The sequence below is a fragment of the Corynebacterium sp. HMSC070H05 genome, from assembly GCF_001837615.1.
Lineage (GTDB): Bacteria > Actinomycetota > Actinomycetes > Mycobacteriales > Mycobacteriaceae > Corynebacterium > Corynebacterium coyleae.
The window spans coordinates 1-56538 of record NZ_KV833338.1 but is presented as its reverse complement, the minus strand read 5'-3'; the positions used below and the strand labels follow the sequence as shown (position 1 = coordinate 56538).

52 protein-coding genes and 1 tRNA gene (1 of these 53 only partly in view) are annotated in these 56538 nt (G+C 62.8%); 28 read left to right on the top strand and 25 right to left on the bottom strand.

Translation table 11 applies throughout. The features are described 5' to 3' along the window. The 3 genes in view from purH to HMPREF2617_RS06710 are tightly spaced (at most 10 nt apart) and all read right to left on the bottom strand, a layout consistent with a single transcriptional unit that may run on beyond the window. Nucleotides 1-913: the 5' portion of a bifunctional phosphoribosylaminoimidazolecarboxamide formyltransferase/IMP cyclohydrolase gene (gene purH / locus HMPREF2617_RS06720; protein WP_070840373.1), read on the bottom strand. Its footprint begins 644 nt before the window's first position; 913 of the gene's 1557 nt are visible here — the first part of the coding sequence; its start codon is at nt 911-913; its stop codon lies beyond the left edge, outside the window. Continuing rightward, nucleotides 910-1491, bottom strand: a complete 582-nt coding sequence (gene purN, locus HMPREF2617_RS06715) for a phosphoribosylglycinamide formyltransferase (RefSeq protein ID WP_371325687.1) — start codon at nt 1489-1491, stop codon at nt 910-912. The genes purH and purN overlap by 4 nt, the downstream gene beginning before the upstream one ends. 10 nt (nt 1492-1501) lie before the next feature. Further along, nucleotides 1502-2740 carry a cell division protein PerM gene (locus HMPREF2617_RS06710; protein ID WP_070840372.1) on the bottom strand — a complete coding sequence of 413 codons (1239 nt, stop codon included), beginning with the start codon at nt 2738-2740 and terminating at the stop codon, nt 1502-1504. Between the two features lie 300 nt (nt 2741-3040). On the opposite strand from HMPREF2617_RS06710, the gene HMPREF2617_RS06705 reads away from it, so the two are divergent. Both HMPREF2617_RS06705 and HMPREF2617_RS06700 read left to right on the top strand, forming a co-directional pair. Beyond that, nucleotides 3041-3766 (top strand): M23 family metallopeptidase, encoded by a 726-nt coding sequence (locus tag HMPREF2617_RS06705; RefSeq protein WP_070840371.1) that lies wholly within the window; start codon nt 3041-3043, stop codon nt 3764-3766. A gap of 287 nt (nt 3767-4053) precedes the next feature. Further along, complete coding sequence (locus HMPREF2617_RS06700; RefSeq protein WP_224212937.1) at nt 4054-4752, top strand: M23 family metallopeptidase; 699 nt, start codon at nt 4054-4056, stop codon at nt 4750-4752. Here HMPREF2617_RS06700 and pcrA read toward each other — a convergent pair. Beyond that, nucleotides 4749-7061: a DNA helicase PcrA gene (pcrA, locus tag HMPREF2617_RS06695; protein ID WP_070840370.1), complete on the bottom strand. Its 2313-nt coding sequence runs from the start codon at nt 7059-7061 to the stop codon at nt 4749-4751. The genes HMPREF2617_RS06700 and pcrA overlap by 4 nt on opposite strands. Before the next feature lie 68 nt (nt 7062-7129). On the opposite strand from pcrA, the gene HMPREF2617_RS06690 reads away from it, so the two are divergent. Further along, nucleotides 7130-7423, top strand: a complete 294-nt coding sequence (locus tag HMPREF2617_RS06690) for a chorismate mutase (protein ID WP_070483699.1) — start codon at nt 7130-7132, stop codon at nt 7421-7423. 27 nt (nt 7424-7450) lie between these two features. On the opposite strand, the gene HMPREF2617_RS06685 is transcribed toward HMPREF2617_RS06690, so the two are convergent. Next, on the bottom strand, nt 7451-7786 hold the full coding sequence (locus tag HMPREF2617_RS06685) for an antibiotic biosynthesis monooxygenase family protein (protein WP_070483701.1): 336 nt from the start codon (nt 7784-7786) through the stop codon (nt 7451-7453). A 118-nt stretch (nt 7787-7904) separates the two neighbouring features. On the opposite strand from HMPREF2617_RS06685, the gene pgi reads away from it, so the two are divergent. The 3 genes from pgi to HMPREF2617_RS06670 are packed head-to-tail and all read left to right on the top strand — an operon-like array spanning nt 7905 to nt 11692. Further along, nucleotides 7905-9542 (top strand): glucose-6-phosphate isomerase, encoded by a 1638-nt coding sequence (gene pgi, locus HMPREF2617_RS06680; RefSeq protein ID WP_070840393.1) that lies wholly within the window; start codon nt 7905-7907, stop codon nt 9540-9542. Then, nucleotides 9542-11029: a glutamate-cysteine ligase family protein gene (locus HMPREF2617_RS06675; RefSeq protein ID WP_070840369.1), complete on the top strand. Its 1488-nt coding sequence runs from the start codon at nt 9542-9544 to the stop codon at nt 11027-11029. The genes pgi and HMPREF2617_RS06675 overlap by 1 nt, the downstream gene beginning before the upstream one ends. 15 nt (nt 11030-11044) lie before the next feature. Continuing rightward, the gene (locus tag HMPREF2617_RS06670; RefSeq protein WP_070840368.1) at nt 11045-11692 is read left to right on the top strand and encodes a DedA family protein; all 648 of its coding nucleotides are present in this window, start codon (nt 11045-11047) and stop codon (nt 11690-11692) included. 48 nt (nt 11693-11740) lie between these two features. Here HMPREF2617_RS06670 and HMPREF2617_RS06665 read toward each other — a convergent pair whose 3' ends face one another. From HMPREF2617_RS06665 to HMPREF2617_RS06655, 3 genes are read right to left on the bottom strand one after another with little or no spacing between them, the layout of a single operon-like run. Then, nucleotides 11741-11989, bottom strand: coding sequence for a hypothetical protein (locus tag HMPREF2617_RS06665; RefSeq protein WP_070840367.1), 249 nt, complete (start codon nt 11987-11989; stop codon nt 11741-11743). Between the two features lie 10 nt (nt 11990-11999). Continuing rightward, the gene (locus tag HMPREF2617_RS06660) at nt 12000-12896 is read right to left on the bottom strand and encodes a RelA/SpoT domain-containing protein (RefSeq protein WP_070840366.1); all 897 of its coding nucleotides are present in this window, start codon (nt 12894-12896) and stop codon (nt 12000-12002) included. Nucleotides 12897-12928: 32 nt separating this feature from the next. Continuing rightward, entirely contained in the window at nt 12929-13738 is an 810-nt protein-coding gene (locus tag HMPREF2617_RS06655) for a DNA-formamidopyrimidine glycosylase family protein (protein ID WP_070840392.1), read from the bottom strand. 10 nt (nt 13739-13748) lie between these two features. On the opposite strand from HMPREF2617_RS06655, the gene HMPREF2617_RS06650 reads away from it, so the two are divergent. Together HMPREF2617_RS06650 and HMPREF2617_RS06645 are read left to right on the top strand one after the other, a co-directional pair. Beyond that, nucleotides 13749-13988 (top strand): hypothetical protein, encoded by a 240-nt coding sequence (locus HMPREF2617_RS06650; RefSeq protein WP_070815950.1) that lies wholly within the window; start codon nt 13749-13751, stop codon nt 13986-13988. Nucleotides 13989-14063: 75 nt separating this feature from the next. Continuing rightward, nucleotides 14064-15578, top strand: a complete 1515-nt coding sequence (locus tag HMPREF2617_RS06645) for an HNH endonuclease signature motif containing protein (RefSeq protein ID WP_070840365.1) — start codon at nt 14064-14066, stop codon at nt 15576-15578. A 10-nt stretch (nt 15579-15588) separates the two neighbouring features. On the opposite strand, the gene HMPREF2617_RS06640 is transcribed toward HMPREF2617_RS06645, so the two are convergent. Continuing rightward, nucleotides 15589-20259, bottom strand: a complete 4671-nt coding sequence (locus HMPREF2617_RS06640) for an ATP-dependent helicase (protein WP_070840391.1) — start codon at nt 20257-20259, stop codon at nt 15589-15591. A 30-nt stretch (nt 20260-20289) separates the two neighbouring features. On the opposite strand from HMPREF2617_RS06640, the gene HMPREF2617_RS06635 reads away from it, so the two are divergent. The 4 genes from HMPREF2617_RS06635 to HMPREF2617_RS06620 are packed head-to-tail and all read left to right on the top strand — an operon-like array spanning nt 20290 to nt 22638. Next, nucleotides 20290-21063 carry a 3'(2'),5'-bisphosphate nucleotidase CysQ gene (locus tag HMPREF2617_RS06635; protein ID WP_070840364.1) on the top strand — a complete coding sequence of 258 codons (774 nt, stop codon included), beginning with the start codon at nt 20290-20292 and terminating at the stop codon, nt 21061-21063. Nucleotides 21064-21066: 3 nt separating this feature from the next. Further along, nucleotides 21067-21864 (top strand): thymidylate synthase, encoded by a 798-nt coding sequence (locus HMPREF2617_RS06630; RefSeq protein WP_070840363.1) that lies wholly within the window; start codon nt 21067-21069, stop codon nt 21862-21864. Nucleotides 21865-21875: 11 nt separating this feature from the next. Continuing rightward, entirely contained in the window at nt 21876-22352 is a 477-nt protein-coding gene (locus HMPREF2617_RS06625; protein ID WP_070840390.1) for a dihydrofolate reductase, read from the top strand. A 1-nt stretch (nt 22353) separates the two neighbouring features. Then, complete coding sequence (locus HMPREF2617_RS06620; protein WP_070421450.1) at nt 22354-22638, top strand: mycoredoxin; 285 nt, start codon at nt 22354-22356, stop codon at nt 22636-22638. On the opposite strand, the gene HMPREF2617_RS06615 is transcribed toward HMPREF2617_RS06620, so the two are convergent. Then, the gene (locus HMPREF2617_RS06615; RefSeq protein WP_070840389.1) at nt 22622-23140 is read right to left on the bottom strand and encodes a GNAT family N-acetyltransferase; all 519 of its coding nucleotides are present in this window, start codon (nt 23138-23140) and stop codon (nt 22622-22624) included. The genes HMPREF2617_RS06620 and HMPREF2617_RS06615 overlap by 17 nt on opposite strands. 161 nt (nt 23141-23301) lie before the next feature. Further along, nucleotides 23302-23898, bottom strand: a complete 597-nt coding sequence (locus HMPREF2617_RS06610) for a TetR/AcrR family transcriptional regulator (RefSeq protein ID WP_246821711.1) — start codon at nt 23896-23898, stop codon at nt 23302-23304. 60 nt (nt 23899-23958) lie between these two features. Between HMPREF2617_RS06610 and HMPREF2617_RS12315 the strand changes: the two genes are divergently transcribed. After that, nucleotides 23959-24540 (top strand): GNAT family N-acetyltransferase, encoded by a 582-nt coding sequence (locus HMPREF2617_RS12315; RefSeq protein WP_070840362.1) that lies wholly within the window; start codon nt 23959-23961, stop codon nt 24538-24540. Nucleotides 24541-24619: 79 nt separating this feature from the next. Next, nucleotides 24620-25036, top strand: a complete 417-nt coding sequence (locus HMPREF2617_RS12310) for a GNAT family N-acetyltransferase (protein ID WP_246821710.1) — start codon at nt 24620-24622, stop codon at nt 25034-25036. 193 nt (nt 25037-25229) lie between these two features. On the opposite strand, the gene HMPREF2617_RS06595 is transcribed toward HMPREF2617_RS12310, so the two are convergent. Beyond that, nucleotides 25230-25302 (bottom strand) — tRNA-Arg (locus HMPREF2617_RS06595). A 114-nt stretch (nt 25303-25416) separates the two neighbouring features. Between HMPREF2617_RS06595 and HMPREF2617_RS06590 the strand changes: the two genes are divergently transcribed. Together HMPREF2617_RS06590 and HMPREF2617_RS06585 are read left to right on the top strand one after the other, a co-directional pair. After that, a complete protein-coding gene (locus tag HMPREF2617_RS06590; protein WP_070614200.1) occupies nt 25417-26118 on the top strand; it encodes a PAQR family membrane homeostasis protein TrhA in 702 nt (233 codons plus the stop codon). Nucleotides 26119-26155: 37 nt separating this feature from the next. Continuing rightward, complete coding sequence (locus HMPREF2617_RS06585) at nt 26156-26959, top strand: DUF1906 domain-containing protein (protein ID WP_070840361.1); 804 nt, start codon at nt 26156-26158, stop codon at nt 26957-26959. A gap of 174 nt (nt 26960-27133) precedes the next feature. On the opposite strand, the gene HMPREF2617_RS12375 is transcribed toward HMPREF2617_RS06585, so the two are convergent. Next, on the bottom strand, nt 27134-27256 hold the full coding sequence (locus HMPREF2617_RS12375; RefSeq protein WP_256365569.1) for a hypothetical protein: 123 nt from the start codon (nt 27254-27256) through the stop codon (nt 27134-27136). A 73-nt stretch (nt 27257-27329) separates the two neighbouring features. Here HMPREF2617_RS12375 and HMPREF2617_RS06580 point away from each other — a divergent pair, with 73 nt between their 5' ends. Together HMPREF2617_RS06580 and HMPREF2617_RS06570 are read left to right on the top strand one after the other, a co-directional pair. Next, nucleotides 27330-28544, top strand: coding sequence for a hypothetical protein (locus HMPREF2617_RS06580; protein ID WP_141763024.1), 1215 nt, complete (start codon nt 27330-27332; stop codon nt 28542-28544). A 344-nt stretch (nt 28545-28888) separates the two neighbouring features. After that, entirely contained in the window at nt 28889-32611 is a 3723-nt protein-coding gene (locus tag HMPREF2617_RS06570; RefSeq protein WP_083323232.1) for a DUF4062 domain-containing protein, read from the top strand. A 126-nt stretch (nt 32612-32737) separates the two neighbouring features. Here the strand turns inward: HMPREF2617_RS06570 and HMPREF2617_RS06565 are convergent, their stop codons facing one another. The 5 genes from HMPREF2617_RS06565 to HMPREF2617_RS06545 all read right to left on the bottom strand — a co-directional run bounded on the left by HMPREF2617_RS06565 (nt 32738) and on the right by HMPREF2617_RS06545 (nt 37562). Beyond that, entirely contained in the window at nt 32738-34390 is a 1653-nt protein-coding gene (locus HMPREF2617_RS06565; RefSeq protein WP_070421456.1) for a solute symporter family protein, read from the bottom strand. A 3-nt stretch (nt 34391-34393) separates the two neighbouring features. After that, nucleotides 34394-34732 (bottom strand): DUF485 domain-containing protein, encoded by a 339-nt coding sequence (locus HMPREF2617_RS06560; protein ID WP_070421457.1) that lies wholly within the window; start codon nt 34730-34732, stop codon nt 34394-34396. A gap of 227 nt (nt 34733-34959) precedes the next feature. Then, nucleotides 34960-35787, bottom strand: a complete 828-nt coding sequence (locus tag HMPREF2617_RS06555; protein ID WP_070840357.1) for an aldo/keto reductase — start codon at nt 35785-35787, stop codon at nt 34960-34962. Between the two features lie 9 nt (nt 35788-35796). Beyond that, a complete protein-coding gene (locus HMPREF2617_RS06550; RefSeq protein ID WP_070451706.1) occupies nt 35797-36156 on the bottom strand; it encodes an FKBP-type peptidyl-prolyl cis-trans isomerase in 360 nt (119 codons plus the stop codon). 110 nt (nt 36157-36266) lie between these two features. Continuing rightward, entirely contained in the window at nt 36267-37562 is a 1296-nt protein-coding gene (locus HMPREF2617_RS06545; RefSeq protein WP_083291997.1) for a citrate synthase, read from the bottom strand. A 253-nt stretch (nt 37563-37815) separates the two neighbouring features. On the opposite strand from HMPREF2617_RS06545, the gene sepH reads away from it, so the two are divergent. Continuing rightward, nucleotides 37816-38730 carry a septation protein SepH gene (gene sepH, locus HMPREF2617_RS06540; RefSeq protein WP_070421459.1) on the top strand — a complete coding sequence of 305 codons (915 nt, stop codon included), beginning with the start codon at nt 37816-37818 and terminating at the stop codon, nt 38728-38730. Between the two features lie 3 nt (nt 38731-38733). Then, nucleotides 38734-39573, top strand: a complete 840-nt coding sequence (locus HMPREF2617_RS06535) for a DUF6928 family protein (protein ID WP_070840356.1) — start codon at nt 38734-38736, stop codon at nt 39571-39573. Between the two features lie 14 nt (nt 39574-39587). Here the strand turns inward: HMPREF2617_RS06535 and HMPREF2617_RS06530 are convergent, their stop codons facing one another. The 3 genes from HMPREF2617_RS06530 to HMPREF2617_RS06520 all read right to left on the bottom strand — a co-directional run bounded on the left by HMPREF2617_RS06530 (nt 39588) and on the right by HMPREF2617_RS06520 (nt 42600). Further along, entirely contained in the window at nt 39588-40388 is an 801-nt protein-coding gene (locus HMPREF2617_RS06530) for a TrmH family RNA methyltransferase (protein WP_070840355.1), read from the bottom strand. Beyond that, the gene (locus HMPREF2617_RS06525) at nt 40389-41834 is read right to left on the bottom strand and encodes an NCS2 family permease (protein WP_070483728.1); all 1446 of its coding nucleotides are present in this window, start codon (nt 41832-41834) and stop codon (nt 40389-40391) included. It lies immediately after the preceding gene. Nucleotides 41835-41925: 91 nt separating this feature from the next. Next, a complete protein-coding gene (locus HMPREF2617_RS06520) occupies nt 41926-42600 on the bottom strand; it encodes a DUF3027 domain-containing protein (protein ID WP_083284824.1) in 675 nt (224 codons plus the stop codon). A 39-nt stretch (nt 42601-42639) separates the two neighbouring features. Here HMPREF2617_RS06520 and HMPREF2617_RS06515 point away from each other — a divergent pair, with 39 nt between their 5' ends. Both HMPREF2617_RS06515 and HMPREF2617_RS06510 read left to right on the top strand, forming a co-directional pair. Further along, nucleotides 42640-43437 carry a glutaminyl-peptide cyclotransferase gene (locus HMPREF2617_RS06515; protein WP_070570971.1) on the top strand — a complete coding sequence of 266 codons (798 nt, stop codon included), beginning with the start codon at nt 42640-42642 and terminating at the stop codon, nt 43435-43437. A gap of 15 nt (nt 43438-43452) precedes the next feature. Further along, nucleotides 43453-43950 carry a DUF2771 family protein gene (locus HMPREF2617_RS06510; protein ID WP_070840354.1) on the top strand — a complete coding sequence of 166 codons (498 nt, stop codon included), beginning with the start codon at nt 43453-43455 and terminating at the stop codon, nt 43948-43950. Here HMPREF2617_RS06510 and HMPREF2617_RS06505 read toward each other — a convergent pair whose 3' ends face one another. Then, nucleotides 43951-44334 (bottom strand): cold-shock protein, encoded by a 384-nt coding sequence (locus HMPREF2617_RS06505; protein ID WP_070421466.1) that lies wholly within the window; start codon nt 44332-44334, stop codon nt 43951-43953. A gap of 284 nt (nt 44335-44618) precedes the next feature. On the opposite strand from HMPREF2617_RS06505, the gene HMPREF2617_RS06500 reads away from it, so the two are divergent. Next, nucleotides 44619-45350, top strand: coding sequence for a resuscitation-promoting factor Rpf1 domain-containing protein (locus tag HMPREF2617_RS06500; protein WP_070421467.1), 732 nt, complete (start codon nt 44619-44621; stop codon nt 45348-45350). 117 nt (nt 45351-45467) lie between these two features. Here the strand turns inward: HMPREF2617_RS06500 and HMPREF2617_RS06495 are convergent, their stop codons facing one another. Next, nucleotides 45468-45662, bottom strand: a complete 195-nt coding sequence (locus HMPREF2617_RS06495) for a hypothetical protein (RefSeq protein WP_092101852.1) — start codon at nt 45660-45662, stop codon at nt 45468-45470. Nucleotides 45663-45715: 53 nt separating this feature from the next. Here HMPREF2617_RS06495 and HMPREF2617_RS06490 point away from each other — a divergent pair, with 53 nt between their 5' ends. Continuing rightward, a complete protein-coding gene (locus HMPREF2617_RS06490) occupies nt 45716-47749 on the top strand; it encodes a helicase-associated domain-containing protein (protein ID WP_070840353.1) in 2034 nt (677 codons plus the stop codon). Here HMPREF2617_RS06490 and HMPREF2617_RS06485 read toward each other — a convergent pair. Next, nucleotides 47746-50562 carry an FAD-binding and (Fe-S)-binding domain-containing protein gene (locus tag HMPREF2617_RS06485; protein ID WP_070840352.1) on the bottom strand — a complete coding sequence of 939 codons (2817 nt, stop codon included), beginning with the start codon at nt 50560-50562 and terminating at the stop codon, nt 47746-47748. The two genes, HMPREF2617_RS06490 and HMPREF2617_RS06485, sit on opposite strands and share 4 nt — an antisense overlap. Nucleotides 50563-50618: 56 nt before the next feature. Here HMPREF2617_RS06485 and HMPREF2617_RS06480 point away from each other — a divergent pair, with 56 nt between their 5' ends. Together HMPREF2617_RS06480 and HMPREF2617_RS06475 are read left to right on the top strand one after the other, a co-directional pair. Then, nucleotides 50619-51497, top strand: a complete 879-nt coding sequence (locus tag HMPREF2617_RS06480) for an ABC transporter ATP-binding protein (RefSeq protein ID WP_070840351.1) — start codon at nt 50619-50621, stop codon at nt 51495-51497. Next, nucleotides 51497-52690: an ABC transporter permease gene (locus HMPREF2617_RS06475; protein ID WP_070840350.1), complete on the top strand. Its 1194-nt coding sequence runs from the start codon at nt 51497-51499 to the stop codon at nt 52688-52690. Before HMPREF2617_RS06480 ends, HMPREF2617_RS06475 begins: the two co-directional genes overlap by 1 nt. Here the strand turns inward: HMPREF2617_RS06475 and HMPREF2617_RS06470 are convergent. Next, nucleotides 52687-52899, bottom strand: coding sequence for a type II toxin-antitoxin system ParD family antitoxin (locus HMPREF2617_RS06470; protein ID WP_070614190.1), 213 nt, complete (start codon nt 52897-52899; stop codon nt 52687-52689). The two genes, HMPREF2617_RS06475 and HMPREF2617_RS06470, sit on opposite strands and share 4 nt — an antisense overlap. A 43-nt stretch (nt 52900-52942) precedes the next feature. Between HMPREF2617_RS06470 and HMPREF2617_RS06465 the strand changes: the two genes are divergently transcribed. Next, nucleotides 52943-54583 carry a DNA repair helicase XPB gene (locus HMPREF2617_RS06465; RefSeq protein WP_070840349.1) on the top strand — a complete coding sequence of 547 codons (1641 nt, stop codon included), beginning with the start codon at nt 52943-52945 and terminating at the stop codon, nt 54581-54583. 10 nt (nt 54584-54593) lie between these two features. Beyond that, nucleotides 54594-55238 carry a DUF3239 domain-containing protein gene (locus HMPREF2617_RS06460; RefSeq protein ID WP_070840348.1) on the top strand — a complete coding sequence of 215 codons (645 nt, stop codon included), beginning with the start codon at nt 54594-54596 and terminating at the stop codon, nt 55236-55238. Nucleotides 55239-56538 lie beyond the last annotated feature (1300 nt).

Here is a 56538-nt window from a genome sequence, read left to right as displayed (position 1 = left end):
CGCCGTAAGCAGAGACAGGGTCGCAGGCGTGCGCCTTCTTGTGTGCATCCGCGATGGACTCGTCGGATACTGCGAGACCACACGGATTGGCGTGCTTGATAATCGCGACGCACGGACGGTTGTGATCCCAAGCCGCACGCCATGCGGCGTCAGCGTCCTGGTAGTTGTTGTAGCTCATTGCCTTGCCGCCGTGCTGCTTCGCAGCGGCAATGCCCCAGCCGTCGCTTTCCAGGCGGGCTGCCTGGTGCGGGTTCTCGCCGTAGCGCAGTTCCGTGGTCTGCGCACCAGACGCAGCCTGGGATGCAGCCTGGCTCTCGAGCTGGGAGGCGAGCCAGGAGGACACGGCGGCGTCGTAACGCGCAGTGTGCGTGAACGCCTCGAGGGCGAGCTCGCGGCGCTCGTCGAGCGTAAAGCCACCGTTCTTCACGGCCTCCACAACGTCGGCGTAGCGCTTCGGGGAGGTCACAACCGCGACAGACGGGTGGTTCTTGGCTGCCGCGCGCACCATCGACGGACCACCGATATCGATCTGCTCGACGCACTCGTCAAAGTTGGCACCTGAGGCGACGGTTTCCTCGAACGGGTACAGGTTGACCACGACGAGCGAGAACGGCTCGATGCCCAGCTCCTCAAGCTGCGCCTTGTGGTCGTCCTTACGCAGGTCTGCCAGGATGCCCGAGTGCACGCGCGGGTGCAGCGTCTTCACACGGCCGTCGAGCACCTCCGGGAAACCGGTGACCTCTGCGACCTCGGTCACCGGCACGCCTGCGTCTGCAATGCGCTTCGCGGTGGAACCGGTGGAGACGATTTCTACGCCGGCTTCGCCCAACGCGCGAGCCAGATCCTCCAGCCCCGTCTTGTCGTAGACGCTGATTAGCGCGCGCTTGATTTCCCGCTTCGCGGCATTCGTCATGAGAAAAGGACCTTTCCGTTTACTACTTGAGCGTTATGGAGCAGTTCCACGATCTGCTCGCGCTCGACCTTCTTGATGCGCTCGTGCAGCGTGGAGGTGGTGTCGTCCGGCAGCACCTCAACGGCACGCTGGGCGATGATCTCGCCGCTATCCAGTCCGGAATCGACGTAGTGGACGGTGCAGCCGGTGACCTTCACACCGTATTCCAGAGCATCCCGGACAGCGTGTGCGCCCGGGAATGATGGCAGCAACGACGGGTGCGCGTTGATGGTTCGACCTTCATACTTCTCAAGGAAGGGCTTGCCCAGGATGCGCATGAAGCCCGCCGAAACGACAAGGTCTGGCTTCACGGACGCAAGCGTGGCGGCAAGTTTTTCGTTCCACGCGTTGCGGTTGGTTTCCATTGGCACCACTGCGGTGCGGATACCCGCGTTCTTCGCACGTTGGATCGCTGGGCAAATTTGATCCGCCACCACAATGTCGATGCGGTAGCGACCTTGCGCATTGTCGATCATGGACCGCAGCAACGTACCCGTTCCAGAGACGAGCACAGCAATTGATTTCACTGAATCACTCACGCGAAGCAGTCTAGCTGTCAGTGTTCGCAGGTGTGCGTTGCCTTAGCGCAGCTACCCCCAACACGGTTGCACCGGTGACGGCAACCCATACAAATAGCAGTAGCGCCAGCACCCAAGGGTCCACGCCGATGACCCCATAAGCGCCTGCTTGCCCTGAGGAGAAGACGCCTGCGGCCGCGCCGAATAGGGCGCACCACGTGGCAGTTGCTGCAATAGCAATCAGAGACACTTGCTTTGCGACGAAATACTGCACCAGCACCGCCGCCGGCACCACCAACAGCACCGGCGCCCACGCGGGCACCTCCGCCGGGATCGCACCAAACAGGGGCAGGGGTGGGTACGGGATCTGGACTGCGTCGAAGAGGTTTATCGAACCGGCACCGTAGGTAAAGGACCCGCCGAGCATGACCGACAGCGCCCCGATAGCCGCATTTGGCAGGTACGCCACACAGAGCACGAACAGGCCGATACCGCCGCCCCACCCGAGGGATGGGTACTGGCCGAGCAGTTCGCGAACCTCACCAAAACCTGCAACGAGGAACGCAAGGTAGATCACTGCGGCTGCACTCAGCAGGCGTACAACGATCTTGCCTGCAGCCTCACCTGCATCAACGGTTTCCGCGGGAACCCCCACACGCTTCGCGAGCGCATGCCACACCACGTTGCGGATTCCGATGCAGTAACCAATGAGGTGCAAGATGACCGGGCAAAGCAGCGCGGCCACGGGGTGTGGTGCGGCCACCGGATAGACGGCCGACGCGTCAGCGACCATGAACAACGCGATGCCGCTGAACACCAGCGCAAAGCCGATGACAAGACCAAGCAGCACGAGGAGGTCCAGGATGCTCACTCGTCCCGCCGTAGCCGCACGGATGCGGCGCGCCACGAGTGCGACAACACCGATGGCTGGCAAAAGGGGTACGGCGGCGAGCTCGATGTCGTCGATACGCACTGGCACTCCATGGAAGACGAACCAGCTCTCCCCCACCGCGGCAGGCAGGTAGGTCAGGCGCCAACCTGCGATGAGGATGACGGCAAAGCACACCACAAGCAGCCCGAGCCCGACGACAGCATTCGGCACAGCGACATACGGCAGGTAGTGCTTGATCCGCTCTTCGGTCGTCTCCGGGACCTTTGCGGGGGCAGACCGCTTCTTAATACCGGTGATCTTGCGCTTGGACATGCTGGCGTTGCGCGCGCGGCGCCCGCTTGTCGACGACGCCGGGCGTGGTTTCGGTGTGGTGCTCATCCCCGCCAACTCTGCCACTCCTCACCCCCACTTCTGGGGAAGGACACCCGATCTTCCAATTTGCCCCACCCGTCCGGAGAGTCACACCATTCACATACGACTACACATGACGTGGATGCAACCGGGATGTAACACTGCGAAGACAGCGAACGATTAAGACAATTTTCAGATTCATCTTGCCCCGATGAAACCAATTCGTTACAGTAACCACTCGTAGATAACAGGAAGGTTACGATTCCCCTGCCGGAAACAGCACTAGCAGGGGGAATTCGGGCCAACGGGAAATCTCAAAGAGGGCACATGTTCATTTCGAAGAAGCAGGGCGGCAAGCACCGTAAGCAGACGCCGAACACGGGTCGCGCAGCTGTCGTCGCCGCCGCCACTGGCGCGGTTTCCACCGCCGGCTTCTCCGGCCTCGCCGCAGGCGCTCTCACATCAGACAAGAGCCAAGACGCGGATTACTCCATCCAGCTCGCAGCCGATACCGACGAAATTGCCGGCACCCCAGACAGCGACGCCGCAACCCCGCAGATCCTGGCGATCGCGGAGTACAAGCCGGTTGAGAACCTTACCGACCAGCTCAACAAGGCAGTCCAGCACTCCGACGAGGTCGCTCGCCAAGACGAAGCAGCACGTGCCCCGCTGGTCGTCCGCCCGGCCGACGGCGCTTACACCTCCGGCTTCGGCATGCGCTGGGGTTCGATGCACTCCGGCATCGATATCGCCAACGTGGAAGGCACCCCGATCCGCGCAGTTGCCGATGGCACTGTGATCGACTCCGGCCCGGCCCAGGGCTACGGCCAGTGGATCCGCATCCGCCACGAGGACGGCTCCATTTCCGTCTACGGCCACATGCAGTCTCTGCACGTAGGCGTCGGCGAGCAGGTCCATGCCGGCCAGGACATCGCCGGCATGGGTTCGCTGGGCTTCTCCACCGGCTCGCACCTGCACTTTGAAATCTGGCCGGACGGCGCAACCGCTGTCGACCCGGAGCCTTGGTTGGCCGCACGCGGCATCCAGCTCTAAGCCACACAGACTTCTGCCCCGCTTCGGCGGGGCTTTTTCATTGTTGGGTGTCCAACTTTTCGGAGCATGCGGGGGTACACCATCCACCCCCACAGGCAATTAACATCCGTAACAAATTTCACTTCAGTAACATCGCGCCTGCCTGCAGCGATACCACATAGCTACGCCCAATTAGAACAAACGTGCAGGTCACGCCATTGCTTCGCGGGTGGACACACGTTAAATTGACCTGCTGTGCGCGTAGCCAAAGCTGCGCCGAACCAGACCTGCGTAGAGAAGGTAAAACTGTGAAAACCAGTCGTATGTTCCCCGGTGCCTCCGTGGCAGCCGCTGCAGCATTGGCGCTGACGCTTGTAGCGTCGCCAGCGCACGCACTGACCCTCACTGTCGGTGGCGCACCTATCGGCAACCAGGGCGACGCCTTGGGCGCCCTTGCAAAGGCTGCAGACGCCATCCTGGACAACGGTGCAACCGTGACCGCCGGCGGCTACAAGATCGTGTACGACCCGCGCGCCCTCGATGCGCCGCTGTCGGCCGCGTTCGCTCCTGCCGATGGCACGGACTGGGTCGCACCGCAGCGCGGCCGCACCGCAGATGGCCGCACCGTGGTCATGCCGGCGTCTGGCCGCTACACCTCCGGTTACGGTCCACGCTGGGGCACGTTCCACCGTGGCATCGACATTGCCAACACGGAAGGCACCCCGATCTACGCGGCAATGGACGGCACCGTCACCGCAGCAGGTCCGGCGCAGGGCTTTGGCAACTGGGTCGTGATCAAGCACGACGGTGGCGAAGAGACCGTCTACGGCCACATGCGTTACTACGACGTGCAGGTCGGCCAGCGCGTCAAGGCGGGCCAGAAGATCGCCTCCATCGGCAACGAGGGCTACTCCACGGGCCCGCACCTCCACTTCGAGGTCAAGCCGGACGGTGTGAACCACGCCGACCCCGAGGTCTGGCTGGCCCAGCAGGGTATCCGGATCTAAAGCTTTTCCATCGGCACCCCGCCGATGGTCATCAGCCTGACGGTGCCAGACGACCCGAAATCGATTGTCACCGTCTCCCTCACACCGGAACCTTCCACGGTGAGGACCGTGCCCAACCCGTACTTCGCGTGGTTGACGCGGTCTCCGGCCACTAAGTTCAAATTCTTGTGCACCGTCTGTTTCGGTGCACGGCGCGCAGAGCGCATCTGCGTGCGTGGACGCGAGGGCGAGCCCCACGCATCCGCGTTGAAGGAGCGCTCCGGTTCCAACCTGCGCCAGTCGATGAGGTCCTCCGGGACCTCTGCGAGGAAGCGACTGGCCGGGTTGGTTACCGGAGAGCCCCACGATGAGCGCAGCATCGCACGCGTCAGATATAGCCGCTCGCGGGCGCGCGTAATCCCCACATACGCCAGGCGACGTTCCTCGGCGAGCTCCGCTGGATCCCCCAACGCACGCAGGTGTGGGAACTGTCCGTCCTCCCAGCCGGTAACAAACACCACCGGGAACTCCAGGCCCTTTGCAGTGTGCAACGTCATCAACGTGACCACGCCCTGCTCGTTGTCCGGCAACTGATCCGCATCAGCGACGAGCGAAACCTTCTCCAAAAACGCCTGCAGTGATCCCGGCGCGGGTTCGCCTTCCTGCATAACCTCGTCGATTTCTTCATCGGTCATGTACGCCATCTGGTTCGCAGCGTCCGAGGAGAACTCACGGGCGACAGAGACCAACTCGTTGAGGTTGTCCAGGCGCGCCCCGTCCTGCGGGTCGTTGGAGGCTTCAAGCTCTGCCTTGTAGCCGGTGGCATCAAGCACCTGGGCGACCAGTTGCCCGAGGTCTGGCATGCCGGTGACCTCATTGACCATGTTCGGCATGTCCTGGCGGAGCCCCCTCATCATGTCCACGAAGCGGGTAATGGAGTTCGTGGCGGCCTTGGCCAGCATGTCCACGTTGCCCTCAGTGGCGTCGATAAGCGAACGCCCAAAGCTTTGATTGTTTTGCTCCGAGTGCAGCGCCACCATGGCTTGCGCCTTGTCGCCAATGCCGCGTTTTGGCACGTTGACAATGCGCCGCATGCTCACCGTGTCGTCCGGGTTTTCTAGCACCTTCAGGTAAGCAACGATGTCGCGGATCTCGCGGCGCTCGTAGAAGCGGGTCCCGCCGACTACCTTGTACGGAATACCCGAGCGGATGAAAATGTCTTCCAACGCGCGCGAGGCGTTGTTGGTGCGATACATCACTGCGATATCCGAGTACGGCACGCCGCGATCCGACAGGGCATCGATTTCCGTGGCGATGAAGCGGGCCTCGTCGTGCTCGTTGTCCGCGACATAGCCGACGATCTTCTCCCCCGTGCCGTGGTCAGTCCACAGCTTCTTCGGGCGGCGGCCCTCGTTCTGCGCGATGACAGCGTTCGCGGCACTCAAGATGTTCTGCGTGGAGCGGTAGTTCTGCTCCAGCATGATCGTCTCCGCATCGGTGTAGTCGCGCTCGAACTCCTCGATGTTGCGGATCGTCGCGCCACGGAAGGCGTAAATGGACTGGTCAGAATCGCCCACCACCGCCAGCTCGGGCGCGTCGGGGCCGTCGCCCACCAGGGTGTGGATGAGTTCGTATTGAGCGTGGTTGGTGTCCTGATATTCGTCGACAAGCACATGCCTGAAGCGACGCCGGTAGTACTCCGTGACCTGCGGATGCGTCTTGAAGATGCGGACTACCTCGCCGATCAGATCGTCGAAATCGAGCGCGTTGGATTGACGCAGGCGGCGCTGATATTCCGCGAACACGTTCGCCACCGTGGTCTCGAACGGGTTGTGGGTGCGTTGCGCCTGTGCTTGCGCCTGGTCCGGATCCACCAACTCGTTTTTCAGATTCGAAATCGCGTTGGCCAGCACGCGCGGCGAGAACTTCTTCAGATCCAAGTTCATGTCTTTGCCGATCATGCCGAGCAGTCGACGTGAATCGTCCGAATCATAAATAGTGAAGTTGGTATTCAACCCCGGCACCAACTGCGCCTGCTGGCGCAAAATACGCACGCACACCGAGTGGAACGTGGCCACCCACATGCGTTCCGCCTCAGGTCCGACGAGTTGGCCGACGCGCTCCTTCATCTCCGCTGCGGCCTTATTAGTAAAGGTGATGGCAAGGATCTGCCACGGCGCTACCCCACGGTTTTGCAGCAAATAGGCAATACGGCGGGTCAGCACCGCAGTTTTGCCGGAACCAGCGCCGGCGACGATAAGCAGCGGGCTACCTTCGTGCACGACGGCCGCCTGTTGCTGCGGGTTCAGGCCAAGGGTCACATCAGTCATGGCAGTCACTGTACTAACGCCGCCGACACGACCCTGACCGTGTGTTCGAACTGGCATAATCTACTGCCATGAGTGAGCTAGAAATCCGCATGCCATCCGGCACCGACGATCCCCTTTCGGACGCGGAGATCCAGGAATACCGCAAGGAAATCGACCGACTTGACCGCGTCATCCTCGACGCAGTGAAGCGCCGCAGCCAGATTTCCGCCGCGATTGGTAAGACACGCATGGGCTCGGGCGGCACGCGTCTTGTCCACACTCGCGAGGTGGCCATCATTAACCAGTTCCAGGACGAGTTGGGCGAGGAAGGCCCCGGCCTGGCACAGATCCTGCTGCGGCTCGGCCGGGGCAAGTTGGGTTAACGCACTTGGGGCTAGCGCTCCGGACGGCTAGTCCTGCTCGGTGGAATCGAGCACGACCTCAAATTCCAGCAGTTCAGCAGACTGTGACACCGGCTTGCGCGGGGCCTCACCGTTATCGCCGCCCTTGTCGCTTTCAGCGTGCCCGGCGCGGCCTGCGCCTTCCCACCAGGCGTTGTAGGACTCCTCGTCGGCCCAGCGGGTGACCACGAAGTAGCGCTCCTCCCCCTTGACCGGGCGCAGAAGCTGGAAGCCTTCGAAGCCGGGCTGGGAGTCGATGGCGTGCTTGCGGGCAGCGAAGCGGCGCTCGAGTTCCTCGCCGGCGCCTTCGGGGACAGTAATCGCGTTGATCTTGACGATGCTCATGGGCGCCATTATCCAGATTTGCCGGGTGGTGGGGTGTTACCCGGAAGGCACGACAGGTTTTGACTACCGTAGTTTGCATTGAACGCTGGAGATGATCACCGCCGCCTGGGAGGCTGCAATGCACGACATTACGTCCGCACCGAGCTGGAAAAAGCTCGAAAAACTCCATGCTGAAACGTCTCGCACGACGCTGCGTGATCTGTTTCGGGCCGACGCGCAGCGCGCCGAGCGCTTCACTTTCGACGCCGCCGGTTTGCACGTGGATCTGTCGAAGAACCTGTTCAACGGGCGTGTCATGGAGGCGCTGATTGCACTTGCCGACGACGCCGACCTGACCGAACGCATCACTGCAATGTTTTCGGGCGAGCACCTCAACACCACCGAGGACCGGGCTGTGCTGCACACCGCGCTGCGCGCCCCGGCGGATCGGGCGCTGATCGTCGACGGCCAGGATGTCACCGCTGACGTGCACGATGTGCTGGAGCGCATGAGTGCGTTTGCGGAGTCGGTGCGCTCTGGCGATTGGCTCGGCCACACGGGCAAGCCGATTACCAAGGTGGTCAACATCGGCATCGGCGGCTCCGACCTGGGGCCAGCCATGGCTGCTCAGGCGTTGCGTACCTACGCGGATGCTGGGGTGAGCGCGGAGTTCGTCTCCAACGTGGATCCGGCCGATATGACCCGGGTGCTCGCTGACGCTGACCCGGAGCAGACGCTGTTTATCGTCGCCTCCAAAACGTTTACTACGCAGGAAACCCTGTCTAACGCGCATGCGGCGAAGCGCTGGCTGCTCGAGACTTTCGATGGCGACGACACCGCGATTGCAAAGCACTTCGTAGCCGTCTCTACCAATGTGGAGAAGGTCGCCGAGTTCGGCATTGACACGGACAACATGTTCGGCTTCTGGGACTGGGTTGGCGGGCGCTACTCGGTGGATTCCGCGATCGGCCTGTCGCTGATGGTGGTCATCGGCCCGGAGCGTTTCCGCGAGTTCCTCGCCGGGTTCCACGCGATGGATGAGCACTTCCGCACCACCGATTTCGAGCGCAACGTGCCTGTACTCATGGGGCTGCTCAACGTGTGGTACCGCAACTTCTACCAGGCCCAGACCCATGCGGTGTTGCCGTACGCGCAGGACCTCGCCCGCTTCCCGGCGTATCTGCAGCAGTTGACCATGGAGTCCAACGGCAAGCGCACGCGTATCGACGGCACCCCGGTCACCTATGACACCGGCGAAATCTTCTTCGGCGAGCCCGGCACCAACGGCCAACACGCCTTTTTCCAATTGATCCACCAGGGCACCACACTGATTCCGGCGGACTTCATCGGCTTTGCCAAACCACGCGCTGATCTGCCCACCGCCACCGGCGAAGGCTCCATGCACGACCTGCTCATGGGTAATTTCTTCGCGCAGACGAAGGTGCTGGCGTTTGGCAAAACCCAGCAGGAAATCGAAGCAGAAGGTGTCCCGCATGCACTTGCGCCGCACAAGGTTATGCCTGGCAACCGCCCCACCACCACGATCCTGGCGGAGGAACTCTCCCCGCACTCCCTCGGCGCGTTGATTGCGTTGTACGAGCACATCGTGTTCGTGGAGGCCGCCATCTGGGGCATCAACGCCTTCGACCAGTGGGGCGTGGAGTTGGGCAAGGCTCAGGCCAATGACCTCGCCGCTGCCGTTGCGGGCGAGGAAGAGCCCGCCTCCGGCGACCAATCCACCGACAACCTCATCACCTGGTACAGGGAGCACCGCTAATGGGCGACGCCATCTCATCCGAGTCCTACACGCCACGCCAGCGCACCACGTACCGCCGTCGGCTCGAGGATGAGCTGGAGCGCTTCGACCGGCACCTCCAGGGCGCCGAGTTCGTCGATCACGGCACGATCGGGCTGGAGTTGGAGCTCAATCTTGTCGACGACACCATGCTCCCCCACCCCAACAACCAAGCCGTGCTCGCGCTGCTTGATAGCGAGTACCAGGCCGAAATCGGCGCTTACAACGTGGAGATGAACCACCCACCCTTGGATATTCAAGGCCAGGGGCTAGCGGAGTTGGCTGGTGGCGTCGAGAAGCGACTTGCCCGCGTGCGCGAGGCAGCAAAGCGGGCCGGGTCGCACCTGGCAATGATCGGCACCCTGCCCACGATGACCTCGCAGCTTCTCGATAGCGACGAGTGGATGACGCCAGAGAATCGCTACGCCGGACTGAACAACTCGATCCTGGAATCGCGCGGTGAACTGGTCAAAATCGACCTGCGGGGCGAGGAGAAATACACCCACTACTTTGAGACCATCGCCCCCGAATCCACCTGCACATCCATGCAGCTACACCTCCAGGTGGCACCAGACCGGTTCGCGGAAGCGTGGAACGCTTCCCAAGCCATCGCGGGTGTGCAGGTCGCGCTCTCAGCAAACTCACCGCTGTTCCTCGGCCACAAGGTGTGGCACGAGTCGCGCATCCCGGTGTTCAAACAGTCCATCGATACACGCACCAAAGAACTGATCAACCAAGGCGTGCGCCCGCGTGTGTGGTTCGGCGAACGCTGGATCACCAGCGTCTTCGACCTGTTTGAAGAAAACGTGCGCTACTTCTCCCCGCTGCTGCCCGAAGGCCGCGCCGACGCAGGCACCCCGTTCATGAACGGCGACAACCCTGGCCTGCACTACCTCAACCTGCACAACGGCACGATCTGGCGCTGGAACCGGCCCATCTACGATCCGGCGGGCGAACTCAGCCACATCCGCGTGGAAAACCGCCTGCTTCCCGCTGGCCCGACCGTCAAGGACATCGTTGCCGACGCTGCGCTCTACTACGGCCTGGTCAAAGCCCTAAGCAACCAGACCCGACCTGTGTGGTCGCGCCTCACCTTCGACGCCGCAAACCGTAACTTCCTCGCCGGCGCCAAGCACGGCATCAACGCCGAGATGGAATGGCCGACGTTGGGTTCGGTTCCGGTACGTGAGCTCGTCGAGAAGCATCTGCTCGACCTCGCCTACGAAGGCCTGCGAGCCCTTGACGTGGACCAATCCTGCGCAGACGAATACCTCGGCATCATCGAGGGCCGCGTGCGCACCGGCCAAAACGGGGCGACCTGGCAACTCGACGCCCTGAGCCGCGTCGCCGCCGGATCCAAACCCGCCACAAGCGAACGCGCCGAAGGCCTCGCCCGGGTTTTACGGCAGTACATCAAAAACTCCCAGGCAGACGCGCCGGTGCACACTTGGAAGCTTGAGGTCGAATAAGGCAAGATAGGCCCAATGCAGAGCATCATCGACTGGATCGTCGGCCTTATGGAAACCCTTGGCGCCCCCGGTGTCGGCATTGCGATCCTCTTGGAGAACCTCTTCCCACCCATTCCGTCCGAGGTCGTACTGCCGCTGGCAGGCTTCACCGTCGCGCAGGGCTCTTTGAACATGGTCAGCGTGTTCATCTGGTCCGTGCTTGGCTCCGTCGTCGGCGCATACGTGCTGTACGGCATCGGCGCCTGGCTCGGCTTGGAGCGCCTGCGCAAGATCGCCGATTGGATGTGGCTCGTGCGCGCCTCCGACGTGGACGCATCGATGGATTTCTTCAACAAATACGGCAAGCCCAGCGTGTTCATCGGTCGCCTCATCCCGGGTGCGCGGTCGCTGATCTCCATCCCGGCGGGCCTGGGCAACATGAACCTTCTCACCTTCGGCCTGTGGACCACGCTTGGCTCCGGCATCTGGAACGCCATCCTGATCTACCTGGGCTACATCCTCGGCGACAACTGGGAAAAAGCCACCGAGTACGCCGACACCTACTCCAACGTTATCTACGTCGTGCTCATCCTGATCATCCTCGGATTCCTGGTGTTCTTCATCCGCCGCGCGCTCAGCGACTGGGAGGCGAAAAAGGCTGACACTGCGGACACCACCAAATAACCCGCTCGAGGGCGACCGATCACGAAAGTGACGGTCGCCCTCTCCCCTTTAAGAAACCTTCTCGCCTTGCGCCCAATACGAAGCAACATCGGGAAGTTCATCGACCGCGAAGTATCGGGAGTGCGTAACCTTCAAGTCTTCTAAGGACGGCGCCCCGATCACAACAATCTCGACATCTGGATTGTCGTTGGCCTGTTCCTCTTCAAGCCGCTGCAGGATCGCATCACGCACATCCACATACTCTTTCATCCGAAGCTGACCGGTCTTGCGGTTGAACACCATAAGGAAGTGCTTCATCGTCTCCCCCTCACTCTTCTACCTCGTACGAACTGAGACGTTGCGATAGGGCTCGCAAAGATTCAATGAGGCTCAGAATACTCGAGGCATGCTGACTCGTAGCAGTCTCCGAGTACGACAATGCTCGAAAAGCTTCCGCCCGCAATTCATGCAGCCTCGAGTTCAATGGCAGACCCATCGGGATATTCGCTAACTGCTTCATCGAGTTCGAACTACTCCGACGCGTCGCTGCACGTTGCCGTTCCATATGGTGAATATCACGCGCAATCGCAACTAGCGCATCAAAAACCCTGGCTAGCTCTTTATTCCCTGGCCGCGCATCGCTTTCGTATCGGATCTTTCGCCCAGTTTTGTCCGCTAACTTTTCAAAGGTGTTCGCCCACTCCGACTGGAGCAAGGTCCGCATTTGGAGTTCGACATTACCCGCAGCCGACTGAAACACCAGATGAATAGCCCGGTAACCCCCGGGCTGCGCACGGGCGATATAGTCACGCTCAATCACACGATGCCCCTCTGCCCGCAGCACCTGCTGCAGCTCCCATGAGAGGTGGCGCAAATCGTCGTGCAACACGTTGGCCGTAATTCGAGCCCCGGCGAAATCCCACATCCGGCCGAGTTGAACCTTCTTCGTTTTGTCCTCATACGACCGTCTGATTTTGTCACCAATAGTCGCCTGCGATTTCACTCGATACGCACTGACAACGTCCGGACTTTGGTTTTCCTGGCCAAAAAGATCCTGCGCAAAACCTGCACAGGCAGCAGCAGTCCGTCGAGCTAACTCGTCGTGCCAGATAATCATCTCCGCGGCTTCCGCAGGAACACTGGCACTACCAGCGAAATACTCCCCGAGCCGGTCGATTTCTCGCTTACCCCACGGACGTTTTTCTCTCAAAAATTCAAAGTCCATATCTCGCCCCCCCTTTCCAGAAATGGAATATATCAGGGCTCCGGCTGACACCGCGGACACCACCAAATAACCCGCTCGAGGTCGCCGTCGCCGCCGAGAAATCCCTTCTCAATGAGCGTGCCGCAGCGCCTACACGGCTTGTTGTTGCGGCCGAACACATAACTCGTCTCCCCCGCCCGCTTGATCCCAGTGGTCACGCGGACGGGGGCGTCTTTATTCGCCCACATCAGCCGTCGCGCAAGACGCACATGCTTTTCGACGTCCACCTCCCCCACCCGTTCCCTCGGGTGGGTACCCGCGAGGAAGTTGATCTCCGCGCGGTACTCATTGCCAATGCCGGCAAGATTGCGCTGATCCAGCAGCGCACGTCCGATTTCGAGGTCCGGCTGTGCCTCGATGCGCCTGACCGCCTCCGCCATGTCGAAATCCGGATCGAGCAGGTCCGGACCGAGATACCCCATCTCCTGCTCGTATTGGCGGGCTGGGAACACCCGAACGAGGCCGAGCCAAAAGCCGACGAGTTCGATGTCGGGCTGGGGGTCGTCGCTAAGCGAAAGCACCACGCGAGCCGCATGAGCGGGCTTCTTCCAGCGTGTTCCGGCGCGATGCATCGACCACGTGCCCTCCATTTTGAGGTGCGTGTGCAGGATCTGCGCCTGGTGGCCATCTTTTTTGAATTCCATGAACAGGTGCTTGCCGCGGGGCCAAACGCGCTCGCAGATCATACCCGTGAAATCGACGGTGGCATAGCTGGGAACGCGGATGGAGGTGGCTGTGACCTCGCGACATTGCATCCATTGCAGGCGCTTGGACAGCTGATAGACGGAGTCACCTTCGGGCATAGTGGGGCCCATGTTCCGCTTTTTACGCAACATTTTCAACAGTGTGGTCAATGCCGGGCCGACCCCGGAGGAGTCGCTCGTCGGCTTCTTCCCCGACATGGACGCCGCAATCGAGTGGGCGCGCGGGGTGCTCGCGGAGACCGGCACCGACCCAGAGGCCGAGTATGTGCGCGCGGTGAAGGACGTGCGCGAGGCGAATCCGCGACTCGGACTTGCGGCGGCAGCGCACCTGGTTAAGCAGTTGCAATAGAACGGGTGTTCGAACGTTTGATTGCCACATCGAGCGCGTTGATAGATTGACCCTCAACTACTTGAAGGAGGGGACATGAACAACGTATCTCGGCTCGTTGACCAAGTCGTAGACAGCCTGACGCAATTGCGTCTGCTTTTCGACGACCCCACGTCCCTCCCCTTCACCACCATCGCCCGCGACATCGCACGCCTCGAACAAGCTATGGATAAGAAGGCCTACGTCGACGCCTCCTTCGCCCACGCCTGTGTCCTCGCCGATGCCGGCAAACTCGTCGGCGCGAACTACCCGGACGCCTACCTCATGGAAAAGTTGGGCATCTCCAAGGGCGAGGCCTACAACCGGCTCGCCCGAGCCAAAGCCATGTTCGCGCCACCCCCGCCACCCGAGCCCGACCTGGACGATTTCCTCGGGGACCTGTTTGGCGCCGGCGATGAACCGACCGACGAGGAGCGCGCCGCCGCCGAAGAAGCCGCCCGCAAGGCCGCCGACGAGGAAGCCGAGCGTCGCCGCAAAGACCAGGAGGACGCCCGCCGTCGCGCCGGCGAGGTCCCCGCCGCCAAGCAGGACATCATCCGGCGAGAACTCGACAAACTGCTCAAGGCCGCCGAGGGCGAACGCATGAGCATCTACGCCCGCGCCATGGAGGAAGCGAAGACACGCAGCGAAAAGGACCTGCGGCTGTTTGTGAAGCGCCTCGTGGACAAGGCGAACAAGCCACACGCAAAGAAGAACCCCAACGCTGGCTTTGAAAAGCGCGAGGCCACCCTGGGCAAGGAAAACTCCGACGGCACCTACGACGTGCGCCTTCACATGACCGCAGGCGACTACGCCCTCTACAAAGCACTCACCGACAAGGGGCTCGCACCAAACTCCAACATCCCGGCTGAACACCAGCAGGACCGCGACCCCCGCACCCGAGGCCAGCGCCGCTACGACCAGTTCATGGCCATCATGCGCCAATACGAGCACGGCGAGCAGGCCGCCAACGGCGGCGCGGCCTCCGTGGTGGTGTCGGTGACGCTGGACGATCTTGCCGACGCCGACGCCACCACCCTGTTCCAAACCAACGTCGGCGTGGAGCTCAACGCCTTCGACCTCGTGCGCCTCGGCATGGACGGCACCTCCGACTTCTTACTCACCGTCGACGGCCTCACCGGAGTGCCGCTGCACCTGGGCAGGTCGAAACGGCTCGCGTCTGTTGCGCAACGCATCGCCATGTTCGCCATCCAAGGCGTGTGCTCATGGGCCGGCTGCACCACCGCCATGAGCGAGTGCGAAGCCCACCACATCATCTCCTGGCTGCGGTACGGCGGCACCGACATCACCAACCTCACCGGCCTGTGCCCCACCCATCACCGGTGCAACAATGACCACCGGGACGGCTCCTTTAACAAGGGCTACATGGATTACGACCCCACAACCGGCACCGCCGTGCTGGTCAAGGCCGACGGCACCCGTCACGTAAACACCACAGACCCCGCCATGCACTCGGCGGTCAACCGAATCCGGGCGAAACGGACCGGGGCGGCGGGGCAACCGCCGGGGACCACCCACCGGCCGGTACCCCGCGTGCCGCTACGGCCCTAAAGCCTGGACCCTAGTCGTCAAAGGTGAGCCCATCCGCTGGGCCACCCAAATCAGGCCTGCCGTCGGCCTCCCCTGCACCGTCTAGCTCTCCCAGCGCCTCCGTTATGCTGCGCCCGCGCCGCTTCGGGGGTGCCGAGGCACGCCCTCCGATCTTCGCCCCCTTGTGGGTCGCCGTCGCCCCGTACTCCTTCAGCGAAAAGGCAGTCCCGCCATCGAGCTTCTCCACGGCCAGCGGCCGCATCCGGCCCGCCCGCACCGCGGCCGCCAGGGCATCGACAACCAACGGCATCGGGTCCCCTACCCCGTCAGGGAAGTATTCGAAGAACGTCGTCATGGTTTTCCCGCCGCGGGTGATGTGGGCGGCTAAGAGGCCGTCGACAAGCACCACCATGGCACCGGCCGCACGGGTCGGCCCCTGCGCCGGCCACGGCAGAGCCGCCCCGTACGAGTTCGCCGGGTCGGTGGCAGCCAGCACGTGCACCTGCGGATCGCGCGCACCGGAGGGCCAGCCCACCACGTCGTCGGTGTCCTGGTGCCCGCGCAGCCGATCGATGGTGGCCGGGGTAGAAAACTGCGAGGCCCCAAGCCCCTCCACCAGGTAGCCGCGCATCGCCTTGCCACTTTCTTCAAACCCAGACAAGGTCTTGTAGGCCAGCGCGAACCCGCCCAGGATTTCCTCGGCCACCACGGAGCCGCGGGTGACCACCCCGTAGCGGTCCAGCAGCGACTCCCCTAAAGCCACCGAGCGACGCGTGGGGTCGCTATCAGGCGTGGGCGTGAGCGACCAACGGCCCACCATGTCGGGCGGGACCGTCGACGCGAACGAGGTCCGCCCCGAGCGCACCCTGCTTCGCTGCGGTCGCCGGCGCGCCCGGTGCGCCGTCTTCCCACCCGCCAACCGGGCCCGGATCGGAGCAAACGAATCCGGCGCGAGGAAGCCGGCCTCCACCAGGTCCCACATGGCTTCGCGCAGCTCCTCGGTGGTGGTCGAGGGTTCAAGCAGATCGCCGAACAGGAACCCGCCGCCGCGGCGCACCTTTTCCATCACCTGGGATTGGGTCAGCGACAGCAGTGGCTCCTCGACCTGCGGCATGAGTTGGGCCGCGTAGTCGGCGGGCAGCAGCATGATCCACGGGTCACGCGCCCCTGCCTTGCCGGCGCCGACGATAGCAACCTCGCCGTTGGCAGTGAGCTCGTCGAGCATCACCGGCGAGTAGTCGCCCACGCGCGACGGGAAAATATGTGATTCCCAGGCGCTTGCGGGCAGGCGCACCCCGGCGAGCTGCTCGATCACCGAGTAAACCCCGTCGGCGCCCCGCAGCGCGGGCGTGACCCCCACCGGAGCGACGTTTGACCACGAAGGCAGAAAACGCCCATACGCAGACTGCGACACGGGCCGGGTCTGGGCGCGCGCCGCCGCCAGCGAGCGCGACCGGATGATGCGCAGCACCTCGGCGGCGACGTACTCCTGCTCCTCTACCCCCTGCCGGTAGCGGCCCTCGATGACCTTTTCTTTGTCCACCAGCGGCATCAGCGCTGCATGCGCCGCACCGACGGCCAGCCCGAACGCGTCCGCAAGGTCGCGCAACACAAAGGGCCCGCGGGTGCGCACCCAACGCCCCACCAGTTGCGCCAACGCATCCGGGATGGTCTGCACCTGGGCGGGGACGCCGGGCGGGACGGGCACGCCGAGGCCGTCGCGAAGCAAGGGCGCGTCCAGCACCTGGGCGACGTGCTCGCGCCCGCCGATGCGCACCAGCATCATGCGTGCCCCCAGGGACTGCTCCAGGGAGGTCAGGGGAACCGAGGTGTAGGTGGGCAGGTCGTCGATAGGCACGGGCCCCACGATGCGCAGGGTGTCGGCGAACTGCTCGGAAGTCTCCGCGCGGCCCACCCGGCGCAGCGAGGCGTCGACCTCCGCGATGATGTCGGCATCCAGCAGCTCGCGCAACTCCACGGTGCCCAGCAGTTTGGCCAGCAGGGACGGGTCCAAGGACAGCGCCGCGGCCCGCTTCTCGGCCAGCGGGGTGTCGCCCTCGTACATGAACGCGCCGGTGTAGTTGAACAGCAGCGAGGAAGCGAACGGGCTCGGCTGGTCGGTGGTCACCTCGGCGATGCGCACCCGGCGGGTATTGATGTCGCGCATCACCTCCTGCAGCGCCGGCAGGTCGTAGACGTCCTGGAGGCACTCGCGCACCGTCTCCAGGATGATCGGAAACGACGGGTAATTCCGGGCCACATCCAACAGCTGCTCGGCGCGCTGGCGCTGCTGCCACAGGGGTGCCCGCTTGCCGGGATTGCGGCGCGGCAACAGCAGAGCACGGGCGGCGCACTCGCGGAACCGGGAGGCGAACAGGGCGGAATTGCCCACCTGTTCGGTGACGATGTCCGCGATCTCGTCGGCGTCGAACTGGAAGATCGCCCCGTCGGGCTCCCTCTCCCCTTGCGGCAGGCGAAGCACGATGCCGTCGTCGCCCGCCACCGCCTGGGCATCCATCCCGGTTTCCTGGGCGACCCGCCACCCGGTGGCCAGGGCCCACGCCGCGTTGACACCCTTGCCAAACGGGGTGTGCAGCACGACGCGCCAGTCGCCTAACTCGTCGGTGAAGCGCTCCAGCACGAGGGTTTTCTCGTCGGGGAGGATGCCGGTGGCCTCCTCCTGCTCGTCGAGGTATTGCAGCAGGTTGGCCCGGGCGCGCTCGTCCAAGCTTTCGTCCAAAGCATTTCTTGCTTCTCGACGAAACGCCCCCACCGCCTTACCCAACTCATACGGCCTACCCAGCCCGTCGCCTGTCCAGAACGGCAGGCGCCCGGTGTGGCCCGGCGCGGGTGAGACCTGCACCTGGTCGCGGGTGATGTTTTCGATGCGCCACGAGGAGGCGCCGAGGGTGAACACGTCGCCGACGCGGGACTCGTAGACCATCTCCTCGTCGAGCTCGCCGACGCGGCGGGGTGCTTTGTCCCCTTCTTGCGAGCCTGCGAGCAAGAACACGCCGAACATGCCGCGGTCCGGGATGGTGCCCGCGTTGGTCACCGCGACCCGCTGGGCGCCGGGGCGGGCCTTCAAGACATTGCCTTCGAGGATGGCGCGGGGCCGCAGCTCGGCGAAGTCGGTGGACGGATAGACACCGATGACCAGGTCGATGACGGAGTCGAACACCTCGCGGGCAAGGTCACGGTACGGCCAGGCGCGGCGCACGGTGTCGTACCACTCGTCCACATCCAGGTCCTCCACCGCGACCGCCGCCACAGTCTGCTGCGCGAGCACGTCCAAGGGGCTTCGCGGGGTGTGCAGCTCCTCGATCAGCCCTTGGCGCATCCGGGGCACCGTCACCGCAGTTTGCACCAGGTCGGAGCGGTGCTTCGGGTAGAACGTGCCCTCCGAAACCGCCCCCACGGTGTGCCCGGCGCGGCCCACGCGCTGCAGTCCGGAGGCCACCGACGGCGGGGATTCCACCTGGATGACCAGGTCCACCGCACCCATGTCGATGCCCAGCTCCAGCGAGGAGGTGGACACCACCGCACGCAGGGTGCCCTCTTTCAGCATGGTTTCGGTCAAGGCGCGCTCGTCCTTGGACACGCTGCCGTGGTGGGCGCGCGCAATCACGGTCGCGGCGTGGCCGGCAGTATCCACCGACTTCATCAGCTGCGCCGGCGGGCGGCGGGTCTGCGGGGAGAGCGCCTCCGGGTCGTGCTCCTTCGCCCAGAGTTCGTTTAACTGGCTGGTCAGGCGCTCCGCGGTGCGGCGGGAGTTGACGAAAACGATGGTGGACCGATGCGCCATGACTTCGTCGTAAATCGCGCGCTCGATGTGGGGCCAGATGGAGTTGGTAGCACCGGGCGGCGGGGCGTCCAGGGCGTCGTCCACGGCGTCGTCGAGAATCGCATCGCCGATGGTGGAGGCGTCCTCGGGAACGGGCAGGTCGCTCATGTCGTCGACAGGCACGCGCACGTCTAGCTGCCAGCGCTTCTCCCCCGGCGGGTTGATAATCGTCGTCTTGGGGCCCAAAAAGTTGGCCACCGCCTCGATCGGGCGCACCGTGGCGGACAAACCGATGCGCTGGAAGTCCCCGGCGAGGCGGCGCAGGCGCTCCAGCGAAAGCGCGAGGTGCACGCCGCGCTTGGTGCCGGCCAGGGCGTGGATTTCGTCGACAATGACCGTGTCCACCGTCCTCAACATGCCCGCCGCCTTGGACGTGAGCATGAGATAGAGCGACTCCGGCGTGGTAATCAAAATGTCCGGTGGCTTTCGCACCTGCCGGTTGCGTTCCGCCTGCGGAGTATCGCCCGAGCGCACCCCCACCGAAATGTCCGGCATGTCGCGGCCCAAACGCTGCGCCACCCGCGCAATGCCAGCCAGGGGTGCGCGGAGGTTGTTCTCCACATCCACGCCGAGGGCCTTCAGCGGCGAAATATAAAGGACGCGCACGCCGCCGTGGGTGGAGGTGTTCGCCCCATCGATGGGCAGCGCCTGCTGGCCGGCCCGCTCCACCAGGGAGTTCAGCGCCCACAGAAACGCCGCCAGCGTCTTGCCGGAGCCGGTGGGTGCGACGACGAGGGCGTTTTCGTCGTCAGAAATCGCGCGCCACGCCTGCTCCTGCACCGCCGTGGGCGCTGCGAAGACATCCTGGAACCACCCCGCCACCTGCGGGTGAAAGCGGTCCAAGATCAAGCCAGTCATTTCGCCAACCTTAGCGGTAGAGTCGGGCACATGACTGCTGAGTACTCCGACTCCCGGCTGACCAACCTGATTGCGGAAGGCACGGGTGAAATCCTCAAAGGCATCCGTGGGGTGGGCCTGCTGCGTGGCCGCGAACTCGGCGAGACCGGCGACGACCTCGCCCAGGACTGGATCGAACGGGTCTTGAGCCAGCACCGCCCCAACGACGGGTTCCTCTCTGAGGAAGCGTCCGATAACCCCACGCGCCTGAGCAAGGACCGGGTGTGGATCGTCGACCCGCTCGACGGCACCAAAGAGTTTGCCACCGGCCGGCAGGACTGGGCGGTGCATGTGGCGCTCGTCGAAAATGGGGTGCCCACCCACGCCGCCGTCGGGCTGCCGGACCTTGGCGTGGTGTTTAAGTCCTCCGACGTGCGCCACGTCTCAGGGCCGTTCGCCGGCAAGGTGGCCATGTCGCGCAACCGCCCGCCCGCCGTCGCCCGCTACGTCGCGGACGCCATCGGCTTCGAAACCGAACAGATCGGCTCCGCCGGCGCCAAAGCCATGCACGTGCTGCTCGGCGACTACGACGCCTACGTCCACGCCGGCGGCCAATACGAATGGGACCAGGCCGCACCCGTAGGGGTCTCGCTTGCGGCGGGCCTGCACGCATCGCGACTCGACGGCTCCCCGCTTCGCTATAATAACGAAGACACCTATATTCCAGACATGCTTATTTGTCGCCCGGAGATTGCCGACGACATTTTGGAAGCCGCCGCCCGCTACCACGACGAACACGGCTCGTTCGAAGGAGTACTGAAGTAACCAATGGTCAAGACCCCATACGAGGACCTGCTGCGCGACGTGCTGGAAAACGGCACCGCGAAAGGTGACCGCACCGGCACCGGCACCCGCAGCGTGTTTGGCCGCCAGATCCGCTACGACCTCTCCGAGTCGTTCCCGCTGCTGACCACCAAGAAGGTCTTCTTCAAGGGTGTCGTCGGCGAACTGTTGTGGTTTTTGCGCGGCGATTCCAACGTGCGCTGGCTGCAGGACAATGGCATCCGCATCTGGAACGAGTGGGCCGACGCCGACGGTGAGTTGGGTCCGGTCTATGGCGTGCAGTGGCGCTCCTGGCCAACCCCGGACGGTGGCCACGTCGACCAGATCGCCGAAGCGCTGGAGACGCTGAAGAAAAACCCGGATTCGCGCCGCAACCTGGTGTCTGCCTGGAACGTGTCCGAACTGGACAAGATGGCGCTCATGCCGTGCCACCTGATGTTCCAGCTCTACGTCGCCGATGGCCGCCTGTCCATGCAGGTCTACCAGCGCTCCGCCGACATGTTCCTGGGCGTGCCGTTCAACATCGCCTCCTACGCACTGCTGACCCACATGTTCGCCCAGCAGGCGGGCCTTGAGGTCGGCGAGCTGATCTGGACGGGCGGCGACTGCCACATCTACAACAACCACCTTGAGCAGGTGCGCGAGCAGCTCTCCCGCGACGCCCGCGAGTATCCGCAGCTCAAACTGCGCAAGGCTGCATCCCTGTTCGACTACGACTTCGACGACATCGAGGTCGTCGGCTACGACCCACACCCCACCATCAAGGCGGAGGTGTCGGTCTAATGCAGGGCGCGATGTTGGGTGCGATCTGGGCGCAAAGCGTCGACGGCATCATCGGCGACGGCGAGGACATACCCTGGCACGTGCCCGAAGACCTCAAGCATTTCAAGGACACCACCAGCGGGCACCCGATCATCATGGGGCGGCGCACCTGGGAGTCGCTGCCGGTCAAGCCGCTGCCGAACCGCAAGAACATCGTGTTGTCCTCGCGCGAGGCAGGCGCCTGGTCGCGCGGGGCGTCGGTCGTCGCCGACATCCCGGACCTCGAGGGCGATGCCTGGATCCTCGGCGGCGCCCAAATCTACGCCGCCACCCTCGACGAGGTCGACGTCATCGAACGCACGCTTATCGACATCCACCCCGACGTCCCCGATGCCAAAGCCGTCTACGCCCCGCGTATCGACGACACCTTCACCCTCGTTTCCGAAACGGAGTGGCTCACCTCGTCGACAGGCTTGCGCTACAAATTCCAACGCTTCGAAAGGATCTAACATGACCGTCACCGCACCCGAAACCAACGCCCACGTGACCATCTTCGCCGCCGACTGGTGCCCGTTCTGCCAGAAGCTGCGCCAGCGCCTCGACCGCACCGAAACCCCCTACGACATCGTCGACGTCGAGGCCGACGGCATGGACGAGGTTAACGAGTGGATCAAGTCCGTCAACGACGGCAACCGCATCGTGCCCACCGTGCTCTTCTCCGACGGCACCCACGCCACCAACCCGGAGGCCTCGGCAGTGCGCGCCAAGCTGCGCGAACTCACCGGCGAGGAGTAGGCCCGGAGAATCCTTCGGGGCTAGTCGACTCTCTCCGCTCCCAGCGGACTTCGCCGTCGACGACCTGCCCCGTGGGGACCAACCCTACGGTGGCGGCGATTCGCTGCGAGGCGATGTGGTCGGGGTGGATATGAGCGATGAGGTGCGTAATGCCTCGCTCCGCAAGATAGGTGCAAAGCAGTTTCACGGCTTCTTTGGCGTAGCCGTGCCCCTGCCACTGCGTCCCGATCACCCACGCGATCTCCGTCGCGCCACCGCTGCGGGGCACGGTCGCTTGGACGTATCCGATCGGCTGCTTGCCCGCACCGAGCGTGACGACGAAATTGATCCACTCCTCGGCACCATCGCTGGATTCGCCTCGAGTCTGGATCGCGTACCGACGCGCAAGCTCATCCACAGAGGGCGGCCCACCGCCTGTGAATGTGTAAAGGGATCGATCCGAAAGCACATCAGCCATCTCGGTAGCGTCCTCGACGCGAAGTGGCCGTAATTCGATAGTCATCTTCACCGCCCGCTATCTAACCTCGACGCCACACCAAACCCCTATTTGGGAGTCACCGAAGAATCTCTAGTCCAGCGACTCCACATCCGCCTCACCTGAGCTTCCTCTCGCCATTTCTGAGTATTCCTCACACAGGCGCTGCCTGGAATGGGATGGTTCCGTCAAGACAAAAGTTTCTTGATGCCCTCGGAGAGGATTTCTTGTGGGCTATTGTGGTGCGCCGCGTGGAGGCGCGCATAGGTCGGGGCTTGTTCGGGGTCGATGGTAACACGCTTTTCGTCGGGTGCCATGGGCGCGGTCAGGGCGGCGCCGATCACTAGGTTTGATAACCGGTAGGCAGTTCCCAACGGATCCGGGACTCCCTCTCGTTCAAGCAGGACGCACATACGCTCAGAAAGGGCGAGGTAAGCAGGACCTCTGGGGGCACGCATGCCGATGACCTGACCGGCCCACCGGTGGGTCGTGAGGTGTGTGAAGAAAGTTTGCATCAGGGTGGGCAGGTCGGCGTTGTTGATCGACTCGGACATCACGGGATCGTCTGAAAGCACTATATCGAGAGCAAGGTCGAACAGGTCGTCAACTGACTCCACACGGGAGTACAGGCTGGCTGGAGCGACACCCACCTGTTGTGCCACAGCTCTCATCGTGAGCGCTCTCAACCCACCCTCATCCAGCAACCTCGCTGATGCTCTTGCAACTTCCGCAATATTCACGGCGCGATGGCGCTGCACAGGTTTTTGGTGTTCCCAATAGCTCACCCCACCAGCCTAACCAAACATGCTTGAACCACCTATCCAAACTATGTTAGTTTTGAGCGCATGCTGGATGTCACCAACCTTCCGATCACCTTTGAGAACACTCGCCTACGCCCTCTTTCCGAGCTGGATGCAGGCGCGTATGCAGCAGGCACAAAAGACGAAGCTGTGCGGCGCTTCGCTCACCTGCCTGAACCTGATTACACCCCCGAGTCCGTCCGACGGATGATCAGTGAGGAGGTCGCGGCAGGCCTCTCGTCCGGCACTCTGGCCGTCCTCGCGCTTGCCGACGCCGAGACCGACCGGTTCGTGGGTTCCGTGGTTCTCTTTGACGTTAGCTTCGAGGCTGCCGAGGTTGGGTTCTGGATTCATCCCGGTGTGCGAAGGGGAGGACATGCACGGCGGGGCTTGGAGCTGGCATCACGCTTCGCGCGCAACAGTGGACTTAGAACCTTGACGGCACGCACACTTCCGGAAAACAAGGCCTCCCAGCGCTGCTTGACGTCGGCGGGATTCCGCGAGACCGGACGAGACATAGGGACCACGCCTGCAGGGCAGCGCGAGGAATTGTTCCACTACCAGCGCGATCTCGTGCCTGCATCCAAGGCCGTTGGTGACAGAACGACTTCGACTCCGTCTGCATGAGACAGACGATGCTGCATGACTTCACGAGCTCTACTCGCAACCTGACGTTGCTCGTTTCCTGTTGGACGAGCCATGGACTGTGGAAGCTGCCCGTGACAAGCTCGCGGAGCGGCTATCAAAAACTGACCTCGATGGTGAGGCTGCTGCACTTGCACTAGTCATCGAGTATGACGGCACACCCATTCGAGACGTCGCACTGTGGCTTACAGATAAGGAGCACCGTCAGGGCGAGATCGGGTGGGTTTTGAACCCGGCACACGGTGGGCAAGGATTCGCAAGCGAAGCCGTTCGCGCGGTACTTGCCCTCGGGTTTGACCATTACCATCTCCACCGTATTACCGCGCAGATGGATGTCCGTAACAGTGCCTCCGCAGCACTTGCTAACCGCGTTGGACTCCGGCTCGAAGCCCATCACATCCAAGACTGGTTCAGCAAGGGCGAATGGACCGACACTCTCATCTACGCGCGACTCGCCTCCGAGAATGTGGGCCAATGAATAGGGCTGATCTAAAGGGGGGCTAGAGAGGATTAATGAACAGCGATTTTTAGCAGCATTTCTGCCCGAACGTCCCTGGTGCCGGTCCCTGCACAATACAAAATGCCTCACCCATTTTTACAGGTAGAGGCGTTTTGCTCATTCCAAGGGGTTGTTCGAACAATCAAACCAGATTCTTCGAAACCCCCATTTGCGCCCCAGAGAGGAATCGAACCTCCGACACCGGCTTTAGGAGAGCCGTGCTCTATCCACTGAGCTACTAGGGCAATGGGGCTTAGGTTACCGCAGCGGTTTTCGTTCGCGGAATCGGCTGGGCTACCCACATAAGTTACCAAGTAGTAACATAGCGTCACTGTTCCTCCACCCCCAGTGAGGTCACTATGACGATCCTTCAAGAAGGCCAGGTCCAGCGCTCCTACATCATGGCGGACCGCGGCCCGCGCCCCCTGATTCGCGGCTGGGCCCACTTCGTGGCGGCCGCAGCCTTCGCGCTGGCCTCCACCGTGCTGATCACCTACGGGTGGATGACCCTGCCGGCGCTCCACGCCGCCGGGGTTACCGTCTACGGCGTCGGGGTCGTACTGCTGTTTGGGGTCTCCGCGATGTACCACCTCTACCCGTGGCGCTCCCCGTCCACGGTGCAGTGGTGGCGCCGCGCCGACCACGCGACCATCTCCATCTTCATCGCCGCGACCTACACCCCACTGTGCCTGATCGTGTTCGAGCCGCGAACCGCCGCGACCATCCTCGTCGTGTCCTGGATCGGCGGCCTGGGTGGTGCCGCGCTCAACCTGGTGTGGATCAATCACCCGCGATGGCTGGACGTTGTGGTGTACGTGGGGCTCGGCTGGGTGATCGTGCCGCTGATCCCCACCCTGTGGGCCAGCGCAGGGCCGGCGGTGGTGTGGCTCCTATTCGCGGGAGGCGTGCTCTACACGGTTGGCGCCATCGTGTACGGGGCCCGCTGGCCGGGGCGCGAGGCGCGCTACTACGGCTACCACGAACACTTCCACACTGCGACGATCGTGGCGGCCGTGTGTCACCTCGTCGCCATCTGGATCGTGGCCACGCAGGCAAACTAAGGTGCACAAGAGGCAAAACGAGACTAATGTTACGCAAGTGACTACTTTTGATCGCCGCTCGTTCCTGAAGTCTGCGGGCGCACTCGCGGCAACCACCGCCGCCGCCGGCGCCGCAGCCACCGCCCTCTCCCCTGCCGCACAGGCTCAGCAGCGCCGCGTGCTCGGCACCGTGATCGACTACTCCGCCGCCGTCCCATCCGCCCGCGCCGTGAAAGCCGCCGGCCACATCGGCGCCGTGCGCTACGTATCCCAGCCCCGCCCCGACGCACTCTGGATGCGCGGCAAGCCCGTCACCCTCGACGAAACCCAGGACTACAAGGCCAACGGCCTGTCGGTGGCGTCGGTCTACCAGTTCGGCCGCGCCGACACCGCCGACTGGCTCCAGGGTCCGCTCGGCGCTGCCAAGCACGCACCCCAGGCCATCGCCCTGCACCGCGCCGCAGGCGGCCCGACCGGGCGCCCGATCTATGTGGCTATCGACGACAACCCGACGCTCGCCCAGTTCAACAAATTCATCAACCCATACCTTTCCGCCATGGGCGCTGCACTCAGCGCCGCCGGCTACCAGTTGGGTGTGTACGGCAACTTCTACACCATCGCCTGGTGCCTGGAGGATGGCATCGGTAGCTACTTCTGGCAGCACGACTGGGGCTCGCGCGGCAACATCCACCCGCGCGCCAACATCCACCAGGTCGCCGGACGCCAGACATACATCCAGGGCATCCAGGTGGACATCAACGACGTCTACACCGCCGATTGGGGCCAGTGGAGCCCCGGCCAGAGCGATTCCCTGTTCCAGATGAGCAGCCTGCTGTCATCGAATGGGCTGTTGGGCCGGTAGGTCGTCGATAAGCACTTAGGCTCAATGCTTCTTCCGGAAGCGAAACTTTTATCCTGACACTATGCGGCTCGATTCAAATCGTCTGGTCATCGCATTGTCTGCCACTGCGATTGGCCTCTACAACTGCGGCGTCACGCTTTCGGAGTCTCATAACGCGTCCGTCGTCTCGCTCATCTACGCGAGCATCGCGCCTTTTGCCGCCTCGTATGCGCCAGCGCCTGGCCAGCCGGCATCACCAACGACCTGGATGACGATAGGTTTAATCCTCTCACTCCTCGTCACCTTCGGAGCAGTCATTTCTGCCCTACTAGGAATATCGCGTATCGGGTGGGCGAGAGCAACGAGCAAGCGCCGCCGAGGAGGTCCAGTGGTGATCGGCTCCTCCGAGGAAGCGAACAGCATCGTCCGCTCAGTCCTTGACCAAGAAAGGGAGCTCCCCGTTCATATCTTGGAGAAGGGAAACCCAACCGCCAAAGGCACGCTTGGCTTAGGGTACAAACAGCATCTGAGCGATGATCGGCTCGTTGCTCAAACTGTCAAACATGCTTCCCACGTGATCATCGCTGCCGAAAATGACATCGAAACAGCTCGCCTGAGTTCTGAGGCGCAGGACCTCCGTCACGCACAATGCGGTGAGGCGGTATCAATATTCCAGCTTCTCCGGTCCCCCGAGTTAGCAACCTCAGCACGCTTTACCCACATCGCTCAACGACGACCTGTTGAAGCATTTCATCCAGCCGACCTCACAGTTCGCGCAATCACAGACAAAATACTCCACCTGCTGACCACACTCGATGCTCACACTGTTGAGGTCAAGCAATGCGGCCCGGGAGATGAAAAGCGTGAGTTGGACGCGTGGATTCACAATTACAACCGGTTCGCTAACGAGCTGGAAGTTCAACAGATTGTGAGCCCTCAGGTAGAGGGCCTGGCAGATATGGTTGTCCTCGTCGGCGATCCAGTCCACGTCGCTGCTCAGATCCCCTCCCTCAGGAAACGTCGAGCGATTATTGCGGTGACTGACCACATACTGCAGGGTCTTGTCTGGAACGATGCCGAAGCCGGAACAGTTCTGGAAGTTATTGACCCACAAAAGGTTGGGTTGAGCATCGACGCCATCCGCGATTCCGCCTTCTCCGTCTGGGGCTGGGCATTCGACATCGCCTACACGTCGCTTTATGGCCCGCCATCCCCATCGCAGAAGCTTTCTCACGACGACATCCTGAAGGCACGACAAACTTCTGAAGCAGCCGCTCGGTACATGGTTAAAAACCTACGCCTACACGGTTTTCAGCTTATGAAGGACGGCTACGGGTGGGAAGAGCATCCCTCGGAACAGGAGATCACCTCGATGGCGGAAGCCGAGCACAATGATTGGATGCTCAAGCGCACATGGATTGATAGCAACGGAACCGAGCGTCGAGCATCCTATGACTACAGCAAGGAACCTCCTGCTCGGAAACCCTCATACAAACCGTTTGCAGAGCTCGACTCGCACACCCAGGATTACAACCACAAGATCGTGAAAGTTGTGTACCCCGCCCTGGCGGGGATGTTCGGTTACGGCATTTCTAGGATCTCGTAGGCCTCGGAAAACTCCGCATCTGGCACTGGCCAACACTCTCCTGTTACGCCACGGACCACCCAATCACCTGCGTGTGCGTGAGCCTCTCCCTCCAGCGTGGGGATCGTAGCGTCCTCGCTGAGTCGGCGGGCTTGGACTCTCCCCGTTTTCTTGTACTCCCCCGGCGCGACTTGGCTGTATGACTTGTCGAAAACCTCAGACGCAACTGTCCATGTTCGTGTCCCGTCAGTGACCTCCCAGTCCCCCGCCTTTGCGTGAAGGACGCTGCCAGTGGAAGTCCGCCACTGCGCGTCTTTGTCCAAGCGTCGGGCCCTAACCTTGCGGATCGGTTTATACCATGCAGCATGCGCGAGATGCTGGTCAAGGCGCTCTTGGGACCATTTTTTCATGCAGGCGATATTAGCGGGTTGAGCGAAAACCAAGCGGTCGTCGGCCTCCTAATATGCTCCGGTTGGCGCATAATGAGTGTTCAAACACTGACTGCGCTAAGGGGCCTCATGCTCAACATTCCTGTTTTTGTGTCATCGACCTTTCGCGATTTCCATACGGAACGTGACATTCTCAATGGTCCCGTAAGTGACCGGCTCAACGAATCTTTGCGCCGATTCGGCGCAAAGATGCACTTTATTGACCTGCGCTGGGGAGTCGACACCAACGACATGGATGAAGAAGCGGCTGGGCGCAAGGTATTAGACGTATGCCTTGACGAAGTCGATCGCGCGGCCCCGCTCTTCCTCGGGCTCATCGGAGACCGCTACGGTTGGATTTCAGACGACAAGTCTCTCCTCGAATGGACGGCACAGCGCGTTGGACTCGACCCCGAGAGGTCTCGCGAGTGTTCTATCACCGAGTTGGAATTCGCCAAAGCTGGTCTTTGGGACGCAGATGATACAACCACACCGTTCATCCTTTTCCGGCAGGTCGAAGGCACCTCACCGCACGGCTGGGCCGACTCAGACCCAACCCGAATTTCTGACTTCAAAGACGAGGTATCTCAACGATGGGGCAATGCGGAGACGGTGAAACGCTACTCCGTTGCCTTCGACCAGAATGGTCAGTGGCCCACTGCTTCAATGCAGCACTTCGAGGATCTTGCGGTCAGTCTGCTTGAACCGCTGCTTCTGGAGCGAGCCCGCAGCATCCCGCGCGACGGTACCGCGGAGGAGGTCCTGTTTCGAGGTTCCCGCACTCGTAATTTTGGGTCAGAGGAACTGCTCAAATCGATCGATTTTTTCCTCCGCATCGATTCGCCTGTCGTGGTTTATGGCGAGTCGGGCGCGGGTAAGTCCTCTCTTTTGTTGGCACTCGAGAAGTATTTGGCGGCCTCCGGAGAATCTATATCCGGCAAGTTGCCCATCACCGTCATTATGGGGCTGGACGACCGCATTTGGACTGGGGACGAGCTCGCATTCGAGATTACGCGATGCATAAACGCAACCTTGGGCCTGTCGCTTTTCGACGATTGGCGGGGCTCTCCTGAAACCTGGCGCTCTCGCTGGAGACAAGAGATGGAAAAGGTTGTAGCTGAGTATCCTGATCTGCTTTTCATCGTCGACGGTTTAGACCAGCTTGCGGATGGCGCCGGCGGATTCTGGCCAGTGGAATGGCTCTCGTCTCGCACCGCGTTGGCTGTATCTTCTTCCTCGCGCTCGGACGTCACTCTGTTGAAGAACTCCGATTTCAAAGAAGTCTTGGTTGGGCCAGTGCCAGCCAACATTGCGCGAGAATTCGTAGAGGACTGGGAGCGCAGAATTAGGCGCGAGATCGGAGGCGGCGCTCGCCAGATCATCGCGTCCAAACAACGCCTACCTCTTTGGATAGAACTTGCGCTGGATCTACTTCTCGATATCGATGGTGATGATTTCAAGTCCATCGAGGATGAACCTGATCAAGCCAGCGCAATCCAAAACATGCTTGCAGACCGCGCGTGGCTCATCCCCGATGACCTGCCAAGCGCTGCCCACCACTTTTTGGAAACCTCCATCGCATCTACTGATCGTGCCCTCGCCCGCGCTGCAGTAGGTCTCTTGGGTACCTCTAGGATCGGGCTTTCGCAAGAACAAACCGCCAACGCGCTGCGCGACGCTGGCTTCACAACAAATACTGAGATCTCGGTTGCCCGGCTCTTCCGTTCTTTGTCGAATCAACTAACTCCAAATGGGCCGGAGAAGCGGATGCGCTTTACGCACCGAGTATTTAGCGAGGCCGCGGAGAGTTTTGGTTCACCGCTCACGCATTCCCTGCTCATGCGCATTTATGAATCCGATTTGCGTAACAGTGTTGAGACCACTCCAAAGTATGCGGCGCTCGAAAGCGAGGATTATTACGACATTGAGCATCAGTGGAAGAACCAGCGCAAACTCGCGGAGGCGTTCCTGTTCCACCTCTTTTCATCGCCTGCTCCCAAGGGTCCTCAAAATCTAGAGAGCATTCCGTTGGCGCTCGACTGCCTTCCGCAAACCACGGTGTACGACGCAGCAATTGTGACCAACTTGCTTCACTTGCCCTATGCAATCGAACACCTTCAGCATCTGCGTACGGCCGGTGCATCATTCGAAGCGCTGCGAACGCTCTTAGCGGCTGCTGATCTTTCCCCTGACCCACAAGTACAAACAAGTGTGGCCTCAATTTGTTTTGAGGTATTGAACGATTTCCCTGTCACGGCGAAAACGGTTTTATTGCGCTGCCAAGCTCTCACTATTGCCGCTTCACACACCGAAGATGCGGAAGAAGCTCGCCTACTGCTGTACCTGGCGTTTAAGAATATCGACCCCCTGTACGACGCCGAGCCAAATCGTGTTTTACCTGCTGTTTTCTACTCTCGAGCCCAACGTGAGATGGCACTTCTGGATGCAAAGGCGGGAGACACAAAATCAGCCCTCGAACTGCTATTTAGCTGCCAAGACATGCTTGTTCCTGCGCTCCAAGCCAAGGATCCTAGAGCCATCGAAGAAGCGATACGCGTGCTCATTCAGATCGCAAATATCCATGGGTCTACAAACAATGGGCTTGTGATCCCCACCTTGGATGAAGCCATGGAGATCGCTGCCATCCTGATTGACGGCGGCGACGGGCCAGCTGTTTCCTTCGCATTGGCTGCGGAAGCCACGGCGATAAGAGCACAGTTTGTCCGGAAGCTTTTCCCGAATATGGCCCCACCGGTGGAGCTGCTCGAGGATGCTGTCGACGAATTCATCGTCGCAACGCAAAAAGTTCCCTTCGGCGGCAAATACGCAACCGACGTACTTCGGACCAGCATCGAACTAGCGAATATTTACATCGAGATGCAAAAAGAAATGGACGCTTTCCTACGGCTTCGCGCTTCGGTGGTGGCGCTTGTCCCCTTCCTCAACTCCGCCCCGCCGACCGGCTGGAACGAGTTGGCTAAGGTATTTGCTCTTCTTCTTGAGCTCTGTGAGAGCGCCCATTCAAGGGAGGTTCGCGTCGGGGCAGCAAGGTTTGTTCGCGTCCATACTTCTCGAGTACTTGCGGAAGCATCAAGCGTTAACCTGCCTGAGGCGTTCGCCATTGCAAATGCTGCGCATCACGCACTGCTGATCGGTCTCTCCCAAGCCGAAAACCTAGAAGCAAGGCTCCGCTTCATGGAGGCACTTACCGATATTGCAAAGTGGATCGCACAAACACACCCCGACGCTCAATGCCAGCTCAACTACAGCTACTCGTTGAGGAAGCTCTACGAGCACTACGCACGTGTTGGCCGTCATGAAAAAGCCAGGGCAACCCTTGATACCGTGCGCAAACGGGACATAGGTTTGGCCGAGCTTCCGGAGGATGGGCAGGCGCTTTCTCAAACGTCGCAGGTGTTGACCCAGTACTGCACCGCGCTCGTGTCAGAGTATGACAGTCCCGATGCGACGGTACCGCGCTTTGCCCATACGGTTGTGCTTGCAGCACCACTGATCCTTCGTGGGGTTCCTGATTCTCTCCGCCAGGAGTTTGCTTCCGCCGTACACGATTCTTGTGTCACCCTGCTGCAAACTGACAGCGGTACACCCGAGCAGCGCAGCATGTGGGAAGCGATGAAGGAAATCGCAGAGCAGATGTAGTCATCGCGGTACTTCCCGGCATTCCTCAGTGCACGCAAGCTTGAGTTGCGCGGCTGGCTAAAACAAAGCAAACGCAAAAACGGGCTCAGCATCACACTGAGCCCGTTTCTTGTTATTCAGCCAGGATTAGTGGTCGACCGGAGCCTCCACACCAACACCGGTGAGGGAACGAACCTCCATTTCGGCCTGAAGTTCGTCGAAGTTGTCCGGCTTGCCCAGGAAGGTGCCGATAAGGCCACCCAGGAAGCCGAGCGGGATGGACACGAGGCCCGGGCTGGTCAGCGGGAAGATGGACCAGTCGGCGTCCGGGAACATCGCGGTCGGGCTGCCAGAGACCGCCGGCGACAGGGCGATCAGCACCAGCGCGGAGATCAGGCCGGTGTAGATCGACGCAACCGCGCCGGTGGTGTTGAAGCGCTTCCAGTACAGGGAGTACAGGATGGTCGGCAGGTTCGCGGATGCCGCGATCGCGAACGCGAGGGACACCAGGAAGGCCACGTTCTGCTGCATCGCCAGGATACCCAGGACGATGGAGACGATGCCGAGCACCACCACGGTGATGCGGGAGACGCGGACCTGCTCATCCTCGGTGGCCTGGCCGTCGCGAAGCACTGCGTTGTACACGTCGTGTGCGATAGATGCGGAGGCGGTAATCGCCAGGCCTGCCACCACGGCAAGCACCGTTGCGAAGGCAACCGCGGAGATCAGCGCCATGAAGATGGAGCCACCGAGCTCGAATGCAAGCAGCGGTGCCGCGGCGTTCGCGCCACCAGGTGCGGCAAGGATGCGGTCCGGGCCGACGAATGCTGCAGCAGCGTAGCCGAGCACCAGGGTCAGCAGGTAGAACGAACCGATGAGAACGATTGCCCAGGTCACGGACTTGCGGGCTTCCTTGGCCGTCGGCACCGTGTAGAAGCGCATGAGCACGTGCGGCAAACCCGCGGTACCAAGCACCAGGGAAAGGCCCAGCGACAGGAAGTCGAGCTTCGAGGTGGTGGTCGCACCGTACTTCAGGCCCGGCTTGAGGAGATCCTCGGCCTGGTAGCCCTTCTCCGCGATGTACTGGGACGCGGCGTGGGTGTCGATCGCCTGGTTGAGCACCGCATTCATGCCACCCTTGGCCATGATGAAGGCGAGGATCGACATGATCAGCACGCCGGCGATGAGCAGCACGGCCTTGATCATCTGCACGTAGGTGGTGCCCTTCATGCCGCCGATGAGGACGTAGGCGATCATGATCACGCCGACGATGGCAACACAGATTGCCTGTGCGGCGAAGGAGTGCAGGTCCAGCAGCACGGACACCAGCGAGCCGGCGCCGGCCATCTGTGCGATGAGGTAGAACAGCGACACGAACAGGGTGCCGAAAGCTGCGGCCACACGCACCGGCTTCTGGCGGAGGCGGAACGACAGCACGTCCGCCATGGTGAAGCGGCCGACGTTTCGCAGCGGCTCGGCGACCAGCAGCAGGGCGACCAGCCATGCGACGAAGAAGCCGATGGAGTAAAGGAAGCCGTCGTAACCGCTCAGCGCGATGGAGCCGACGATGCCCAGGAAGGACGCGGCGGACAGGTAGTCGCCGGCGATGGCGAGGCCGTTCTGGGTGCCGCTGAAGGATGCGCCGCCGGTGTAGAAGTCGGCGGATTCGCTGGTGGTTTTGCCAGCGCGGGTCACAATGAAGAGGGTGACCACGATGAACGCGCCGAAGATGGCGATGTTCAGCAGAGGGTTGCCGGTGGCGGTGCTTTCAGCCGCTGTGGCGTTGATGTACGTCTGCATGGCTTAGCCCTCCATTTCCTGGCGAATGTGCGCTGCACGGGGTTCGATGTTCTTGTTTGCCCACTTCACGTAGACCCAGGTGATCAGGAATGTGGTCAAGAACTGTGCAAGTCCGAGCCACAGTCCAAGGTTGAGGCCTAGGAAGGGCCGCGCCATGACATCGGGCGCGAAGGTAGCAAAGACGACATAGAAGACGTACCAGAGGAACGCCGCAATCATCACCGGGAAGGTGAAGCCACGGAATGTTCCACGCAGATCTTGGAATTCGGGGCTCTGTTGCATTGCCACAAACTCGTCTGGCGTGGGCTCGCGGCGCTGCGGGACAGCGGGGGAACCTGTCATTGCCTCGATCCTTTCTTGTTCACGGGATTGGGTCTTGCCTTGCCGACAATTCGCGATTCTCGACTCAACAATGTGGAGTGTAACGTATCACACACTCACGGAGAGTTGTTTAAATCCTCTCACCCCTACCCCTACCCCCGAAAAGTCACGCTTTTCGTTGCGACGAGAAAAGCCCGCCCGGCCGCTTCCACGGCCGAACGGGCTCAAATCCACTCCCAGGAAAACCTTTATCCCGGGAACGTCAGGGGATCCCCTGACATACGCTCCCCTTGCACCGCATCGAGGGTGGCAACATCTTCGTCGGTGAGCTTCACATTTACCGCGCCGAGATTTTCGACGAGGCGCTGCGGGTTCTTCGTCTTCGGCACCACAGAGCAGCCAAGCTTCATCAGGTATGCCAAGCACACCTGCGCAGGTGTGGCCTCATGGGCATCCGCGACGGCCCGGATGGCCGGGTCGTCAAAATTCTTGCCGCGAGCAATCGGCGCCCACGCCTCGGTGAGAATGTTGTGCTCCTCGTGGTAGGCACGCAGCTCTGACTGGGTGAAACCAGCGTGCAGCTCCACCTGGTTCAGCACCGGCGTGATGCCGGTGGCGTTAATGATGTCGTCGAGAGCCTCCGGGTAGAAGTTGGCGACACCAACCGACTGGAGCCGACCCATACCCTGCAGTTCAGCGAGCTGCTCAAACGCCTTGACGTACGTGCCGTTCTGCGGCCAGGGCCAGTGCACGAGATAGAGGTCGATGAACTCCAGGCCGAGGCGCTCGAGAGACTCGTTGTACGCCTCAAGGGCACGCTCCTGGTCGTCGTTCCACAGCTTGGTGGTGATGAACAGTTCCTCGCGCGTGACATCCCCCGCCTTGATCGCACCGTTGACGGCCTTACCTACCTCCACCTCGTTGCCGTAGAGCGACGCGGTGTCGATGTGGCGGTAGCCCAATTCGATAGCGGTGCGCACGGTCCGCTCCACGTCCTCGCCCTGGAGCTTGTAGGTGCCCAGGCCAAGCAGCGGGAGATCGTAGCCGTCGTTGAGCGTAGTTACCGGGATTCGCATGCGCTTCCCCTAACGGGCGTCGAGCAGGTCGATAATGAAGATCAGGGTGCGGCCAGAAAGCGGATGGCCGCCACCTGCCGGGCCGTATGCCTTCTCCGGCGGGATGGTGAGCTGACGGCGGCCGCCAACCTTCATGCCCGGGATGCCTTCCTGCCAGCCTGCGATGAGGCCCGCGAGCGGGAACTCGGCTGCTTCTCCGCGGTCCCAGGAAGAGTCGAACTCTTCGCCGGTTTCGTAATCGACACCCAAGTAGTGGACTTTGACGAAGCCGCCAGCCACCGCTTCTTCGCCCTCGCCGACGGTGATGTCCTGGATAACCAGATCAGCTGGTGCCGGCCCCTCGGGGGCTTCAATGAATGGCTTTTCCATTTCCATGAGTGAGAATCTCCTTGAGGTTTGTGCGGTCGGCATTAAAAAACCGCCGGGAACTTCCCCCGCGAATTATAGGGGACGTGTTCCTCGGCGGTTGAAACGTTTGGTTAGCGCTGGTCGCGCGGGACGAAGTCGCGCTTCTGGTAACCGGTGTAGATCTGACGCGGGCGGTTGATCTTGGTGTTCATTTCAAGCTGCTCGCGGTACTGTGCGATCCAGCCCGGCAGGCGGCCGATGGCGAACAGGACGGTGAAGAAGTCCGTCGGGAAGCCCATGGCGCGGTAGATCAGGCCGGTGTAGAAGTCGACGTTCGGGTAGAGCTTGCGCTGGATGAAGTACTCGTCGTTCAGCGCGATCTCCTCAAGCTTCATCGCCAGGTCGAGCAGTTCGTCGCCACCCAGGTGCTCGAGCACCTCGTGTGCGGTGTCCTTGACGATAGCCGCGCGCGGGTCGTAGTTCTTGTACACGCGGTGGCCGAAGCCCATGAGGCGGACGCCCTTTTCCTTGTTCTTCACGCGGTTCATGAAGTCGGTTGCGTCGCCACCGTGGTTGTTCTTGATGTCCTCGAGCATCTCGAGCACCGCCTGGTTTGCGCCGCCGTGCAGCGGGCCGGCCAGGGCGTTAATGCCGCCTGCGATGGAGACGAACATGTTCGCCTGTGCCGAGGCGATCATGCGCACCGTGGAGGTGGAGCAGTTCTGCTCGTGGTCGGCGTGCAGGATGAGGAGCTTGTCCAGGGCCTTCGTCAGGACCGGATCGACGTGGTAGTCCTCGGTCGGGTAGCCGAACATCATGCGCATGAAGTTCTCGCGCGGGTTGAGGGAGTTGTCCGGGTACATGTACGGCTTACCGCGGGATGCGCGGTAGGCGTATGCAGCCAGCATCGGCACCTTGGCCATGAGGCGCACGGTTGCCTTGTCCAGCTGCTCTTCGTCGAGCGGGTTGAGCTGGTCCTGGTAGTAGGCGGAGAGAATGTTGACCGAGGAGGCAAGGACGGCCATCGGGTGCGCGTTGCGCGGGAAGATGTTGAACGCGGCCTTGAAGTCTTCGTCGAGCAGCGTGTGGTGGCGCAGGTCGGAGTTGAAGTTGTCCAGCTGGTCGGTGGTCGGCAGCTCGCCGTTGATCAGCAGGTAGGACACCTCGTTGAAGGTGGCGTTTTCTGCCAGGTCTGCGATGTCGTAGCCGCGGTAGCGCAGGATGCCCTCTGCACCGTCGATGTAGGTGATCTTGGACTCGGTGGAGCCGGTGGAGACGTAGCCCGGGTCGAAGGTGACCAGGCCAGTTTCACCGAGGAGGTTCCCTAGCACGACACCGTCATTGCCTTCGGTGGCGCGCATGATGTCCATTTCATACTCGCCGCCCGGGTAGTGGAGTACGGCCTTGTCCTTGTTCTCAGTAGCCACTGGTTTCCCTTTCCTACGTTGGGTGTTGCTCTCGTTTTTCGGGCAACCTTTTTACGTAACGCACTCTAGCAAATATTGTGATGCGTCCGACAATGCTGCGATTGTCCTGGATGTACCACATATTTTTATGGCGTCATTGGTCGTATTGGGATGGTATCGCTTTGCGCCGTCGGGTGTCTTGGGGCTGGTTGCCTGATGTGGGCACGTGCGTCCGATAGGCTTAGTTTTCGTATTGCCAGGCGGAAGGAGTCCTATGCGCGAGCTTGTTTTCTTGGAAGACGAGTCGACGGAGACGTTTTTTGTGCTCCGCGACGAGGAGGGTGTGCGCTATCAGCTTGCCCGTGAGGAGCTTGCGCCGTTGCTTATCGACGACTCCCCCGCCCCGGAAGAACCAGCCACCGATACCGAGGTGACTGAGGAAGAGCAGCCGGCGCAACCGGTGGCACCCGCCCCGGAGCCGCGCCCACTGCCGGAGCCGGATCCGCTCTACGCCACCCCGTTGTCGATGCGTCCGAACGAGATCCAGGCACGCATCCGCGCCGGCGCGACCGCCGCGGAGTTGGCAGAAGAGATGGGTGTGGCCGAAAGCCGCCTCGAGTCCTATGCCCACCCGGTGTTGCTTGAGCGCGCCCAGGTTGCGGAGGCTGCGAAGCAGTCCCATCCGGTGCGCGAGGATGGCCCGGCGAAGCAGACGTTGTTGGAGATCCTGGCTACCTCCTTTGCTGCCCGTGGTCACTCGATTTCGGATGCGGAGTGGGATGCCACCCGCGAGCAGGGCGACACCTGGGTTGTGCGCGTTACCTGGCAGGCGGGCCTGACGGAGAATGAGGCCTTGTGGTCGTTTAAGCGCTCCATGGGCGCCGCGGCCCAGACTGAGGCGCGCAACGCTATGGCTGCGGATCTGACCGATCCGGATTTCGCCCAGCCGGTGCGCTCGCTGTCTGCGGTGCGTTCCTTGCACGGCGAGCAGGATGAGGCTGCGCCGGCCGCGCCCGTCGAGATCCTTCAGGATGTACCCGCCGAGGAGGGCGAGGTGCTCGAGGGTGATTTCCTGCGCCACCCGGATGAGGAGGAGCAGCCGCAGAAGCGTCGCCGCAAGTCGGTGACGCCCCACTGGGAGGACGTGCTGCTCGGCGTACGGACCAACACGAAGCGTCCGAAGCGGTAAGCCATGAGTTTCAACGCCGTTGTCACGTTGTGGTTTGTCAACACTGCTGAACCTGCGGAGGTGTTGCGTTGCGAGCCGAAGGCCGACCGCGGGTTTGGCCGAAAGCTGCTGGCTCAGGTGAATCCGGCGTGGCCAATCACGCCGATTGGGTCGTTTCCGTTGAACCGCTCGTCGGTGCCTGGCCGCGACGAGTTTTATATTGCGGGCTTCCCGGGGATTTCGGTGGTGCGCATGCGTGTGGACGTCACCGAGTTGTCCTCCCCTACCCAATGGCACACCGCGCTTCCCGCAGCGGACGTGTTCGTTATCGCGCTGGGTACGGATAGCGACTTTGGCGGCTTCGCCCACTTCAATGGCGAGAAGGTGTCGCGCAGTTTCTGCGCCACCCGCACCAGTGTTATCGAAGACATCGGCCTACCCGAGCCGTTTGAGGCCCCCTACTGGGCGGGCGAGAAGGCGGAACAAGCAGGCGGGATCGCGCTGCCGTTTGAGCCGAAGGACCTTGCGCTTGCCGCCGAGGAAGCCTGGCTGGGTGCGGAGATCGGCCAGAACGGCCCGGACATCAACGTGGTGGGCTATGCCGTTGACGGCCGGCCTGAGCCGAAGATTGAGGAGCCGAAGCCGGCCACCAAGTCGGTCAACGAGGTCGCAGCGAAGTTCGCGGAGCGCGATAAAGTTTACGACGACTACGAGGCCGAACAGGAAAAGCAAGAGGGCGACGAGTTTGCCGAGTTGGCGGACGCGTCCGTCGCCGCCGCGAAGCGCATCGGCCGGGGTGTGCGCCGCCGTGCGGTGCAGTGGGCGTCTGCGCTGAAGGAGCGCATCCGCCACATCGACCGCTAACCGGGCTAGCCCGGTTAGCGCATGCGCTCGTAGAACGCGATCGCGGCCGAGGTGGCCACGTTCAGCGAATCGGTGCCCGGCGCCATCGGAATCTTGGCGCGCACGTCGGTGGCGCGCATGGCGTGCGGGGTTAGCCCCGGGCCTTCCCCACCAACAAGGAAGGCAACTTTGTCGTGGCCCTGGATGGCTTCTTTAAGTTCGACAGCGTCGTCGGCTGGGGTCAGTGAGATGAGCCACCAGCCGTCGTCGTGAAGTTCCGCGAGTGAGCGCTGCCAGGTCGTCGGGGTGCCATCAAGGTGTGCGAACGGGGTGCGCAGCACGTGCCCCATGGACACGCGCACACTGCGCCGGTAGAGCGGGTCAGCGGTCGCCGCCCCGAAAAGCACGCCGTCGACCCCCATGCCGGCGGCGTTGCGGAAGATGGACCCGATGTTTTCGTGGTCGCCGACCCCTTCCAGGATCACCAAGGTGCGCGCCCCTTCGAGCACCTCGGAAACGGTGAGCGGCTCCGGCTTATCGGCGGAGACCAACAGGCCGCGGTGCATGTCGTATCCGGCAACCTCCCCCATGATCTGGCGGGTGATCTCGTACACCGGGATGCCGCGGCGCGACAACTCCTCGCCGTAGTCGGCCATGAACGACTCAAGCCGTCCCCCGAAGCCGAACACGGCGCGCACCGGAAAGCGCGACTCGACCAGCCGGCCAGCCACCAGCGGCCCCTCGGCGAAGACAAGGTTTTTCTCCTTGTCGGAGTGCTTCAGGTCGCGGATGTCGTCGAGACGGGGGTCGAGGGGGTCGTCGATACGCAATTGCATTTAGCTAATCGCTGCCATGATCGGGCCCTGCGCGAAGTACACGACGAACAGGGCGGAGATGAGCCACATGATCCAGTGGATGTCCTTCGCCTTGCCGGCGAACAGGGACAGCAGCGCAAACGAGATGAAGCCGACGCCGATGCCGTTGGCGATGGAGTAGGTCAGCGGCATGGTGACGATGGTCAAGAATGCCGGCAGCGCGACCGAGAAGTCGTTCCACTTGATCTGGCCGACCTGCATCATCATGAGCGCACCGACGACAACGAGTACCGGTGCCGCGGCCTCGATGGGCACGACCTCGTAGAGCGGGGTGAAGAACATTGCGAGCAGGAACAGCACACCGGTGACCACGTTGGCCAGGCCGGTACGAGCGCCGTCGGCGATACCTGCCGAGGAGTCCACGAACACCGTGTTCGACGACGCCGACGCGCCACCACCCACGACTGCGCCGAAGCCTTCGACGACGAGGGCACGCTTCATGTCGGGCAGGACGCCGTCCTCAGCGGCGAGGCCAGCCTGGCGGCCAAGCGCCGTCATGGTACCCATGGCGTCGAAGAAGTTCGCCAGCACCAGGGTGAACACCAGCAGGGATGCGGAAATGACGCCGATGTTGATAAACGCACCAAACAGGTCGATGTTGCCCACGATGGACAGATCCGGGATGCCGCCGAAGGAATCCGGCAGCTCCGGCACGGCCAAGCTCCACCCCTGCGGGTTGTCTGCGGACGAGCCGGAACCCGTGATCGCCTCCACAATCATGGCAACAATCGTGGTCAGGATGATGCCGATGAACAGGCCACCACGCACGTTGCGCACAACCATGAAGCCACAGATGAACAGGCCGATGATGAACACGAAGGTCGGCCAGGATGCGATCGAGCCGCCGGTGCCCAGCTGGACCGGAACGGTAGTCATGGCGGCATCCGGGATGCGGCGGACAAAGCCGGCATCTACAAGGCCGATGGTGGCGATGAACATGCCGATACCGACACTCATAGCCACCTTCATCGAATCCGGAATAGCGTTAAACACGGCGGTGCGGAAACCGGAGATGGCCAGCAGCACGATAATGATGCCGTCGATAACCACCAGGCCCATCGCTTCCGCCCAGGTCAGACCCTGCTGGCCCACCATGGTCACGGCGACGAGCGTGTTAATACCCAAGCCGGCGGCGATGCCGAAGGGGTACTTGGCAACCAGGCCGAACAAGATACACATCACGCCCGCAGCCAAGGCGGTGGCGGCCGCTACCTGCGGGATGCCCAGCACGGTGCCCTCGCGGTCGGGGCTGGTGCCGATGATCAGCGGGTTGAGTAGCACGATGTATGCCATCGCGAAGAAGGTCACTACCCCGGCACGCACTTCGGTGCCCACCGTGGATCCGCGCTCTGTGATGTGGAAGAAGGCGTCCAGCCCGCCGCGCGGCTGCGGCTGGTCCTTATTCATTTTTGCTCCCGTGGTCGTACTCACGGGGGCTTAGCTTTTCACTCTCCCTGGGCAAACGCAACTATTTTGCTGCCCCAGTGATTGGAATTACTTAGGAGTTGTCTACTTCCGTGTCCGAGTGTGCGCCGCAACCGTAGGAAGACGCAACGACATGGCCGTCGGCGGAGTACTCGTTGGTACAAGCACCGAAGTGCTCCCCCACCGGTTCCGTCATGGGGATATAGAAGGCGCAGGTGCGGCACGACAGGGCTGCCTTTTCGGCAAACTCGCTGTTTGGCCCGTAGTCGCCGGTGCGCCAGCGGTACTTCGCGTCCTCCAGGCCTTGTTTGGTCAGGTAGTGCTTGGTTTCGCGGCCCGGGAAGGTAATGGCGTCGCGGGCAAAGGAATCGTCGGTGACGCGTTCGTCGTCAGGCAGGAGCTCCAGCACATCGCCTGGGCCCAGGTCGCCGGGGCGTAGCCGCTCGGAGTACGGCACCCAGTCGGGCGCTTCGAGCGCACCTTGGGAGGGTACGAGCGCGACCTCGTTGACGGTGACCACGTTGGAGCCGTCCGCGCAGGCGATGACGGCGTTCCATTCCCACCCGGCGTATCCGGGCACGTCGGCTTCGAAGCGGTGCGTGGCAACATTGCGGGTCAGCCCGGTAACACCGATGTGTTCGCCGATGTCGCCGTCTGCGATTTCTTCAAGCGCCTCGAGCGCAATAGCTATTGCATCGTTGCCAAGCAACGGGTTGCGGGAGCGAGTGCGTTTTCTGGATCGTGACACGCTTACCCATTATGCGCGATGTAGTGCAGGATGTAACCCATGGGTCATCGTGAAGCTTTGTCCGCTCTGTCTGTTATCGCTGCGCTTTCGGGCGGTTTGCTTGCTGGCTGCGCGCCGGAGTCGTCCACCCCAAGCGTCGAGCACCTTCGCGCCGAGGTGATCGAGCGCCTCCCGTTCGACCAGACCAGTTTCACGCAGGGCCTCGAGGTCACCGCCGACGGCAACCTCTACGTTGGCACTGGCCAGGAGGGCGAATCGCGCCTGTACACCCGCACTATCGCTGGCGATGAGCTCGCGTCGGTTGATTTGGATCCGCAGTTTTTCGGCGAGGGCATTACGCGTATCGACGACACCCTGTGGCAGTTGACGTGGCTCGACGGGACGGCGATTCGTCGCAACGCAGAAACGCTCGAGGAGATCGGCCGCGCCTCCTATCAGGGCGAAGGCTGGGGGCTGTGCTCACGTACGGAAGCGGACGAGGTGATCTTCTCCGACGGCACCGAAGAGCTGCGCCGCATGGATCCGGAAACGCTCGAGGAGCGCGAACGCTTCACCGTCACGCTTGATGGCGAGCCGGTGGCGGGCCTCAACGAGTTGGAGTGCGTCGGTAACGATGTCTACGCCAACGTGTTCACCACCACCGACATCGTGCGCATTGACGCGGAAACGGGCGAGGTCACCGCACGTATCGACGCCTCCGCCCTGCCCAATAACGCCACCGACGACCCGAACCACGTCCTCAACGGCATCGCCCACATCCCGGGCACTGACGAGTTCTTCCTTGCCGGCAAGCGCTGGCCGGACATGTACCGGGTGCGCTTTACCCAGGCTGACTAGTTAGGATTTCTCGCCATGGCACAACGTTCAGGCAGCAAGCAGTGGAAAACCATCGTGGTCGCCCTCGTGGGCGTCCTGGCACTCGTCGGTGTGGTGTACGCCGTCATGGAGTACCAGCGCACCCGCCCCACCACTCCGGTCGATGAAATGACGGTGTCGGTGGCTGCCAACGGTGAGCGCGAGGACATCGGTGTGTACACCGTGTGTGAGTTGGACGAGGAGTGCGCCGGCGGTGATGCCCCCACCATGCAGCGCGGCGAGGGCGATGTGGTGGTTACGGTTCCGGACGAGATTGCGTCGAATAGCTGGCGCCTGCTGCTCATTTACGACGACCCGGAGGCCAACTCCGAGCGCGTCTTCACCTCCGGCGAGGCAACCGAGGAGACCGTGCCGGCTACGACCGAGTCCGGCGCGAAGCTCGTCGTTGCCGAGGTAACCACCCTGGACATTAAAAAGGGCGATGACGGGGAGGAAACCCCTGTCATCGCCACATGGTCCGTGGGCTTTAACTAATTACGCATCCAGCTCGCGCGCCACGGCCCGCAGGATCTCCGCCACCTGGCGGCCTTCCTTGCGGTCCGGGTAGCGGCCGTTGGTCAAAGCAGGCTGGACCTGGGTCTCGATGAGCGTCATCACGTCCGCGAGCATGCTGCCCAGCTCCTCCGGCTTACGGCGGTGCACTGGGCGGCGCTTCGGGGTGTCCAGCACCTTCACGCGCAGCGCCTGTGGGCCGCGACGGCCTGCGGCGAAGTCGAACTCGATGCGCTGGCCCGCAACCAGCTCCTCAACCCCCTCAGGCAGCACGGACTTACCGATGAAGACATCCTCGTCTCCCGGGTTGGATGCGAAGCCGAACCCTTTTTCGGCGTCGTACCATTTCACCTTTCCGACAGGCATGGCGCTCTCCTTCCGTAACGCATCACTTATGCAGTATCACTCGTGCAGATGTACCGCCAGTAAGTAAAACAAAATCAAAACCTTACTATTTCCGCCCGAAAATCAAGCAGTTCACGCCAGTGTGACCCAGAACACATATTTTGCATGTCGCGCCTTCGAGCTGGGGAAATGTGAGGCTTTTTCGAGTATTGCGCCCCAAAACGACACCGTTACGTGACACAATCGTTATACAACGTTAGGCTGTCCCGAGAAATTGGCGGTCAACGATGAGAGGAAACGAAACAATGGGACGCCACTCTAAGAAGACCACCTCCATGGGCAAGAAGGCTCTGGCAGGTTCTGCAGCAGCAGCTGCACTGGCTGGCATTGTTGCCCCGCAGGCAACCGCAGCACCGGATTCCGACTGGGACAAGCTCGCACAGTGCGAGTCCGGCGGCAACTGGGCTATCAACACCGGCAACGGCTACTACGGTGGCCTGCAGTTCTCCTACGGCACCTGGCTGGCATACGGTGGCGGCGAGTTCGCCCCGACCGCTAACCTGGCTACCCGCGAGCAGCAGATCGCTGTCGCCGAGCGCACCCTGGCAGGTCAGGGTTGGGGCGCGTGGCCGGCTTGCTCCGCTCGCTACGGCCTGAACTCCGCACCGACCAACCGCGACGCGCAGGTATCCAAGCCGGCCCCGCAGCCAGCACCGGCACCGGCACAGCAGGCCGCTCCGGCTCAGCCGGCAGCACAGGCCCAGGCTCCGGCCGCACAGTCCCCGCAGGTCGATGCCCTTTACGCACAGGTGCGTAACGCTATCCAGGCATTCGGCTTCCAGGTTCCGGCTTCCGTGCAGTCCAACTACGTTGCTAACCGCAACGACTACAGCGCGTTCTACGCTGCAAACCAGCCGCTGATCGACGCTGCCCTCTCCGGCGACTTCGCAGCCGTGGCAAACCTGGTCGGCGCTAACTTTGCCAACCAGGTCAACAACACCGTTGCTTCCGTGCAGCAGTCCTTCCAGGCTCGCTAAGCAATAGCGCACAGCAATCGTCCGCCCCGTTCAGGTTGTGAACGGGGCGTTTTGCTTTACGGCACAACAAAAACCGGCACGGTCAGGCACCGTGCCGGTTTTTTAAGTTCCGCTGGTTTAGCGGTTGATGCGCGTCGTCGGGTGGACGTAGCCCGTCTCTTCTGCCGGCATCGGCAGGATCAGGTCGTCGCCGAACGGGCTGGAAGCACCGGTTAACGTCGAGGTGATCTCGGTGACCGGGTGCAGGTTACCTGGGGTATTAGCGGGCCATGCGGGGTTTGCGCGCCCAATCTTCTTCACATCTTTAGCCATGCCCCTCATTCTTTCACGCCGGAGACAAAAACGCACGTAAACTCACCCCCGCAATGTCTACGTTCCCTAAATTCTTGAGTTCGCTCGATGACGACGCGCTGCACGCCCTCATCGAGGCACGCCCGGATGCCTTCTTCCCCGCCCCGCCGTCGGTGGGCTCACTCGCGACCAGGCTTGGTCTTCCCGGGTCGGCGTCGCGCGCGTTGCGTCTCCTCAACGCCGCAGATTTGGCGGTGCTCGAGCAGCTCGCGGATGCCGGTGCGGAGCTTGAGCCTGTGAACGCCACCGGCTTCGGCTCCACTCACCACCTGCGCGAGTTGGCGCTCGTATTCGGTCCGGATGAGGCGTTGCGTATCGCCCCCGGCACGCTGACTGCCCTGCCTCCCGGTTGGCGCGTGACCGATACGCTGCCACCCGGCGCGACCGAGGCGCTGGCTTCGTTGCCTGCCCGCGAGCGCAAGGTGCTGGACACGCTCGCGGCCTCCGGCGGGGTGGGCACAACCGCGGCGGCTGCACCCGATGCGGATCCGGATGCGCCGGTGGCCAAGTTGCTCGCGCTCGGTCTGCTTGTGCGCGTCAACGAGACCACAGTGCGCCTGCCTCGCCCGGTGCGCGACGCGATGCGTGGCGCAACGCCGCGCGTGTTCCCGCTTGCACCACCCGCCGCACCAGAGATCGATCAGGCCACTATCGACGAAACCGCAACCGCCCAGGGCCTCGACGCGGTGCGCCAGATGCGCCAACTGGTCATGACGCTGATGGACACCCCGGTGGTGCTGAACAAGGACGGCACCGTCGGCGTGCGCGCGGCGGCAAACCTGGAGAAGGCACTTGGGTTCGACCCGAGCTTGCTTGTCACCGTCGGCGAGTCCGCGGGTCTTGTCGGCCGCGGCAACGTCGACGACGAGGATGTGCTCGCCGCCACTCGCGACGCCCTGACCTGGCTTGACGCGACACTGTCCGATCAGTGGGCGATCGTGCTCGCCGGCTGGGTGGCGTCGCCGTGGCGCGTGGATACAGGAGCGAAGTTGCTTAGCGACGACGCCCACGCCCCCGCATTGCGCCACGCCCGCCTCACCATGCTGCGCCACGCGGGCGACATGGACAGGATGCTCTTCCACGCCCCGCTGGAATCGTCGGGGTTCTCCGACAACCTCATCGCCGCGGTTGTCCAGGAAGCCGAGTTCGTCGGCGCGCTGGCCAACCAAGCGCAGCCGACCCCGACGCTAGCCCTGATCAACGGCGAGGACGTCGCTGCAGCAACCGCCACGCTCGTGCCCGCCTCGGTGGACACGTTGATCGCCCAGGCCGACATGACGGTGCTGGCCCCGGGCCCGCTCGAGCCCGCAATGGCCGGGTTCATCGAGCGCATCGCGGATCTGGAGTCGCCTGGTCTTGCCAGCGTGTGGCGCATCTCGGAGGCGTCGGTGCGCCGCGGCCTGGACAGCGGGCTGACCGCCCCGGAGATCCACTCCTGGCTGGCCGACCACGTGCTTGGCGAGGTCCCCCAGGCCATCACCTTCATCATCGACGACACTGCCCGCACCCACGGCGCCATCCGCGCCGGCGAAGCACTCGCCTACATCCGCTCCGAGGACCCGGCGCTGATCGCCACCGCAGCAGAGAAGTTAGGCCTGCGCATTCTCGCCCCCACCGTGGCCATCTCGCGCCTGCCTCTGGCAAAGCTCATGACGGCCCTGCGCACCGCAGGCCTCCAACCCACCGCCGAGGACGACCAGGGGGTTTCCGTCAACATGGCGCCTGAGCCCGCCCTGGTTCCGTCAACGCCATCGACGCTTCCGAAGTCGCGGAGGGTGGCGCCGGATCAGGTGCGTGCGATCGTCGCAAAGCTGCGCTCTGCGGAGACCACCGATGCTGGCAGCGGGAATGCGTTTGAAACGCTTCGCGCGGCAGCGCGGGCGCGCAGGCATGTCACGGTGGGCTACGTGGACAAGCAGGGACGCGGCAAGACGATCACCGTCCTGCCGCTGAGTGTCACTGCGGGCCAGGTGGACGCGCTCGACGAGGCCAAGGATCGGGTCGTGCGCATCGCCCTGCCGCGGGTGACAAAAGTGGTGCTGGCCTAGCGGCTGGCGCGCTCCAGGATTTCCAGGATGTGCTCGTAGTCTGCGCCGGTCGCGGCCGTCAGGCCCAACTCGCAGGTGCGGTTCGACGACGCGTGGCACGCCGAGCCGAACTCTCTCGCCTGCGCAGCCTCACGCTTCGTCGCGGCGTGGGTGAGTTCGGGGTGCAGCATGCCGCGGTCACCCGCGTAGCCGCAGCAGTTCCACTCGGCCGGAACGTTTACTTCCTCTGCAGCGGCGGCCGCAACGTGCTTCAGCGTGTCGACGATACCCAGGTGGGTCGCCGAGCACGTCGGGTGCAGCGTCACCGATGGCACCTTGTGGTTGACCGTGAGGCGATCGAGCACGTGCTCGTCGACAAACTCGATGGCGTCGATGACCGTGATGCCGATGTTTTCGGCCATGTCGCGGAAGCCGTGCGTGCAGCTCGACGCGTCCACCACGACCGGCAGGAGCCCGCCGTCGGTGGCGGCGATGAGCTGGTCGTTGACACGGCGCTGCATGATGTCGTGGCCGGTGCTCATGCCCTTCGAGGTCCACGGGGTGCCGCAGCACATGCCGTCGACGCCCTCCGGAACGACGAGCGACAGACCGGCGCGCTCGACGAGTTTCGCAAACGCCTCCGAGGCGCCGACGCCATCGCCCTGCGGGCCGAACATGGAGTTCACACACGCCGGGACAAACACACCGACAGGCTCCGCGCCCGGCGCGCCGACCTGCGTGCCGAATGCCTTGGAGCGCTTCGCGCCGCCCTTGGAAAGTTCGGGGCGGTACTGCGGAACGGTGTCTTCCCCTACGAGGGCGCGGGCGACGTCAGTAACCTTCTGCACCAGGCTCGTCGGCATGACGTAGGCGCCGGTTAGCGCTGCAGAAGCCAGGGTGTTGCCCGGGCCCCACACCTTCGCGGCGGCCGCCCAGCCGGCGGACTTCACAGCACCGGCCTGGCCGCGGCGCAGCGACTTGATGAACTTGCCGGTGTCAATACCCACCGGGCAGGCGGTGACGCACATGGAGTCCACCGCACAGGTGTCGATGCCGTCGTACTGGTAGGCCTCGTCGATGTGCTTAACCAGCTCCATGTCGCCTTCCTGCAGCGCCTTCGCACGTGCGCGGCGCACGACGATGCGCTGGCGCGGGGTCATGGTCAGGTCGCGCGAGGGGCACACCGGCTCGCAGTAGCCACACTCCACACAGGAGTCGATTTCGTCTTCCACCTGCGGGTTGAGCTTGAAGTTCTTCATGTGCTCGCGCTCGTCGTCAGTGATGATCACGCCCGGGTTCATCACCCCGCGAGGGTCGGCGGCGCGCTTGAGCGCCGCCATCACGTCGTAGAGTTCCTCGCCGTACTGGCGGCGCACGTACGGCGCCATGACGCGGCCGGTGCCGTGCTCAGCCTTGAGGTTGCCGCCGGCACCGAGCACGAGGTCCACCATGTCCTCGTTGAAGCCGTCGTAACGCGTGAGGTTCTCGTCGCCCTCGAAGCGGTCGGTGATCAAAAAGTGGATGTTGCCGTCCTTGGCGTGGCCGAAGATGACGGCGTCGTCGTACCGGTAGGCGTCGAAAAGCTGCTGCAACCCGCCGCAAGTGTCGGCGAGGTCTTCGACGGGCACCGCGATGTCCTCAAGCAGCGCGGTGGTGCCGGACGGGCGCGCCTCCGCGACCTGGGCGTAGAGGCCCTTGCGGAACGCCCACGCCTTGGCGGCCTCGATGGGGTCGGTGCTGAACTGCGCCGGGGTCTGCAGGTCGAACTCGCGCAGGAGTTTGGAGCCAGCCTGCTCGTATTCGCGCAGCTGCTCGGCCTCGTTGGCGTGGTATTCGATGAGCAGCGCCGCCTGGCCGCCAAGTTCGAAGCCGGTGATCTGCTCCGGCACCGAGTCGAAGGTGCGGCCGACCTTGATGGAGCGCGAGTCCATCAACTCCAGCGTCGCCGCCTTCGACTCAAACAGGGCCGGCAAGGAGCGCGTCGCGGCGTCCAGCGTCGGGTAGACCGCGATGGTGGTCGTCTTCAGTTTCGGCACCTCGATGGTGCGCAGGACAGCCTCCGCGATAAACGCGAGTGTGCCCTCGGATGCGACCAGCAGGTGCATGAAGATGTCCAGCGGCGAGTCGTAATCCAAAAACGAATTCAGGCTGTAGCCCATCGTGTTTTTCAGCGCGAAGTGGCGCTCGATGATGTCTACGGATTCCTTGTTGTCGCGCACACGTCGCTTGAGCTGCTCGATCGTGTCCACGAGCTCCGGCTCCTGGCGCGCGAACTGCGCCTCCGCATCCGGGTGGGCGGTGTCGATCACCGTGCCGGAGGGCAGGACGAAGGTGACGGACTCGATGGTGTTGTAGGTGTTGAACTCCGTACCGCACGCCATGCCGGAGGAGTTGTTGGCAATCACGCCACCCATCGTTGCGGCGCCCTCGGACGCCGGGTCCGGGCCGATCTTGCGGCCGAACGCGGCCAGGTGCGCGTTGACCTGGCGCACCGTGGAGCCGGGCTGGACGCGCACGCGCTTGCCACCGTCAAGCACCTCCACGCCACGGAAGTGCTTACGCACGTCCACCAGCATGCCCGCACCGCCTGCCTGGCCGGACAGCGAGGTACCGCCGCCGCGCAGCACCACCGGGGCGCCAGAGGATGCCGACGCGCGGAACGCCGCCGCAACGTCGTTCGCGTTGCGCGCTTCCACCACCACATCGGGGGTGTAGAGGAAGTGGGATGCGTCGTGGGCGTACTTGATGCGGTCGATCGGGCGCGTGGACAGCGCCTCGTCGGAGCCGAGTTCGCGGGCCAAATGCGCCGCTGGGGATGAGATGGTTGCAGTCATGGGTTCATGGTAAACCCGCCCTGAGCGATGTCGTATCTTTTGGTAGCTTTTGTCGGGTGACTACGTTTCAGATTCAGGACCTTCACAAGCGCTTCGGCGACGTCCAGGCCCTCGACGGAATGGACTTCACCGTCCGCGATGGCGAGATGTACGGCTTCGTCGGTTCCAACGGCGCCGGTAAATCCACCACGATGCGCATCGCATTAGGCGTGCTCAGCGCCGATTCCGGCGAGGTGCTCCTCGATGGGCGCCCGCTTGACGACGACTCCCGTCGCCGCATCGGCTACATGCCCGAAGAGCGTGGCCTCTACGGCAAGGAAAAGATTCTCGACCAGTTGGTCTTCCTGGCCAAACTCCACGGCGTGGACGGCGCGGCCGCAAAGCAGCGCGGCACCGAACTGCTGGAGGAGTTGGGCCTCGGCGAGCGTCTGGGCGACAAGCTCGACGACCTCTCCCTGGGCAACCAGCAGCGCGTGCAGTTGGCCGCCAGCCTGATCCACGACCCGGAGGTGCTCATCCTCGACGAGCCGTTCTCCGGCCTGGACCCCGTCGCCGTGGACGTGATGAGCACGATGCTCACCGACCGCGCCCGCGCCGGCGTGCCAGTCATCTTCTCCTCCCACCAGCTCGATTTGGTGCAGCGGCTTTGCGATCGCATCGGCATCGTCACCCGCGGCCGCATGGTGGCCGAAGGCACCGTCGATGAGCTGCGCTCGGGCGGCCCGGTGCGCTTCCGCGTCGGCACGCAAGCGCGCGGCTGGATCCCCGCAACCGCCACGCTTATTAGCGACACCCCCACCCACGTCATCGTCGAAACCACTTCCGCCGACAACGACCAGGACATCCTCCGCGCCGCCATGGCCGCCGGCCCAGTCCACGAGTTCACCCGCGTCGTGCCGGATCTGGCCGAGCTGTTCAAGGAGGTTGTGAAGTAATGAAGACCTACTCCCCCATGCACACCATCACCACCACCGCGAAGCGCGAGGTGCAGATTCTGCTGCTGAAGAAGGGCGTCATTGTCACGCTCGTGATCATGTTGCTGGCCATTCTCGGCATGATCGGCTTCGGCTCCTGGATGCAAAACAAGGGCGAAACGGAAGCAGAGGCCGGCGGCCCGGCCGTTGCCGCTGTGGGTATCGCAGAGCAGCTTCTCGACGACGCCGGCTACGACGCCCGCACCGCCACCGACCGCACCGAGGCCGAACAGTTAGTCCGCGACGGCGACGTGCAGGCCGCCCTGATCGTCGAGGGCGACACCTGGGAGGTCCTTGCGGACGGCTCCCCCTCCACCACCATCCTCACCGGCCTCGACGCCCTCTCCCAGCAGCAGGCGCGCGCCGAAACCTTAAGCACCCTGGGCATTAGCCCCGCCGATTACGAGGCTGCCTCCCCGCAGATCGACGTTGTGCCGGTGGACATCAACGACACCGAAGGCGACGACACCGCAGAGCAGTTGACCCGCCTGCTGACCACCTTCTTCGCGCTGATCATCGTCATGTTCACCGTGATCACTTTTGCCGCCCAGGTGGGCAGCCGCGTCACCGAGGAGAAGTCGTCGCGTGTCGTCGAGCTCATCTTGGCCTCCGTTCGCCCGCTGGACTTCCTCGCCGGCAAACTGCTGGGCACCGTCATCTTCGGATTCCTCGCCACCGCAGTGTTGCTCGCCGTCGGCGGCATCGGCCTGAAGGTCTCGGGTCTTATCGACGACGTCGAAATCGACTGGTCCGCCCTCCCCATCCTGCTTATCGCCTGGCTGCTGTCCATGCTGTTCTTCGGCGGCCTCTACGCCGCCGCCGGCGCGATGGTGCAGCGCACCGAGGACCTGCAGTCCACCCAGATGCCGATCCTGCTCCTGCTGATGGCGTGCGTGTACATCTCGTCGTTTGGTTGGTCCAACACCGACTCAACCTTCATGCAGGTCGTGAGCTGGATCCCGCCGTTTTCGATCTTCAGCGCGCCCTTGACCTACGCAGCTGGCGACTTCACCGCCGTCCAGCTCGCGGGATCCTTCGCACTCGCTGCGGTCACCACCGTGCTCGTCGTGTGGGGTGCCGCCCGCATTTACAAGCGCACGATCCTCAACAACGGCAGCGTGACCAAGTGGTCACAGGTGCTTCGGAGGGGTTAGCGCAGTTCGTCGATAAACGCCTTCGCGTCAATGTCGCCGTTCTCCGCGGCCTTGCGTAGCGCTTTAAACTTCTGCTCCCGCTCCTCCACCAGTCGCAGGCCTTCGCGCAGGACTTCGCTGGCGGAGGCGTAGCGGCCGTCTTCGAGCAGTTGGGCGATAAATTTGTCGTAGCGTTCGCCGAGGACAACGGATGTGTTTTTCGCAGCCATGCCCGTAGACTACCAACGCCTACTATCAGGAGGAGTAGATCGCATGGCTCTCGGCGACGGCCCGCTCATCGTCCAGTCGGACAAGACTGTGCTGCTCGAGGTCGCACACCCGGACGCACCCAAGGCCCGTGCTGCGCTCGCCCCGTTTGCGGAGCTCGAGCGCGCACCTGAGCACATCCACACCTACCGCATCACCCCGCTCGCGTTGTGGAACGCGCGCGCTGCCGGCTTCGACGCAGAGCAGGCCGTTGACGTGCTCGAACGGTTCTCCCGCTTCCCCGTCCCGCAGCCGCTGCTCGTGGATGTTGCGGAGACCATGGCGCGCTACGGCCGTCTCAAACTGGTCAAGCACCCCGCGCACGGGCTCATCCTCGAGGCCGACGACCCGGCGATCCTCACCGAGGTCACTCGCTCCAAGAAGATCATTCCGCTGGTCGCATCGCGTATCGACGACACCACCATCCCCGTCCACCCATCCGCCCGCGGCCAAATCAAGCAGGAACTGACCAAACTCGGCTGGCCTGTGGAGGACCTCGCCGGCTACGTCGACGGCGAGTCCCACCCGATTGCGCTCAACCACGACGGTTGGGAGTTGCGCGACTACCAGCAGTACGCCGCCGAGTCCTTCTGGGAGGGCGGCTCCGGCGTCGTCGTGTTGCCGTGCGGCGCGGGCAAAACCATTGTGGGCGCGGCGTCGATGGCGCAGGCGCAGACCACCACGCTGATCCTGGTCACCAACACCGTCGCAGGCCGCCAGTGGCGCGACGAGCTGCTGCGCCGCACCACGCTCACGCCCGAGGAGATCGGCGAGTACTCCGGGGAGAAGAAGGAGATCCGCCCGGTCACCATCGCCACCTACCAGGTGGTCACCCGCAAAACCAAGGGCGAATACCGCGCGCTCGAACTTTTCGACTCCCGCGACTGGGGCCTCATCATCTACGACGAAGTCCACCTCCTGCCCGCCCCCGTCTTCCGGATGGCCGCCGACCTCCAGTCGCGCCGCCGCCTCGGCCTGACCGCCACCCTCGTGCGCGAGGACGGCCGCGAGGACGACGTATTCTCCCTCATCGGTCCGAAGCGTTACGACGCCCCTTGGAAAGAACTCGAAATGGCCGGCTACATCGCCACCGCGGAATGCGTCGAAGTGCGCACCACACTTAGCGACGACGAACGCCTCACCTACGCCACCGCCGAAACCCGCGAACGCTACCGGTTGGCGGCGTGTTCGAAGGCGAAGCTTGGGGTCGTCGATAAGCTGCTTGCAAAACATGAAGGCCAGCAGACCTTGATCATCGGCGCCTACGTCGACCAACTCGAGGAGATCGCCGCGCGCATCGACGCCCCACTTGTCGACGGAAAAACCACCACCAAAAAACGCGAAGAAGCCTTCCAAGCCTTCCGCGACGGCGAAATCTCCACACTGGTGGTGTCTAAGGTGGCGAACTTCTCCATCGACCTGCCCGAAGCCGCCGTGGCCATCCAGGTCTCCGGCACCTTCGGCTCCCGCCAAGAGGAAGCCCAGCGCCTCGGCCGGTTGCTGCGCCCGAAGGCCGACGGCGCCGAGGCAGTGTTCTACACGGTGGTCGCCCGCGACACCCTCGACGCCGAATACGCCATCCACCGCCAGCGCTTCCTCGCCGAGCAGGGCTACGCGTATCGACTCGTCGACGCCTCCGACCTCTAAACTCTTCCCCATGAAGGTTTTCAAGTTCGACGTCGACGAAGAGTATGCAAAGCAACACAACGAAATGATCCGCGACACCCGCAGCCTCGTCGCTTCGGGCGTCGCCCTCTTTGTGATCTCGCTCGCCGGCGCCGTCGCCGTCTGGTTCTTCGTCGACCCCGAATCCCCCTGGCACACCCTGGGCACGTTCGGCCTCGCCCTTTTCGGCCTCATGATGCTCGTCGTGGGCTTGCTCATCCCCCGCAGCGTGGGCAAGACGCAAGAACTTTACGACGCCAACCCACTGGCCCCCGCCATCATCACCGAACGCGTCGGCACCACCATCACCCTGACCGCCCTGGTGAACCTTAACGTCGAGCCCTCCCTGCCGCCACGCTGGGGCATCACCTCGCGCGTCTACCACCCGATCCCGAACACTTCCGACAAGGTGGGCACCAAGGTCCCCGTCGCCGCCGTGGGCGCCCAGCGTTCCGCACAGAACAAGAAGATGTGGCAGATGATCACCCCGATGCCGATCGCCTGGGGCACCCCTGACGTCGCCGTCATCGACGAGGCCCGCAACGCCGTCCCCGGCGACCAGTGGTCCAAACTCGAGCGTGCCCGCAAGAAGAAGGACCTCCTCGAGGAGTCCAAGAACACCGTCGTGGAGTTGTAGTTCTCTGTTTGTTTTTTGAGGTTGTTGGGGCTGTTGGGAGCGCTTGGCTGTTGGGGGCTGTTCGGCCCCTGCCGCCCCGCGCCGGCCGTTTCGTCCGCTCTGCGCCACGCCGGCAGCCCCCATTGGCCTTGCCGACAACCCTGCCCCGCACGCCAATGCAAAACCCCACATCACACCATTCGCCAACCTGGGCGGAGTGTAAAATCCTGCAGCCAGTTGAGCTTCATTTTGCATTCACAGAAGTGCGCAGGTGGCTTTAGTGGGGGCTTCGGTGGTGTGAAGGCGATGACTCCGCGTTACGGACAGTTGGACCTCCCCCCTGCCCTCTCCCGATGCCCATGCATTGGCTTGGTGGGTATCGATCCCCTTCTCACTCCGCATTGCGGACAATTTGGTGAACCCCAATGACTATGCAGCGATATAGTTGAGACAAGTCAGCGTCCACTATGCAGTCGCATAGTCAGGCCCGCACAGTTTCTAACTCCGCATTGCGGACAAGTTGGTGAAACCCCAACGACTTTGCAGCGACATAGCATATCGAATCCCGTTTCCGTCTCCGCATTCCAGACAAATGGCTCCAGCCAACAACTATGCAGCGGCATAGTGGTGCCCGTGGCGTTATGGACTCTGCGTTGCGGACTAGTGGGCGCCCACCATCTATTTCGGCATGGGTGGTGGGCTACTTTTGGCGGAGCGCTTTGGGCTACTTTTCGAAGAGCGCAACCAAGCACCGTGGGAACCGACTCCGCATTGCGGACAAGTGGGTGGGCACCAACTATGCGGCGGCATAGTGATGCCCGTGGCGTCTCCCAATTTGCATTGCGGAATAGCCCGGTGATCGCCGGTGACTATGCCGTGGCATAGGCCAGCCCGTTCTGCCACTGACTCTGCATTGCGGACAAGTTGGTCGACCTCAACGACTATGCAGCGGCATAGTGGGACCCGTTCAGTCTCCCGCTCCGCATTGCGGACTAACGGGTGTACGCCAACGACTATGCAGTCGCATAGTCAGGCACGCAATGTTTCTGATTCTGCATTGTGGAAAATTGGGGGTGCCGCAACGAATATGCGGCGGCATAGTGACGCCCGCACTGTTCCTGATTCTGCATTGCGGACTAGTGGGTGTACGCCAACTATGCAGTGGCATAGTGACGCCCGCACTGTTCCCGCTCCGTATTGCGGGCTGGTGGGTGGGCACCAATGTTGCTGTTGTCGGCGACAACAATCATGTGGGTATACGTGAAAACACCCGTAGATGAAACTGGGTTTAGTTTCGTCTACGGGTGTTTGTGTGTGAAGT

Coding starts and splice junctions, on each gene's coding strand:
- HMPREF2617_RS06710 (WP_070840372.1), bottom strand. CDS start 2,740: ATGAGCACCACACCGAAACCACGCCCGGCGTCGTCGACAAGCGGGCGC.
- HMPREF2617_RS06705 (WP_070840371.1), top strand. CDS start 3,041: ATGTTCATTTCGAAGAAGCAGGGCGGCAAGCACCGTAAGCAGACGCCG.
- pcrA (WP_070840370.1), bottom strand. CDS start 7,061: ATGACTGATGTGACCCTTGGCCTGAACCCGCAGCAACAGGCGGCCGTC.
- HMPREF2617_RS06690 (WP_070483699.1), top strand. CDS start 7,130: ATGAGTGAGCTAGAAATCCGCATGCCATCCGGCACCGACGATCCCCTT.
- HMPREF2617_RS06685 (WP_070483701.1), bottom strand. CDS start 7,786: ATGAGCATCGTCAAGATCAACGCGATTACTGTCCCCGAAGGCGCCGGC.
- pgi (WP_070840393.1), top strand. CDS start 7,905: ATGCACGACATTACGTCCGCACCGAGCTGGAAAAAGCTCGAAAAACTC.
- HMPREF2617_RS06675 (WP_070840369.1), top strand. CDS start 9,542: ATGGGCGACGCCATCTCATCCGAGTCCTACACGCCACGCCAGCGCACC.
- HMPREF2617_RS06670 (WP_070840368.1), top strand. CDS start 11,045: ATGCAGAGCATCATCGACTGGATCGTCGGCCTTATGGAAACCCTTGGC.
- HMPREF2617_RS06665 (WP_070840367.1), bottom strand. CDS start 11,989: ATGAAGCACTTCCTTATGGTGTTCAACCGCAAGACCGGTCAGCTTCGG.
- HMPREF2617_RS06660 (WP_070840366.1), bottom strand. CDS start 12,896: ATGGACTTTGAATTTTTGAGAGAAAAACGTCCGTGGGGTAAGCGAGAA.
- HMPREF2617_RS06655 (WP_070840392.1), bottom strand. CDS start 13,738: ATGCCCGAAGGTGACTCCGTCTATCAGCTGTCCAAGCGCCTGCAATGG.
- HMPREF2617_RS06650 (WP_070815950.1), top strand. CDS start 13,749: ATGTTCCGCTTTTTACGCAACATTTTCAACAGTGTGGTCAATGCCGGG.
- HMPREF2617_RS06645 (WP_070840365.1), top strand. CDS start 14,064: ATGAACAACGTATCTCGGCTCGTTGACCAAGTCGTAGACAGCCTGACG.
- HMPREF2617_RS06640 (WP_070840391.1), bottom strand. CDS start 20,259: ATGACTGGCTTGATCTTGGACCGCTTTCACCCGCAGGTGGCGGGGTGG.
- HMPREF2617_RS06635 (WP_070840364.1), top strand. CDS start 20,290: ATGACTGCTGAGTACTCCGACTCCCGGCTGACCAACCTGATTGCGGAA.
- HMPREF2617_RS06630 (WP_070840363.1), top strand. CDS start 21,067: ATGGTCAAGACCCCATACGAGGACCTGCTGCGCGACGTGCTGGAAAAC.
- HMPREF2617_RS06625 (WP_070840390.1), top strand. CDS start 21,876: ATGTTGGGTGCGATCTGGGCGCAAAGCGTCGACGGCATCATCGGCGAC.
- HMPREF2617_RS06620 (WP_070421450.1), top strand. CDS start 22,354: ATGACCGTCACCGCACCCGAAACCAACGCCCACGTGACCATCTTCGCC.
- HMPREF2617_RS06615 (WP_070840389.1), bottom strand. CDS start 23,140: ATGACTATCGAATTACGGCCACTTCGCGTCGAGGACGCTACCGAGATG.
- HMPREF2617_RS12315 (WP_070840362.1), top strand. CDS start 23,959: ATGCTGGATGTCACCAACCTTCCGATCACCTTTGAGAACACTCGCCTA.
- HMPREF2617_RS06590 (WP_070614200.1), top strand. CDS start 25,417: ATGACGATCCTTCAAGAAGGCCAGGTCCAGCGCTCCTACATCATGGCG.
- HMPREF2617_RS12375 (WP_256365569.1), bottom strand. CDS start 27,256: ATGACTGCTCCGAAGGTGACGAGGAGTGAGAGGATTAAACCTATCGTC.
- HMPREF2617_RS06570 (WP_083323232.1), top strand. CDS start 28,889: ATGCGCGAGATGCTGGTCAAGGCGCTCTTGGGACCATTTTTTCATGCA.
- HMPREF2617_RS06565 (WP_070421456.1), bottom strand. CDS start 34,390: ATGCAGACGTACATCAACGCCACAGCGGCTGAAAGCACCGCCACCGGC.
- HMPREF2617_RS06560 (WP_070421457.1), bottom strand. CDS start 34,732: ATGACAGGTTCCCCCGCTGTCCCGCAGCGCCGCGAGCCCACGCCAGAC.
- HMPREF2617_RS06555 (WP_070840357.1), bottom strand. CDS start 35,787: ATGCGAATCCCGGTAACTACGCTCAACGACGGCTACGATCTCCCGCTG.
- HMPREF2617_RS06550 (WP_070451706.1), bottom strand. CDS start 36,156: ATGGAAAAGCCATTCATTGAAGCCCCCGAGGGGCCGGCACCAGCTGAT.
- sepH (WP_070421459.1), top strand. CDS start 37,816: ATGCGCGAGCTTGTTTTCTTGGAAGACGAGTCGACGGAGACGTTTTTT.
- HMPREF2617_RS06535 (WP_070840356.1), top strand. CDS start 38,734: ATGAGTTTCAACGCCGTTGTCACGTTGTGGTTTGTCAACACTGCTGAA.
- HMPREF2617_RS06530 (WP_070840355.1), bottom strand. CDS start 40,388: ATGCAATTGCGTATCGACGACCCCCTCGACCCCCGTCTCGACGACATC.
- HMPREF2617_RS06525 (WP_070483728.1), bottom strand. CDS start 41,834: ATGAATAAGGACCAGCCGCAGCCGCGCGGCGGGCTGGACGCCTTCTTC.
- HMPREF2617_RS06515 (WP_070570971.1), top strand. CDS start 42,640: ATGGGTCATCGTGAAGCTTTGTCCGCTCTGTCTGTTATCGCTGCGCTT.
- HMPREF2617_RS06510 (WP_070840354.1), top strand. CDS start 43,453: ATGGCACAACGTTCAGGCAGCAAGCAGTGGAAAACCATCGTGGTCGCC.
- HMPREF2617_RS06505 (WP_070421466.1), bottom strand. CDS start 44,334: ATGCCTGTCGGAAAGGTGAAATGGTACGACGCCGAAAAAGGGTTCGGC.
- HMPREF2617_RS06500 (WP_070421467.1), top strand. CDS start 44,619: ATGGGACGCCACTCTAAGAAGACCACCTCCATGGGCAAGAAGGCTCTG.
- HMPREF2617_RS06495 (WP_092101852.1), bottom strand. CDS start 45,662: ATGGCTAAAGATGTGAAGAAGATTGGGCGCGCAAACCCCGCATGGCCC.
- HMPREF2617_RS06490 (WP_070840353.1), top strand. CDS start 45,716: ATGTCTACGTTCCCTAAATTCTTGAGTTCGCTCGATGACGACGCGCTG.
- HMPREF2617_RS06485 (WP_070840352.1), bottom strand. CDS start 50,562: ATGACTGCAACCATCTCATCCCCAGCGGCGCATTTGGCCCGCGAACTC.
- HMPREF2617_RS06475 (WP_070840350.1), top strand. CDS start 51,497: ATGAAGACCTACTCCCCCATGCACACCATCACCACCACCGCGAAGCGC.
- HMPREF2617_RS06470 (WP_070614190.1), bottom strand. CDS start 52,899: ATGGCTGCGAAAAACACATCCGTTGTCCTCGGCGAACGCTACGACAAA.
- HMPREF2617_RS06465 (WP_070840349.1), top strand. CDS start 52,943: ATGGCTCTCGGCGACGGCCCGCTCATCGTCCAGTCGGACAAGACTGTG.
- HMPREF2617_RS06460 (WP_070840348.1), top strand. CDS start 54,594: ATGAAGGTTTTCAAGTTCGACGTCGACGAAGAGTATGCAAAGCAACAC.